The organism is Aeromonas sp. sia0103, from assembly GCF_963895295.1.
Lineage (GTDB): Bacteria > Pseudomonadota > Gammaproteobacteria > Enterobacterales > Aeromonadaceae > Aeromonas > Aeromonas encheleia.
The window spans coordinates 1-57,214 of record NZ_CAWQKG010000004.1 but is presented as its reverse complement, the minus strand read 5'-3'; the positions used below and the strand labels follow the sequence as shown (position 1 = coordinate 57,214).

48 protein-coding genes and 6 tRNA genes (1 of these 54 cut by a window edge) are annotated in these 57,214 nt (G+C 62.6%); 20 read left to right on the top strand and 34 right to left on the bottom strand.

All coding sequences use genetic code 11. The features are described from left to right. Positions 1–264, bottom strand: partial view of a lipopolysaccharide biosynthesis protein gene (locus AACW18_RS01645; RefSeq protein ID WP_218389969.1) — the beginning only. Its footprint begins 1,008 nt before the window's first position; the window shows 264 of its 1,272 coding nt (coding positions 1–264); it begins with the start codon at positions 262–264; its stop codon lies beyond the left edge, outside the window. 213 nt (positions 265–477) lie between these two features. Here AACW18_RS01645 and AACW18_RS01640 point away from each other — a divergent pair, with 213 nt between their 5' ends. Further along, a complete protein-coding gene (locus AACW18_RS01640) occupies positions 478–1,050 on the top strand; it encodes a hypothetical protein (protein WP_218389968.1) in 573 nt (190 codons plus the stop codon). Between the two features lie 276 nt (positions 1,051–1,326). Here AACW18_RS01640 and cphA read toward each other — a convergent pair whose 3' ends face one another. Then, positions 1,327–2,091 (bottom strand): CphA family subclass B2 metallo-beta-lactamase, encoded by a 765-nt coding sequence (gene cphA, locus AACW18_RS01635; RefSeq protein WP_218389967.1) that lies wholly within the window; start codon positions 2,089–2,091, stop codon positions 1,327–1,329. Positions 2,092–2,641: 550 nt separating this feature from the next. Here cphA and AACW18_RS01630 point away from each other — a divergent pair. Continuing rightward, positions 2,642–4,414 carry an ATP-dependent nuclease gene (locus AACW18_RS01630; RefSeq protein ID WP_218389966.1) on the top strand — a complete coding sequence of 591 codons (1,773 nt, stop codon included), beginning with the start codon at positions 2,642–2,644 and terminating at the stop codon, positions 4,412–4,414. Positions 4,415–4,642: 228 nt separating this feature from the next. Here AACW18_RS01630 and AACW18_RS01625 read toward each other — a convergent pair whose 3' ends face one another. Both AACW18_RS01625 and aguA read right to left on the bottom strand, forming a co-directional pair. After that, complete coding sequence (locus tag AACW18_RS01625; protein WP_218389965.1) at positions 4,643–6,346, bottom strand: amidase; 1,704 nt, start codon at positions 6,344–6,346, stop codon at positions 4,643–4,645. Between the two features lie 170 nt (positions 6,347–6,516). Then, on the bottom strand, positions 6,517–7,614 hold the full coding sequence (gene aguA / locus AACW18_RS01620) for an agmatine deiminase (protein ID WP_218330064.1): 1,098 nt from the start codon (positions 7,612–7,614) through the stop codon (positions 6,517–6,519). 146 nt (positions 7,615–7,760) lie between these two features. Here aguA and AACW18_RS01615 point away from each other — a divergent pair, with 146 nt between their 5' ends. Continuing rightward, positions 7,761–8,672 carry a LysR family transcriptional regulator gene (locus AACW18_RS01615; protein ID WP_218389964.1) on the top strand — a complete coding sequence of 304 codons (912 nt, stop codon included), beginning with the start codon at positions 7,761–7,763 and terminating at the stop codon, positions 8,670–8,672. A gap of 28 nt (positions 8,673–8,700) precedes the next feature. On the opposite strand, the gene AACW18_RS01610 is transcribed toward AACW18_RS01615, so the two are convergent. Both AACW18_RS01610 and AACW18_RS01605 read right to left on the bottom strand, forming a co-directional pair. Beyond that, on the bottom strand, positions 8,701–10,086 hold the full coding sequence (locus tag AACW18_RS01610) for a DUF2252 domain-containing protein (protein ID WP_256352000.1): 1,386 nt from the start codon (positions 10,084–10,086) through the stop codon (positions 8,701–8,703). A gap of 128 nt (positions 10,087–10,214) precedes the next feature. After that, the gene (locus tag AACW18_RS01605) at positions 10,215–10,784 is read right to left on the bottom strand and encodes a TetR/AcrR family transcriptional regulator (RefSeq protein ID WP_218389962.1); all 570 of its coding nucleotides are present in this window, start codon (positions 10,782–10,784) and stop codon (positions 10,215–10,217) included. A gap of 179 nt (positions 10,785–10,963) precedes the next feature. On the opposite strand from AACW18_RS01605, the gene AACW18_RS01600 reads away from it, so the two are divergent. From AACW18_RS01600 to AACW18_RS01590, 3 genes are all read left to right on the top strand, one after another. After that, positions 10,964–12,001 (top strand): alkene reductase, encoded by a 1,038-nt coding sequence (locus tag AACW18_RS01600; protein WP_218389961.1) that lies wholly within the window; start codon positions 10,964–10,966, stop codon positions 11,999–12,001. Between the two features lie 393 nt (positions 12,002–12,394). Continuing rightward, positions 12,395–13,324, top strand: a complete 930-nt coding sequence (locus AACW18_RS01595) for a bifunctional helix-turn-helix transcriptional regulator/GNAT family N-acetyltransferase (RefSeq protein ID WP_218389960.1) — start codon at positions 12,395–12,397, stop codon at positions 13,322–13,324. Then, positions 13,317–13,778, top strand: coding sequence for an acyltransferase (locus AACW18_RS01590; protein ID WP_218389959.1), 462 nt, complete (start codon positions 13,317–13,319; stop codon positions 13,776–13,778). Before AACW18_RS01595 ends, AACW18_RS01590 begins: the two co-directional genes overlap by 8 nt. A gap of 97 nt (positions 13,779–13,875) precedes the next feature. On the opposite strand, the gene prfC is transcribed toward AACW18_RS01590, so the two are convergent. The 3 genes from prfC to AACW18_RS01575 all read right to left on the bottom strand — a co-directional run bounded on the left by prfC (position 13,876) and on the right by AACW18_RS01575 (position 19,798). Beyond that, positions 13,876–15,465, bottom strand: coding sequence for a peptide chain release factor 3 (gene prfC / locus AACW18_RS01585; RefSeq protein WP_126623457.1), 1,590 nt, complete (start codon positions 15,463–15,465; stop codon positions 13,876–13,878). 302 nt (positions 15,466–15,767) lie between these two features. Beyond that, positions 15,768–17,525 carry a tetratricopeptide repeat-containing diguanylate cyclase gene (locus tag AACW18_RS01580; protein WP_218389958.1) on the bottom strand — a complete coding sequence of 586 codons (1,758 nt, stop codon included), beginning with the start codon at positions 17,523–17,525 and terminating at the stop codon, positions 15,768–15,770. Between the two features lie 398 nt (positions 17,526–17,923). Further along, complete coding sequence (locus AACW18_RS01575; RefSeq protein ID WP_256351999.1) at positions 17,924–19,798, bottom strand: diguanylate cyclase; 1,875 nt, start codon at positions 19,796–19,798, stop codon at positions 17,924–17,926. 195 nt (positions 19,799–19,993) lie between these two features. Between AACW18_RS01575 and AACW18_RS01570 the strand changes: the two genes are divergently transcribed. Beyond that, positions 19,994–20,992: a sensor domain-containing diguanylate cyclase gene (locus AACW18_RS01570; protein WP_218292445.1), complete on the top strand. Its 999-nt coding sequence runs from the start codon at positions 19,994–19,996 to the stop codon at positions 20,990–20,992. 37 nt (positions 20,993–21,029) lie between these two features. Here the strand turns inward: AACW18_RS01570 and viaA are convergent, their stop codons facing one another. Both viaA and AACW18_RS01560 read right to left on the bottom strand, forming a co-directional pair. Continuing rightward, complete coding sequence (viaA, locus tag AACW18_RS01565) at positions 21,030–22,484, bottom strand: ATPase RavA stimulator ViaA (protein ID WP_218292444.1); 1,455 nt, start codon at positions 22,482–22,484, stop codon at positions 21,030–21,032. A gap of 86 nt (positions 22,485–22,570) precedes the next feature. Then, a complete protein-coding gene (locus AACW18_RS01560) occupies positions 22,571–24,178 on the bottom strand; it encodes an ATPase RavA domain-containing protein (protein WP_218389957.1) in 1,608 nt (535 codons plus the stop codon). Between the two features lie 299 nt (positions 24,179–24,477). On the opposite strand from AACW18_RS01560, the gene AACW18_RS01555 reads away from it, so the two are divergent. Both AACW18_RS01555 and rimI read left to right on the top strand, forming a co-directional pair. Beyond that, on the top strand, positions 24,478–24,885 hold the full coding sequence (locus AACW18_RS01555) for a DNA polymerase III subunit psi (RefSeq protein ID WP_218389956.1): 408 nt from the start codon (positions 24,478–24,480) through the stop codon (positions 24,883–24,885). Positions 24,886–25,020: 135 nt separating this feature from the next. Then, positions 25,021–25,470, top strand: coding sequence for a ribosomal protein S18-alanine N-acetyltransferase (gene rimI, locus AACW18_RS01550; protein WP_218389977.1), 450 nt, complete (start codon positions 25,021–25,023; stop codon positions 25,468–25,470). Between the two features lie 13 nt (positions 25,471–25,483). Here the strand turns inward: rimI and AACW18_RS01545 are convergent, their stop codons facing one another. Beyond that, positions 25,484–26,026, bottom strand: a complete 543-nt coding sequence (locus tag AACW18_RS01545) for a thioredoxin family protein (RefSeq protein WP_218330074.1) — start codon at positions 26,024–26,026, stop codon at positions 25,484–25,486. Positions 26,027–26,209: 183 nt separating this feature from the next. Between AACW18_RS01545 and AACW18_RS01540 the strand changes: the two genes are divergently transcribed. Continuing rightward, entirely contained in the window at positions 26,210–28,000 is a 1,791-nt protein-coding gene (locus AACW18_RS01540; RefSeq protein ID WP_218292440.1) for an AMP-dependent synthetase/ligase, read from the top strand. A gap of 82 nt (positions 28,001–28,082) precedes the next feature. Here AACW18_RS01540 and AACW18_RS01535 read toward each other — a convergent pair whose 3' ends face one another. The 3 genes from AACW18_RS01535 to AACW18_RS01525 all read right to left on the bottom strand — a co-directional run bounded on the left by AACW18_RS01535 (position 28,083) and on the right by AACW18_RS01525 (position 30,152). Beyond that, entirely contained in the window at positions 28,083–28,775 is a 693-nt protein-coding gene (locus tag AACW18_RS01535) for an aspartate/glutamate racemase family protein (RefSeq protein ID WP_218389955.1), read from the bottom strand. An 87-nt stretch (positions 28,776–28,862) separates the two neighbouring features. Continuing rightward, on the bottom strand, positions 28,863–29,453 hold the full coding sequence (locus tag AACW18_RS01530; protein WP_218330075.1) for a LysE family translocator: 591 nt from the start codon (positions 29,451–29,453) through the stop codon (positions 28,863–28,865). Positions 29,454–29,555: 102 nt separating this feature from the next. Then, a complete protein-coding gene (locus tag AACW18_RS01525; protein WP_218330076.1) occupies positions 29,556–30,152 on the bottom strand; it encodes a LysE family translocator in 597 nt (198 codons plus the stop codon). A 118-nt stretch (positions 30,153–30,270) separates the two neighbouring features. Here AACW18_RS01525 and AACW18_RS01520 point away from each other — a divergent pair, with 118 nt between their 5' ends. Further along, complete coding sequence (locus AACW18_RS01520; RefSeq protein WP_218389954.1) at positions 30,271–31,647, top strand: aminotransferase-like domain-containing protein; 1,377 nt, start codon at positions 30,271–30,273, stop codon at positions 31,645–31,647. A 10-nt stretch (positions 31,648–31,657) separates the two neighbouring features. Then, entirely contained in the window at positions 31,658–32,122 is a 465-nt protein-coding gene (locus tag AACW18_RS01515) for a hypothetical protein (RefSeq protein WP_218389953.1), read from the top strand. Between the two features lie 173 nt (positions 32,123–32,295). Here AACW18_RS01515 and AACW18_RS01510 read toward each other — a convergent pair whose 3' ends face one another. The 3 genes from AACW18_RS01510 to AACW18_RS01500 form a co-directional block, all read right to left on the bottom strand. After that, entirely contained in the window at positions 32,296–33,609 is a 1,314-nt protein-coding gene (locus AACW18_RS01510; RefSeq protein ID WP_218389952.1) for a sodium-dependent transporter, read from the bottom strand. A 440-nt stretch (positions 33,610–34,049) separates the two neighbouring features. Beyond that, positions 34,050–35,363, bottom strand: a complete 1,314-nt coding sequence (locus tag AACW18_RS01505; RefSeq protein ID WP_218330079.1) for a sodium-dependent transporter — start codon at positions 35,361–35,363, stop codon at positions 34,050–34,052. Positions 35,364–35,576: 213 nt separating this feature from the next. After that, positions 35,577–36,416: a 2OG-Fe(II) oxygenase family protein gene (locus AACW18_RS01500; RefSeq protein WP_218389951.1), complete on the bottom strand. Its 840-nt coding sequence runs from the start codon at positions 36,414–36,416 to the stop codon at positions 35,577–35,579. 206 nt (positions 36,417–36,622) lie between these two features. Between AACW18_RS01500 and AACW18_RS01495 the strand changes: the two genes are divergently transcribed. Continuing rightward, positions 36,623–37,186 (top strand): DUF2799 domain-containing protein, encoded by a 564-nt coding sequence (locus AACW18_RS01495; RefSeq protein WP_218389950.1) that lies wholly within the window; start codon positions 36,623–36,625, stop codon positions 37,184–37,186. Between the two features lie 40 nt (positions 37,187–37,226). Here the strand turns inward: AACW18_RS01495 and AACW18_RS01490 are convergent, their stop codons facing one another. Beyond that, positions 37,227–38,048, bottom strand: coding sequence for a Cof-type HAD-IIB family hydrolase (locus AACW18_RS01490; protein ID WP_218389949.1), 822 nt, complete (start codon positions 38,046–38,048; stop codon positions 37,227–37,229). A 176-nt stretch (positions 38,049–38,224) separates the two neighbouring features. Then, complete coding sequence (locus AACW18_RS01485) at positions 38,225–39,463, bottom strand: MFS transporter (protein ID WP_218389948.1); 1,239 nt, start codon at positions 39,461–39,463, stop codon at positions 38,225–38,227. A 444-nt stretch (positions 39,464–39,907) separates the two neighbouring features. Between AACW18_RS01485 and AACW18_RS01480 the strand changes: the two genes are divergently transcribed. Then, positions 39,908–40,528 (top strand): helix-turn-helix transcriptional regulator, encoded by a 621-nt coding sequence (locus AACW18_RS01480; protein ID WP_042651287.1) that lies wholly within the window; start codon positions 39,908–39,910, stop codon positions 40,526–40,528. 354 nt (positions 40,529–40,882) lie between these two features. Then, positions 40,883–41,359: an Lrp/AsnC family transcriptional regulator gene (locus AACW18_RS01475; protein ID WP_042651288.1), complete on the top strand. Its 477-nt coding sequence runs from the start codon at positions 40,883–40,885 to the stop codon at positions 41,357–41,359. A gap of 95 nt (positions 41,360–41,454) precedes the next feature. Here the strand turns inward: AACW18_RS01475 and AACW18_RS01470 are convergent, their stop codons facing one another. The 3 genes from AACW18_RS01470 to AACW18_RS01460 form a co-directional block, all read right to left on the bottom strand. Then, positions 41,455–41,772 (bottom strand): hypothetical protein, encoded by a 318-nt coding sequence (locus AACW18_RS01470; RefSeq protein ID WP_042651289.1) that lies wholly within the window; start codon positions 41,770–41,772, stop codon positions 41,455–41,457. 146 nt (positions 41,773–41,918) lie between these two features. Beyond that, positions 41,919–42,149, bottom strand: a complete 231-nt coding sequence (locus AACW18_RS01465; RefSeq protein WP_042651301.1) for a hypothetical protein — start codon at positions 42,147–42,149, stop codon at positions 41,919–41,921. Positions 42,150–42,174: 25 nt separating this feature from the next. Then, complete coding sequence (locus AACW18_RS01460) at positions 42,175–42,600, bottom strand: MarR family winged helix-turn-helix transcriptional regulator (protein ID WP_042651290.1); 426 nt, start codon at positions 42,598–42,600, stop codon at positions 42,175–42,177. A gap of 230 nt (positions 42,601–42,830) precedes the next feature. Here AACW18_RS01460 and AACW18_RS01455 point away from each other — a divergent pair, with 230 nt between their 5' ends. From AACW18_RS01455 to chrA, 3 genes are all read left to right on the top strand, one after another. Then, positions 42,831–43,832 (top strand): NADP-dependent oxidoreductase, encoded by a 1,002-nt coding sequence (locus tag AACW18_RS01455; protein WP_218389947.1) that lies wholly within the window; start codon positions 42,831–42,833, stop codon positions 43,830–43,832. A gap of 199 nt (positions 43,833–44,031) precedes the next feature. Continuing rightward, complete coding sequence (locus AACW18_RS01450; RefSeq protein ID WP_218389946.1) at positions 44,032–44,478, top strand: nucleotide triphosphate diphosphatase NUDT15; 447 nt, start codon at positions 44,032–44,034, stop codon at positions 44,476–44,478. Between the two features lie 187 nt (positions 44,479–44,665). Further along, the gene (gene chrA / locus AACW18_RS01445) at positions 44,666–45,799 is read left to right on the top strand and encodes a chromate efflux transporter (protein ID WP_218389945.1); all 1,134 of its coding nucleotides are present in this window, start codon (positions 44,666–44,668) and stop codon (positions 45,797–45,799) included. Positions 45,800–45,890: 91 nt separating this feature from the next. Here the strand turns inward: chrA and msrB are convergent, their stop codons facing one another. From msrB to malQ, 4 genes are all read right to left on the bottom strand, one after another. Beyond that, the gene (gene msrB / locus AACW18_RS01440; RefSeq protein ID WP_042651294.1) at positions 45,891–46,280 is read right to left on the bottom strand and encodes a peptide-methionine (R)-S-oxide reductase MsrB; all 390 of its coding nucleotides are present in this window, start codon (positions 46,278–46,280) and stop codon (positions 45,891–45,893) included. 56 nt (positions 46,281–46,336) lie between these two features. Next, positions 46,337–48,478: a glycogen debranching protein GlgX gene (gene glgX, locus AACW18_RS01435; RefSeq protein ID WP_218389944.1), complete on the bottom strand. Its 2,142-nt coding sequence runs from the start codon at positions 48,476–48,478 to the stop codon at positions 46,337–46,339. Continuing rightward, on the bottom strand, positions 48,478–50,655 hold the full coding sequence (gene glgB, locus AACW18_RS01430; protein WP_218389943.1) for a 1,4-alpha-glucan branching protein GlgB: 2,178 nt from the start codon (positions 50,653–50,655) through the stop codon (positions 48,478–48,480). Before glgB ends, glgX begins: the two co-directional genes overlap by 1 nt. Before the next feature lie 82 nt (positions 50,656–50,737). After that, the gene (gene malQ, locus AACW18_RS01425; protein WP_218389942.1) at positions 50,738–52,927 is read right to left on the bottom strand and encodes a 4-alpha-glucanotransferase; all 2,190 of its coding nucleotides are present in this window, start codon (positions 52,925–52,927) and stop codon (positions 50,738–50,740) included. 339 nt (positions 52,928–53,266) lie between these two features. Here malQ and gap point away from each other — a divergent pair, with 339 nt between their 5' ends. Together gap and AACW18_RS01415 are read left to right on the top strand one after the other, a co-directional pair. Further along, entirely contained in the window at positions 53,267–54,262 is a 996-nt protein-coding gene (gene gap / locus AACW18_RS01420; protein ID WP_042651298.1) for a type I glyceraldehyde-3-phosphate dehydrogenase, read from the top strand. A 108-nt stretch (positions 54,263–54,370) separates the two neighbouring features. Beyond that, on the top strand, positions 54,371–55,237 hold the full coding sequence (locus tag AACW18_RS01415) for a D-hexose-6-phosphate mutarotase (RefSeq protein WP_042651299.1): 867 nt from the start codon (positions 54,371–54,373) through the stop codon (positions 55,235–55,237). A 103-nt stretch (positions 55,238–55,340) separates the two neighbouring features. On the opposite strand, the gene nadA is transcribed toward AACW18_RS01415, so the two are convergent. The 7 genes from nadA to AACW18_RS01380 all read right to left on the bottom strand — a co-directional run bounded on the left by nadA (position 55,341) and on the right by AACW18_RS01380 (position 57,173). Further along, a complete protein-coding gene (gene nadA, locus AACW18_RS01410; RefSeq protein WP_218389941.1) occupies positions 55,341–56,414 on the bottom strand; it encodes a quinolinate synthase NadA in 1,074 nt (357 codons plus the stop codon). Between the two features lie 205 nt (positions 56,415–56,619). Beyond that, a tRNA-Val gene (locus AACW18_RS01405) sits at positions 56,620–56,695 on the bottom strand. Positions 56,696–56,713: 18 nt separating this feature from the next. Next, positions 56,714–56,789: transfer RNA gene (locus AACW18_RS01400), tRNA-Lys, on the bottom strand. Between the two features lie 23 nt (positions 56,790–56,812). Further along, positions 56,813–56,888, bottom strand: a tRNA-Val gene (locus AACW18_RS01395). 18 nt (positions 56,889–56,906) lie between these two features. Continuing rightward, positions 56,907–56,982, bottom strand: a tRNA-Lys gene (locus AACW18_RS01390). A 21-nt stretch (positions 56,983–57,003) separates the two neighbouring features. Then, a tRNA-Val gene (locus tag AACW18_RS01385) sits at positions 57,004–57,079 on the bottom strand. Positions 57,080–57,097: 18 nt separating this feature from the next. Next, positions 57,098–57,173: transfer RNA gene (locus AACW18_RS01380), tRNA-Lys, on the bottom strand. Positions 57,174–57,214: the final 41 nt, after the last annotated feature.

Below are 57,214 nucleotides of genomic sequence, written 5' to 3'. Positions count from 1 at the left end.
CAGGAAGTAGCGGAAGATATTGATGATGTCTCTATCGTTTTTGGTCTGGGAGTAGCTCACCACCATGGAGGAGCGAAAGCCGGTCATCAGGATGAGGGAGAGGGAGATGAGATCCACCACGCTGTTGAACAGCGCCAGATCCGCTTTGGCCACCCACTGCGCCAGCCACACCTTGAAGGCGAAGCCGATAACGATGCTGGCAAGGGACGCCCACATGCCGGTGATAAAGGCCTGCTTCAGCCGTTCAAGGGATTTATATTGCATATCAATTACTTGTTAATGACTGGCCAGAGAGGAATCCATCTTATGAAAGCGCACCCGGCTTGAACAGCCTTAATCCGGGCAGGCTCGTCACAGGGGTTGCCCGGCAGGATGCGAGAGGCGCTGACACAGATATTTACACATCGATTGATTACTCGGGACAGAGATAACCCTACACTATCTCCGTCATTATCGCGGTAGCAGGGAGCAAACACTATGCATCATCTCAGGGTTGGCATTTGGGGCGCCATCTGCTTGTTCAGCATCCAGCCGGCACTCTGCCAGAAGCTGATACTGGTCGATCTCTCATCGACCCATGGCCTAGGCAAGATAAGCTCCTCGACCTTTCCCAATGCCATCGAGACCGGCTCGAGCGAACTGGCCGCGAGCTGGGGCATGGAGATGTCCAAGCCGCTAGATGACGCTCACTATCTGCGCACGGGCTATAGCCGCACCCGAGACTCTCATCGGGTTGCCAGCCTGGAGATGCTCGATGCCGGCTGGGGCAACTCCTTCTTTCCCGCCAAGGATGTGAAGCTGTATCAGGAGTGGGGGGTCATGGGCTATTGGGCCGACAGCAAGGTGAGCGGGGCAAAAACTGATTATCTGGGCGCCTACGGCGAGCTGGGCTCCGTTTACTCCATGGATCGGGGCTGGATCTCAAGCCATTATCGCTACGCCTACGCCGATCGCCCTTTCGTGGACTATGGCGTCTCTATCGGAACAAATATCCCACTGCTGGGGGGCTCCATCTCCATGGGGTGGGGAGAGCGGCATTGGTATGACTAGCTGATCGCGAGATAATTTAGCGGGCCGACATAAAAATAGATGGTCATCCTGGAGCAGTTATCACACAGGCACGGACCGCCAACATTTTGAGTGTATAAAGCAAGGATCCACCAACCCTCCTCGAACGTTCGATTAGGCTGGACTCGGCCCCAAGAGTGGCAAGAGCAAGCGATGAGTCCGGTGGGCTCGATTAGCGAAGCCTGATCGGACGCGCTAACGTCTCACCGCCCCAATAAAAAAACGCCCGATTCGGGCGTTTTTTTATTGGCTGCCCCGTCAGGAACGGGGCGCCTCGGCCAGCAAGGCCTGATAGTGATCGATAAGCTCGGGCCCGTGCAGCGGCGAGTCGTGACCACCCACTATCGTCTTGAGCGGCAGCTTCATCGCCTTGAGCCGCGCCAGGGTCTGCGGATAGGCCTTCAGATCGGCGAAGGCGAGGTTGCCCAGCTTCTCCTTGAGGATGCAGTTGCCATAGAGCACCTGCTCATCGGGGAAGTAGACGAAGATGCCGTCCGGGGTGTGGGCCGGGCCCAGGTAGAAGGCGCGCACCTTGCCATCTTGCAGGCTGAAGTCGCCGTCGTGCACCTCGTTCGGCAGCACCAGCGGCAGGTCCGGGTAGTCCGGCAGCCCCTTGCGGGTGAAGTCGACTATGGTCTGCCAGTCGCTCTGCATCAGATCCCGGGTCTGGCGGGTCGAGACCACTTTCGCGCCGATGGACTTCCAGTAGGCGTTACCGCCGGCCCTATCGGTGTGGTAGTTGGTGTTGATCACCTCCAGCACCGGCTTGCGACTGACCTTCTTGATAAGCTTGTGCAACTCGCGGGCGGTATCCGGCGTCCAGGTCGCCCCCACCACAGTCACCCCCTCAGCGCCGAAGTAGACCATGGAGTTCTCCCTGAGGTAGTAGTCATCCTCCACCACATAGACGGGGCCGCTCACCTGAGTGAGCGATATCGCCGCCGCATGCACGCTGCCGCCCCAGACACTCGCCGCCAGTACCAGGGCTCCGGCCAGCCCGCACTTCATCCAACCTTTCATCATCTTGCTCCCTCGATACAACCAACCCCTCGCCACCCCTGTGGCAAGCCGGGCCTTTTAAGCAGTGAGCAGAAGATACGGGGGATTTGTGAGGGGAAAATGGGCTTCTGTGAAGAGAAGGTGAAGTCGGGGGGAAATCGGGAAAAACCGCAGTGAACCACGACCAATATTGCGGTTTACGGCGCGGAGAATGGAGAGAGTTAAATGGTCAAAACATACAATCAGCGCCTTGCAGTAGGGACGATTAGCGCAGCGTAATCGTCCGTTTACCGCGAGCATGGTGATGGAAAAACGTTCAAGCAACCTTGGATGCCAGCGACCTCTCGGCGACCTCCCTTTCGCGATCGTCCGAATACGTTGAACTATTAGAACCCACAGCCCAATCCCAGTTCCCCTCACTGAATTCACTCTGATATCCCTTTGCTTGTCCTAAGACGATGGATATGATAGCCATTCGACCACCGTTATAGACTGAAGCGGATTGGCCCCCGAATAAGACTAGAGTTAATGTCATTAAGACGAATAATTTTATTGAAACAATACGGTAGACATAATGGAATTCATAAAGTCAATTAAAATTAGAAAATTTAGGTCAATAAAATCTCTTACTAGAGACCTTACACCTACACACTTAAACATTTTCGTAGGGAAAAATGACCAAGGTAAATCAAATTTACTCAGGGCATTGAATTTATTTTTCAATGGCGAGACTGATGTAGGGAATAAATTTAGGTTTGATGATGACTATTGTTATCACTCGAATAAAGGAAAAGGAACTAAAATTGAGATAAGAATTGATTTGGAAATCCACCCACCAAAATCCAGATTCAAAAATTCAGACCCCGTTCACTGGGTGAAAATATGGAAGCGTGACGGTTCAATATCAGAAGATAAAATAAACCTCACGACTGGAGAGAAATTGCAACCTAAGGATAATGTTTATAAATGGCTAGATAAAATAAGGTATCGGTACGTTCCGGCAATTAAAGGTCAGGAATATTTTTCAATTTTAATGGGTGAACTTCACGATGTATTAAATGAGACTCACGCCGATATACTAGCTAAACAAGGGGATGACTTTATAAAAGGAATCCAAGGTGTTACACAGGCAATTACAACCGAACTAGATAGTCAACTCGGCATTAAAAACTCTATACAAGTACCGTCTGATTTCAGACAACTTTTTTCAAACTTGGATTTTGGCACAAGAATAGACAATAATACTTATCACCTAAAGCAACGCGGTGATGGGGTCAAAGTTCGTCATATTCCAATAATTTTGAAATACATGTCAGAAAAAGAGAAAAGCATTTCCATTCCTGGCTATGTTAAACCAGACACCATCTGGGGATTTGAAGAACCAGAAAATAACCTTGAACTAAAATTTGCTTTTGATTTAGCTAAGACAATAAAAGAATACTCTAAAGATATTCAGATCTTTATAACAACACATTCTCCTGCATTTTATGCTCTAGATGTAGATGATAGTGATGGTGTAAACACATATTTTATAAGCCAAACCAGTGATAACTGCACCTCAGTAAAACATATTGAACATAGCAGAGCAGATGAATTGCATGAACATATGGGGCTTCTACCATTAATTACACCTTACCTATCAAAAATCTATGCGCACCAAGAGGAAATATCTCATTTAAAATCTGAAATGGATAACTTGCAAGACAAAACAAAATTTATTGTCCTAACTGAAGATCAGGATTTCGAACACGTAAAATCTTTTTTTTCAGCTCATAACTGCGACCTTGAAGCTACTGAGTTCATTCCATACTTGGGGGCCGATCAAATAAATTCCGCAATAATGCTAGGTAAATATCTAAAAGATAAAAAAGATGACATGACGATTATAATCCATCGAGATAGAGACTATCACACCGACGAGACCATAGAACGAATAAAGACAAAGATTGAACAGGCTAAATTATTTTTTTATGTTACTGATGGCGTTGATCTAGAAGGACAATATATTTGCCCATTGCATATAAACGAGTTATATCCTGACATTAGCGTCGATGATATAACGAGGCTAATAGAAGAAGCGACCGTAGAGTCTACAGAAAGCTCAATTGATAGATTAATTGATCAGACATTAAAAACCTGCAAACCTGAAAATCAGGGGTATGCCAAAAAGATTAGGGAAATCAATGCCATCTATCAATCCAATATTTCAAGATATAGATATGGAAAAAAAGTATCTGGGGTATTGAAAGCTAAACTACAGAAGATTTTGAAGAGGAATGTTGATATTTTTAGGCCAACACCCCACATTATTAATGAAGACCTACAGCAAGTGTTCTTAGTGAAGTAACACCCTTTTGGGGCTTTACTTCACTATGGAATTACTTACCAGACTGGATCTATTGGGTAATCTTGTGGATATTGCCACCGTCCAGCAGCGGGTAGACGATGCGATCATTGATGTTGAGAAAGCTCATATAGGAAACGGCCAGCACTGAAAATAAACCCCACCTGTATAACGGGTGGGGTTTATTTCATTATCACCAGACTAATTCGAGCTATTTAGCTCCAACGGCACTCACCCCAGCGGCGGGGTCCGCGGCGGCACCATACGCTTGCTGCCGGTGGACTCGAAGGCCGAGGCGACGCGCAGCAGCTTGTTGTCGTCATAGGCGCGACCGGCGAAAGTCAGCCCCACCGGCATGCCGATATCGGCCATGACCCCCATGGGGACGGTGACGGTCGGCACGCCGAGGTGGCGAATGGCGAGGTTGCCGTTGGCGACCCAGATGCCGTTGCTCCAGGCGATGTCGGCGGAGGCCGGATTGACATCCGCATCGGCCGGGCCGACGTCAGCCACAGTCGGGAACAGCACGGCGTCGAGTTTCAGCTCGTCCATCCAGTCCTCCAGATCCAGCTTGCGGGTCTGCTCCAGGCCACGCAGGCCGTCCGGCACGCTGGCAATCTCGTCGAAGCTCTTGAGGCCGCGCTTGGCCATCTTGACGTACTCGTCCATGCCGGCGGCGAGATCCCCCTCGCGGTTCGGCAGGGTGCCCGGATCGTGGGGGAAGATCTTGGGTCCATCCACGTCGGCCAATTGCTTAAGCTTGGGATCGCCGTTGGCGCGCAGGAAGTCGTCGAAGGCCCAGCCGGACAGCTCCCACAGCTCGTCATTGAGGAACTCAGGGCTAACGATGCCGCGATTGAACACGGTCGGCGCGCCGGGTCTGTCCCCTTCACAGTTGGAGACCAGCGGGAAGTCCACTTCGATGACCTCGGCGCCAGCGGCTTCCAGCGCCTTGCGCGCTTCTTCCCAGAGGGCAATCACCGAGGGGCGGGTGTGGATGCGCTGGCCGGTCGGGCCGCCGATACCGGGGTTTTCGCTGGTGCCAGCCAGCTCATCCTTGTTGATGAACATGCGTGGCACGCCGAGGCGCTTGCCCTTGAGGGCGGAGGCACCGGCGGCGAGATCCAGGTAGGAGGCCGGACGCACTTCGGAGGCCTTGGGGATCTTGACCCAGGGCTGCATCCGCCAGAGATCCCCACGGGTGTCGGCATCGTCGGCGACCACCACATCGAGCACTTCCAGCAGATCGGCCATGGTGCGGGCGTAGGGCACCACCACGTCCATGGTCGGGGTCAGCGGCCAGTTGCCACGTACCGAGATCACGCCGCGGGACGGGGTGTAGGCACACAGACCGTTGTTGGAAGCCGGGCCACGACCGCTCGACCAGGTCTCCTCGGCCAGACCGAAGGCGGAGAAGCTGGCCGCGGTGGCGGTGCCGGCACCGTTGGAGGAGCCGGAGGCAAACGGCGCAGTCAGGTAGTCCGCGTTGTAGGGGCTCTGTGCACGACCATAGACGCCGCGCTGCATGCCGCCATTGGCCATGGGCGGCATGTTGGTCTTGCCGAGGCAGATGGCGCCAGCGGCCCGCAGCCGTTCGACGGTGAAGGCATCGCGCTGGGCGATCAGATCCTTGAACGCCGGGCTGCCGGAGGCGGCGGTCAGCCCCTTGACCAGATAGCTGTCCTTGGCGGTGTAGGGGATGCCGTCCAGCGGCCCCAGGGTTTCGCCACGGGAACGGCGGGCATCGGAATCTTGCGCCTCTTTCAGCGCATCGGGATTGTGCACCACGACCGCATTGAGTTTGGTCTGCGTCTCGGGGCCGTTGTAGGCATGGATACGGGCCAGATAGGCCTTGACCAGTTCGACCGCCGTGGTGCGGCCGGCTTCGAGCGCGTGGCGCAGCTCGGCAATGGAAACCTCGGTCACTTCGATCATGCTGGATCTCCTGTAAAAGGGTGACGCTGTGCGATATCTGCCGCAAAGCGGACATATCGCAGGTGATTGCTTGTGATGGTGGTCGCCGCATTCAGCGCCTTCGACCACCACGCCATCAAGAGATAAAACCCCACCAGCGTGGGGTTTTGACGATCTGTTGTCCCTGCGGATTACTTGCCAGAGGGGATCTGTTGGGTAATGCAGTGGATATTGCCACCGCCCAGCAGGATCTCGCGGGCGGGCACGCCGACAACCTGATGCTGCGGGAAGATCTCTTCCAGAATCTGCTGGGCCTGCCCATCGGTGGCGGCATCCAGCAGCGGGTAGACGATACGATCATTGGTGATCAGGAAGTTCACATAGGAACCGGCCAGACGACCCTCGGCCTCGCGCGGCACGCCGCTGCCGCTCTCGACACCGGCGGACTCTTCCTGGGTGCAGAACAGCGGGCCCGGCTGGGGCAGCTTCCAGATCTTCAGCTCACGCCCCTTGGCGTCCCGAGTCTCGCTCAGCACCTTGAAGGCGGCCTGGGAGCGGGCATATTGCGGGTCGTTCTCGTCGTCGGTCCAGTGCAGGGCCACTTCGCCCGGGCGCACGAAGCAGCACATGTTGTCGATATGGCCGTCGGTCTCGTCCATGTAGACACCCTCGTCCAGCCAGATGAAGCTCTGCACGCCGAGATAGTCGCGCAGCAAGGCTTCGATCTGCTCCTTACTGAGGTGCGGGTTGCGGTTCGCGTTGAGCAGGCACTCGGCGGTGGTCATGCAGGTGCCTTCGCCGTCGACGTGGATGGAGCCCCCTTCCAGGATGAGCGGCGCGTCGTAACGCGCCATGCCGTGCTGGCTCAGCATCTTGGCGGCCACTTCTTCGTCCTGGTTCCACGGGTGGTAGAGACCGCCATTGAGGCCGCCCCAGGCGTTGAAGCCCCAATCCACCCCGCGGCACTCGCCTGCTCGGTTGGTGACCACGGTCGGACCGCTGTCACGGGCCCAGCAGTCATCGCTGGCCATTTCGACCAGGGTGACATGGGCGGGCATGATGGCGCGGGCCTGCTCCATAAACTCGGCGGGCACCCCCATAAAGACCGGCGTCGCACCACCTATGGCGTCGGCCACCTTGGCGAAGGTCTGTTGGGCGAAACGACCGGCTACCCGCCAGTTGTCCGGGCGAAACGGCCAGATCATCCAGACGGCCTGCTGGTGCGCCCACTCGGCGGGCATGGTGAAGCCGTCGGCGGCCGGAGTGGTGTTCATGGTCTTGATGCTCATCGCAAGGCTCCTTGCATGGATTGAGGCCCCCCAATTTACCCGGGAACCTTGGAAAAATAAGAGTGGGACGCAGTGTAAGAAGTTGCGCTCCCATCCATCAAATGAATAGGATGGATTGTCCCATAAGCACGGCGAATAATCCCCCCATGAAACTGCACCAGCTCGACCTCAATCTGCTGCTCGCCTTTGACAGCCTGATGACGGAGGGCAGCGTCACCCGCGCCGCCGAATCGCTGTTTATCAGCCAGCCTGCCATGAGCCACGCCCTCGGCCGGCTGCGCACCTTCTTCGGGGATCCGCTGCTGGTGCGCACCCCCCAGGGGATGCTGCCGACCCCCCGCGCCCAGCGGCTGCACCTGGGGGTGCAGCAGGCGTTGCGGCTGCTGGAACAACATCTAAGCGAAGAGGAGGAATTCGAGCCGCTGCACTCCAGGCGCCGCTTCGTGCTCTGCACCACCGACTACGTGGAGTGCGTGCTGATCCCGCCGCTGATCCAGCGCCTCAAGGATCTGGCTCCCGGGGTCACCATAGAGATCCGCATCCTGCGCGACAGCCTGCCGGAGGCTGAGCTCGCCAGCGGCGAGATCGATCTGGTGCTGGGGTTCGATGAGTACATGCAGGTGCCGGGTTATCTGGGCAAGGAGACCTGGCTGACCGAGCCGCTGGCCGGGCTGGTGCGCGCCAGCATGGCGCTTCCGGAGGAGCGGATCACGCTGCAACAGCTGATAGAGATGCCCCATGTGTTCCACTCGCCACTCGGCACCTCGGAGGCGAGCCTGGACAGATTCTTGCAGACCCTGGGCCATAGTCGCACCATCTCGGTCAACAGCCAGAGCTATATGTCCGCCGCCGCCATCGTCAGCCAGAGCGACCACCTGCTGGTGCTGCCCAGCATGGTGGCCGAGCTGCTGGCCCGCCACTGGCCGCTGAAGAGCCTGCCCCTGCCGGAGGCGGTGCCCGATTACCACCTCAACTGCGTCTGGCATCCGGTCCATGCCCAGCAACCCGCCTTGGTCTGGTTGAAGGATCTGATGAAGGAGCTGGTAAATCCGGTCTAGCTATACCAACAGCATCTGGCTTGTGGCCTCAACGCATCTCGCTGGCCACCGGCAGATCCCCACGGGCGATGGCCGCCAGCAGGGTGGCGTGATCGTCACGGGTGCGCTGCCCATAGGCCACGGCGAAGTCGGCGATGGCCTCATCCATCACCTCCGACTTGCCCAGGTAGCCGGCGATCTGCGCCGCATCCCCCGACTTGGCATGGGCCAGCGCCAGCGCCCAGCCGCACAGCTGGCAATACTCGACGAAGTGGCGCGGCTTGACCGCCCCCGGGCTGATGTCTATCCCCCCCTTCATGTCCCGCAGCTGGCGCACGTAGAAGTGGCGGCCCTTCAGCTCGCACCAACCGAGGAAGATATCCGGCGAGCCCTGGATCATGCGCTGACCCCGCACCACCCGCCGCCCCTGGCTGCCGCTGTCATCCGCCGAGGTGAAATAGGGCGCCAGCACCGAGGGCTGCGCCTCCTTGACCTGCAGGAACAGCGGATCATCGTCGTCGGCCCCGGTCAGCAGTATCACCCAGCAGCGGGTGCCCACGCTGCCAACCCCCACCACCTTGCGCGCCACGTCCACGACCCGGTAACGCTGCAGCAGGATGCGCCTGTCCTCCGGCAGGGAGTCCAGGTAGGCCTCCAGCAGCTCACCGAGCGCCTCGTAGACGGGCTCCCCGTCCTCGGTATGGGTCTCACGGATGACGAAGGGGTGGATCTCGCGGATCCTGTGCTGATCGTCCACCAGATCGGTCATCTTGCCGAGCACCTGCAGATGGTTGCGGCCACGGGCCTTGAGGAAGGTGGCCTCGATGCGCTGATGGGCATCGGTGGAGAAGGCGTCGAGCACGGTGGATTGATCAATGTGATCATACCAAACCCGCATGAAGCCCATTTTCCCGTATTCCCGCAGCCTGATGCGGTAGCTGGCCGCGATCATCCTGGCCGCCTCCCGCTGGCGGGCGGCATCGGCCCCGATATATTCGGCCGCCACCAGGGCGCTGGCGGCCAGCCGCTTGAGATCCCACTCCCAGGGGCCGAGGTGGGTTTCGTCGAAGTCGTTGATGGCCAGCACCAGATTGCGCTCGGCGCTCGCATAGAGGCCGATGTTGGCGACATGCATGTCGCCGCAGGCCTGCACCATCAGGCCGGAGCGGGGCGTGTCAACGAGATCCGCCGCCATGATGGCGGCCGCGCCGCGCAGGAAGGCGAAGGGGGAGGTCTGCATCCTGGCATGGCGCACCGGTACCAGCTTCTGCAATCGGGTGGCGGCCTGCGCCTTGAGCACGGCGATGGGATCCCGCCCGGGCAGGACCTCCGGCAGCAGGGCATGCGATTCGCGGGGAACCTGCTCACGCAGCTGCTTGCCGGCGGCGAAACGCTCCGCGATGGAGAGCCGTGGCGAGGTGAAATGCGCCAGCATAGCCCGGGACCTTGCCTTCCTTACCATATCCTTCTCCCCCGCCATCAGACCTCACATGAAGATGGAAGAGGGAACCGACTGGGGCAAGCACCGGGAGAAAAAATGGCGCTATGGGCACGACAGAGGGGCTAGCGAGGGGTCAGGGCGGCCATCAGGTGGCTGACCACGGCGTCCAGCAGGGGGCGGTCGGGGCGGCACTGGGCGAAGGTGATCAGGCCCTGGATGTTGATCTGCAGGAAGGCGGTCAGGGTCGGAATGTCACTGTCCGCGGCCAGCTCCCCCTGCTCCCTCGCCCGTTGCAGGATCAGCGTCAGATCGGACTCCAGCTCGGCATAGATGGCCTTGAAGCGCAGGTGCAGCTCCTCGTCCTGCTCCGCCAGCTCCATCAGGGCGCGGGTCACCAGGCAGGAGCCCTGCAGCGCATCGTTCACCAGCTGCTGGAAGTAGTGCCGCAGCCCGGCCAGCGGGCTGGGTCGATCGAAGCTGGCATGGCGCAGCGTGCGCTTCTCCTGCACATAGTGATCGACCGCCGCCAGCAGCAGGCCGCGCTTGTTGCCGAAGGCCGCATAGAGGCTGCCCGGGTGCAGCCCGGTCGCGGCCACCAGCTCCTGCATGGTGGTCTTGGCATAGCCCCTGGCGCGAAATGCCTCCATGGCTTGTCGCAGGACCTGGTCACGATCAAATTCGGCGATGCGCATAGGGTCTCCGTTGGCAGGCCTCATCGCGCCTTGGCGATGAGGGTAGAAAAGGGCGGCAAGTTTACCCCAGCGGGCAGGCAAGACCAATCCTGGTTAAATATTCGCTCAAAAAATACTTGCGTGCAAAACAAAAAGAGTCTTGAATGCACGTTCAAGAATCATTCCCGAGGACGATGACCATGGATACCCTGTTTCAACCTTACCGTCTCAACGGCACCCTGACCCTGGCCAACCGTTTCATGATGGCCCCGCTGACCCGCTGCATGGCCGGTCCCGGTCTGGTGCCCACCGAGCAGATGGCCGCCTACTATGCGCGCCGGGCCGACATCGGCCTCATCATCTCCGAGGCCACCATCATACGCCCGGACGGACAGGGTTATCCCAACACCCCGGGGCTCTACAGCCCGGAGCAGGTCGAGGGCTGGAAACAGGTCACCGGCGCCGTCCATGCCAAGGGCGGCAAGATCTTCGCCCAGCTGTGGCACGTGGGTCGCCTCTCCCACCCCTTCTTCCACCATGCCGAGGTGCTGGCGCCGTCTGCCGTCGCCCATGAGGGGACTGTGCCGCGCATGCGCGAGCTGGTCTATCAGGTGCCGCGCGCCCTGACGGTGGCCGAGATCGAGCAGCTGGTCGAGGACTATGCCACGGCCGCGGCCAACGCCATCGAAGCCGGCTTCGACGGGGTCGAGATCCACGGTGCCAACGGCTATCTCATCGATCAGTTCCTGCACCACTCGAGCAACCTGCGCGACGACCAGTACGGTGGCACGCCGGAAAACATGAGTCGCTTCGCGCTGGCGGTGGTGGATGCGATCAGCGCCCGCATCGGCGCCGAACGTGTGGGGCTGCGCCTCTCCCCCGGTGCCTATGTGCATCTGGCAGGGGACAAGCGCGACCGCGCCGTGTTCGACCATCTGCTGGCCGAGCTCAACCACCGCACCCTGGCCTATGTGCACCTCGGCATCTTCGATGACAGCCTCACCTTCGACTACCTGGATGGTCGCGCCTCCGACTACCTGCGCGCCCACTACGATGGCCACCTGGTCGGGGTCGGCAACTACAGTGCCGAGACCGCTGCCGAAGCCATCAAGGCCGATCGCTTCGATCTCATCGCCATCGGCCGCCCGCTCATCGCCAACCCGGACTACCTCAGCAAGGTGAAACAGGCCGAGCCGCTGGTGCCCTATGCCGACGCCATGCTGGCTGAGCTGGTATAAGCCGGGAATATAAAGAAAATCGAACCGCTGGTGACACCACGGCCGACGCCATGCTGGCTGAGCTGGTGTAAGCCGGGAATAAAAAGAAAATCGAACCGCTGGTGACACCACGGCCGACGCCATGCTGGCTGAGCTGGTGTAAGCCGGGAATATAAAGAAAATCGAACCGCGGGTGACACCACGGCCGACGCCACGTTGGCCGAACCGGTGTCACCGGCTCTTCTTCTGACCAAGGATGGGATCCGCGCCCCGGCGCGGGTTTCCAATGTTTGGGCCCCCTCCCGGGCCCTTTTTTTATGCCCGGCCGCCAGCGTCCCTGCCCAAGAAAGCGGTTGCCAGTGACAACTTGTTGGTTATATTGGTTGCTGGTTACAACCAAAAGGACAATGACACATGGATCCCCGTCCCCTGCGCGCCCTGTCACGGGAGCTGGTACGCGAACTCGGCATGCTCTCCCAGCAGTGCGGCGCACTGGCCCTGACCCCCCTCGAAGCCCACCTGCTGATCGAGCTGGAGAGTGGCCCCGCCACCAACCAGCAGCTCGCCGAGCGACTGCGCATCGACAAGTCCAACGCCAGCCGGCCGCTGGCTCGCCTCGCCGAACGGGGCCTCATCGACTGGCACCCCCACCCCTCGGATGGGCGCAGCAAGGAGGCGCGGCTCACCCGGGCCGGCGAGATCCAGCTGCAGGCGCTGCATCAGGAGATGGACGGCGCCACCGAGCAGGCCCTGGCCCAGCTCAGCCAGGCCGAGTGCGAACAGCTGTGGGACGGCCTGCGCCTCTATCGCAGTGCCCTCTCCCGCGCCCGCCGCCAGCAGGGTTATCGCATCCGTCCCATCACCCCGGATGACAATGCCGCCATCGCCACCGTGGTGCGGACCGTCTCTGCCGAATACGGCCTCACCGCCGACAAGGGCTATGGGGTGGCGGATCCGAATCTCGATTTCCTCCATGAAACCTATCAGGGTGAGCGCAGCCGTTATTGGGTCATCGAGGGGCCGGACGGCACCATCCTCGGCGGCGGCGGCATAGCCCCGCTGGCGGGGGAGACCGAGACCTGCGAGCTGCAGAAGATGTACTTCCTGCCCGCCCTGCGCGGACTGGGACTGGGGCGACGGCTGGTGCTGCAGGCCCAGGCTGAGGCGAGAACCCTCGGCTACCGGCGCTGCTACCTGGAGACCACGGCGGTGCTGCGGGAGGCGACCGCGCTCTATGAGTCGCTGGGCTTCGAACACCTGCCCGGCCCGCTCGGCTGCACCGGCCACGACGCCTGCGAGATCTGCATGGTGATGACGCTGGAACAGGGCGCCCGCCATGAATGAACCCATACTGCGATCCGCCGGGATCCGCGATGTCAGCTTCGGTGAGCGCGTGACGCTGATCGAGCCGGTCAATCTCTACGGCTGCACCCTGGCCGACGATGTGTTCGTCGGCCCCTTCGTGGAGATCCAGGCCAATGTGTCGATTGGCCGCGGCTCACGCATCCAGTCACACAGCTTCATCTGCGAACAGGTCACCATAGGCGAGCGCTGCTTCATCGGCCACGGGGTCATGTTTGCCAATGATCTGTTTCGGGGAGGGGCGCCCGATCCGGATCCCGCCAGCTGGGGGCGGACTGTCATCGAAAACGGCGTCGCCATAGGATCGAATGCCACCATCCTGCCCGTGCGGATCTGCCAGGGTGCCGTCATCGGCGCCGGGGCTGTCGTGACCCGGGATATCCTGATCCCCGGCACCTATGCCGGTAATCCCGCCCGGTTGTTGCGCGCCTTCTGAGCGCCCGGCGCCCCTGACCGACGCCCGAGAACCCCATAAAGCAAAGACCCCGCCGAGGCGGGGTCTTGTTTATCCGTGATCACGGCATCGCGGCGTATCAGTGCTCGCGAGTCTGGCGGAACTGGACGTCAGGGTGACGCTCCTGGGCCAGGCGCAGGTTGACCATGGTCGGGGCTATGTAGGTGAGGTTGTCACCGCCATCCAGCGCCAGGTTCAGCTCGTTCTTGCGCTTGAACTCCTCGAACTTCTTGACGTCGGTCCCTTCCACCCAGCGGGCGGTGGAGACGTTGACCGCCTCGTACAGGGCCTCGACGTTGTACTCGCTCTTCAGACGCGAAACCACCACATCGAACTGCAGCACACCGACCGCACCGACGATGAGATCGTTGCTGATGAGCGGACGGAACACCTGCACCGCACCCTCTTCGGAGAGCTGGACCAGCCCCTTGAGCAGCTGCTTCTGCTTGAGCGGGTCGCGCAGGCGGATGCGGCGGAACAGCTCGGGAGCGAAGTTCGGGATACCGGTGAACTTCAGATCCTCACCCTGGGTGAAGGTGTCGCCGATCTGGATGGTGCCGTGGTTGTGCAGCCCTATGATGTCGCCGGCGCAGGCCTCGACGGCCTGCTCGCGATCACCCGCCATGAAGGTGACGGCGTCGGAGATGTTCACGTCCTTGCCGATGCGCACGTGGCGCATCTTCATGCCCTTGCTGTAAGTGCCGGAGACGATGCGCATGAAGGCGATGCGGTCGCGGTGTTTCGGATCCATGTTCGCCTGGATCTTGAACACGAAGCCGGAGAACTTCTCCTCGGTGGCGGCAACGATACGGCTCTCGGCCTTGCGCGGCATGGGGGACGGCGCCCAGTCGGTCAGACCGTCCAGCATGTGGTCGACACCGAAGTTACCGAGCGCGGTACCGAAGAAGACCGGGGTCATCTCGCCAGCGATGAAGGCCTCGTGATCGAACTCGGGGGAGGCGCCCTGCACCAGCTCCAGTTCGCCGCGCAGCTGGGCCGCCAGGTCTTCACCGATGGCGGCATCCAGCTCGGGGTTGTGCAGCCCCTTCACCACCCGCTTCTCCTGGATGGTGTGGCCCTGACCGGTCTGGTACAGGTAGGTCTCGTCCTTGTAGAGGTGATAGACCCCCTTGAAGGACTTGCCGCAGCTGATGGGCCAGGTGATGGGGGCGCACATGATCTTCAGCTCGCGCTCCACCTCGTCCATGACTTCCATGGGATCGCGCACTTCGCGGTCCATCTTGTTCATGAAGGTGAGGATGGGGGTATCGCGCAGCCGGGTCACTTCCATCAGCTTGCGGGTACGGTCTTCGACACCCTTGGCGGCATCGATGACCATCAGGCAACAATCCACGGCTGTGAGAGTACGGTAGGTATCTTCGGAGAAGTCCTCGTGACCCGGGGTATCGAGCAGGTTGACCAGACACTCGCTGTAGGGGAACTGCATCACCGAGGTGGTGATGGAGATACCGCGCTGCTTCTCCATCTCCATCCAGTCGGACTTGGCATGCTGGCCTGAGCCACGGCCCTTGACGGTACCGGCGCGCTGAATGGCCTGTCCGAACAGCAGGACTTTCTCGGTGATGGTGGTTTTACCCGCATCCGGGTGCGAGATGATCGCAAAGGTGCGTCTCTTGGAGACTTCACTCAGAAATTCAGCTGACATGATTCGACGTTCTTCTATTGAGCGGTGGCCTTGGCCACCGTGGGAATAAATCCGGGCTGCCGCATTCAACTCACGGCACACATACACGCAACAGCACCACGCTGGCTGGCATCTGGCCAAGCCGGTGGAAAGAAGGAGGAGCGTTGCGTTACATGGGTTTTCTCGCCTGAGCCAAAGCAAAATTGCGCGACATTATACCCGCGCGAGTGAAAAATACCCAGCCCGGCTTAGCCCCCACCTTGATGCCGACGAACTGTGCCGGAGCAGGCCGCTTCTACCCGGGCGATCGCAGCGCCCCGGCCGACTCAGGAGGCCATGACGACCCGGTTTCGTCCCTGCCGCTTGGCCTGATACATGGCGAGATCGGCTCGATGCACCAGGGCCGACAGGCTGCTATCTTCCAGATGATATTGGGCAACGCCGATACTGACCCGGATATCCAAGACGTTGGTGACATCTTCGATTTGCAATGCAGCCACCTGGGTACGGATCCGCTCCGCGACCCTGGCTGCTGCGGCCATGTCGGTGTTGGGCAGCAACACCAGAAACTCCTCCCCGCCGTTGCGACCGACCACATCCTCTGCCCGCAGGGTACGACTGATGCACTGGGCGACCTCAATCAACACGACGTCACCCATGTTGTGGCCAAGGGTATCGTTGACCCGTTTGAAGTGATCGATATCCAGCATCAGCAGTGAGAAAGGCGCACGGCTGTGCTGTGCATGTTGCAGCATCATCTGCGCCTGCATCAGGATCTGGCGGCGATTGAGCAGACTGGTCAGCTCATCCGTAATCGACAGGGTGCGCAGGGCGATTATCCGTTTGACCAGGTAGAACAGCAGCCCTCCCAGCAGCAGCGCCAATATCAGCCTCTGCCACTGGCGCCGTTCACGGGAGAGCTCCGACGTCTGTTGCTCCAGCTTGCGCTCGCTCTCAAGTTGCTCGTTTTTCATCGCCTGATGCGTGAGCTCCCGCTCCAGTTGCACCTGCATGATGCGACGATCACGCAACGCATCCTCCACCCGATGATCTATCTCTATAAACTGCTCAAGCGCCTGCAAACTGGCCTGATAGAGGCCCATCTCCTTCAACACCAGTGACTTGACTCGATAGGCGTAGCCCAGTTGCTTCTGGCTATCTCCCTCTTGCAGGACAGTGATAGCCGCATCGAGGTGATTGAGGGCAAGCTGATGATCGCCCCTCTTGTTCAAGACGATCCCCATCAGCATATCCCGTAATGCCAGCAGCATGGGTTCGAGCCGCTCACCCGCTGCGATGCTGTCATTGACCTGTTGCAGCTTGTCCCATGCCTCTTCGATGCGATCCCGCTGGAGCAGGGCGAAGGCCCGATACAGCCGCACCTCGGCAACTTCCATCGGTCGCTGCTTGTCCTCATAGTACTGCTCGGCCTGGCTAAGCAAGGCGATCGCCTTGCCGTTTTCATTTGTCTCTGTGTAGAGGATGCCCTGGTAGACACGAATAGTGGTGAGCCACTCCGCCTCGTCACGGGCTTGATAGATATCGGAGAGTTTCTTTAACAGCTGCTCGGCCTGCTCATAGATCCCCAACTGGCGATAGAGGTTGGCCATGCTGACCTGCAGGTGCAGGTCCCGATCCTCCAGCCCGATGGACTTGTAGAGATCGAGGGAGGCCTGCAGATGGCGCATCGCCTCCAGCATGTTGCCCTGAGCCGAAAGCAGGCCGCCCAAATAGCCATGGGCCTTGGCCTGCCGCCTGACATCCCCCAGTGCAGTGGCAAGCTCCAAGGCCTGCTCATAGCCCCGCAGCGCCTCATCATTCTTGCCCTGCCGTTGCTGATACCAACTCAGGCAGATCATCAGGCCCGTCTTGGTCTGCATATCACCCGCATGCTGCGCCAGCTCAAGCTGCTGCCTGGCGAACTCGATCGCCTGATCGTACCGTTCGAGATCCCTGATGGTATAGGCCCAGCACTGCAACTGGGTAATGCGTCCACGCAGAGCAACGGGATAATTTGATTTCTGCAGTGCCAGCAGGTCGACCCTGCGTTTGAACTCGTCGAAGGGGAGCAGATCATCTTCCAATTGGCGGATCTCATCCTGCCCCCTCTCCAGCAAGTTGTAGGCTGTAGCTTGGCCCCATCCGGGTGATGCGATGAGCAGCAACAGACATAACAAACGTATCGAGCGCGTCAAAAATTGCGCTCCTTGATTCTGTCGTTGGATGGGGGCCTCCTGGATGCGATCTTAAATAGAGGGTGCACAGCTTACCGCCAAAAATGTGACCCTGGTCACACCGAATGCTAATCTCGCAAACCTGACAGAAACTGGACCGATGAGTAGTTTCCACAGAAGAGTAGACCGGATCCTGACGAAGGATCCATCTGCTCAGGCCCGCTCTGGTGATGATCGCCACCCTGCGGAAACTAGTGATGGAGGGGGATCGCTCGAGCCGGATAGCCTCCCACCACGGCAATGACCGCTCAGGTGGCCATCACCACCCGGTTGCGCCCGCTCTGCTTGGCCTTGTACATGGCCTCGTCGGCGCGGCGGATCAGCTCCCCCAGGTTGTCGTCCTGCGACCGGTACTGGGCGCAGCCGATGCTGACCCGGATCGGATGATCCTCGGGCACCCCCTCGATGCGCAGCCGGGCGACCTCCAGCCGGATCCGCTCCGCCACCTCGGCCGCCTCGTCGAGCCGGGTCTCCGGCAGCAGCACCAGGAACTCCTCGCCGCCGTTGCGCCCCACCCTGTCCAGGCTGCGTAGCTGATCCTCGATGCACTGGGCCACGGCGGTCAGCACCAGATCGCCGACGTGGTGGCCCAGACGATCGTTGACCCGCTTGAAGTGGTCGATGTCCAGCAGCAGCACGCACAGCGGCTTGCCGCTCGCGCGCGCCTGGCTGAACCATTTGCGCCCCTTGGCCTGGATCTGGCGCCGGTTGTGGATGCCGGTGAGCTCATCCGTCATGGCGAGCCGGCGCATCTTGCGGGTGCGGCCGAGCTGATAGAGCACCAGCATGGCCATCACCAGTACCAGCAGCCCGGCCACCAGCGCTTGCCATTGCCGTCGCTCCTGCAGTTGCTTGAGCTTCTCCTCCTGCAGCAGTTGCTTGGTCTTGAGGGTCTGGTTCTCCAGCTCCTTGCGAGCCAGATCGAATTCGAAGCGCATCTGCAAGGAGCGCTGCTCCTGCAGCACCCGCTCGAGATCCTGATTGGCACTCACGAACTGCTTGAGGCTGGCCAGCGCCTCCTTGATGCGCCCTTGCCGCTCCAGCACCCTGGCCCGCACCTCGTGGACCCAGGCGAGGAAGCGCAGGTTCTGCTCCCTGCCGAAGATCGGCTCGGCCTGCGCCAGGTGCGCCAGCGCCTTGGCCGATTGCCCCATGGCATCCTGCACCATGGCCATCACTATGTGCCAGTGACCCCGGGTCACGGTGTCGGCCCCCTCCCGCTGGTTCAGCAGCGAGGAGGCCTGCTCCAGCTTGCTCATGGCCTCCGCCATCTTGCCCTGGTTGAGCAAGATGGTCGCCATCTCGATCTGGCTCCAGGCCAGCATCCCGTCCCGATGCTGGGCCTGGTAAAACTGCTCGGCCCGGGACAGCAGGGGCAGGGCCCTGTCATATTCCCCCATCTCGCTGTAGAGCAGCCCCTGCTGGGAGTGGATGTCGATCAGGTGCTCCTGCTCGTTGCGGCTGCGGTAGTCGTGCTCCAGTTCCTGAAAGTAGCCCTCCGCCCGCTCATAGAGCCCCATCCGGCGATAGGCGTTGGCGATCTTGGCCAGCACCTCGCGCCCCTTGTTGTCCAGCCCGAGATCCTCGTAGCGCCGATGGGCATCTATCAGCTCCATCAGCCCCTCGGCCATCTCCCCCTGATAGGAGTACATCTCGCCACGCAGGCTGAGGATATCGGCGCGCTGCCGGTCATCCCCCAGCCGGCGCGCCAGGGTCAGACCGTCGTCGTAATCCTGGCTGGCCTGGGCCATATTGCCGAGCAGCTGTTGATGGAGGGCCCGGCAGGCGAGCAGGCCGCTCTCGGTGATCCTGTCCTTGCGGACGCGGGCGCTGGCCAGCTCCTGGCTGGCGAAGGCCACGATGCGCCGGTATTCGCTGTCCCGCTCGGCGGGCATGGCCCAGCACTGCAGGCGGGCGATCCGCCCCTGCACGTCCGGTGGGTAGCTGTCACTCTGAGCCACCAGGCTGGCGACCCGCTCCCGAAACTCCCTGGCGGGATGAAAATCGTCCTCCAGTTGCTGCAGCTCCCGGGACAGCGCGGGTTCCGCGAGCAGGGCCTGGGCCGCCTGGGCCGGGGTGGCGCACAGCCCGAGCAGCAGGATCAGGTTCATCAGGATCTTCATGCCGGTTCCGTTTCCCCATTCGATAGCGCTGACGCAATGCAGATGCCCATCATATCCCGCCCTGTGGTGGCCGCACAGTCACCACAGGGCGCTGACAACCCGCATCGACTCGCTCTCACTCCCGCTATCTCATTCTTTACAGGAGGAAAATCTGCATCGACTATAGACAAAGCTGGAACGGGTAAGGGCCTATGGATGACATATGAAGAGCTGCGGGAGGCCTATGACAGGCTGCTGCAGGAGAATGAGCGCCTGAAGCGGGTGGCCGAGGATGCCCGTGAGAAGCTGGATGCCGCCATGGACGGCACCGGCCTGTGCATCTGGCAGAACCACATCCCCACCGGCAAGCTCGTCATCTTCAACCGGCGCTGGGGCGCCATGCTGGGCTACCAGCCCAAGGAGCTGTCGGCCCACTTCGATGTGTGGCGTGCCCACCTGCACCCGGAAGACAGGGAGCGGGTGTTGCAGGCCTTCTTCGATCACCTGGAGGGCAAGAGCCCCTTCTATCAGGTGATGCACCGCATGCTCGCCAAGGATGGCAAGGTCACCTGGGTGCTGGACCGGGGCCGGGTGGTGGAGCGGGATGAGCGGGGCAACCCGGTCCGGGTGATGGGGACCCACATCGACATCACCCACGAGAAGGAGTACGAGCAGCAGCTGGCCCAGCTCGCCCACCGGGATCCCCTCACCGGCCTGCTCAATCGCACCGCCCTGCACCGCCAGTTCCCCGGGGAGCACAGGGCCATCTGCTTCATCGATCTGGATGACTTCAAGCAGGTGAACGACAACCTGGGCCACCGCGCCGGCGACGAGCTGCTGGTGGCCATCAGCCAGCGCCTGCGCGCCTGCTGCGGCGACGACATCCGGCTGGGCCGGCTCGGGGGGGACGAGTTCGTGCTGTTGCTGCCCTGGCAGTGCGAGGATCCCCGCACCGGCCAGCTGGCACACCGCTGCATCGAGGCCATCGCCACCCCGTTCGAGCTGCCCAATGGCGAGGCGGTCGTGGGGCTGAGCATGGGGATAGCGGCCATCCGGCCACAGGACGATTTCAGCGGCGCCCTGGCCCGGGCCGATCAGGCCATGTACAGGGTCAAGCGCGGCGGCAAGCGGGGATTTTATATCGCCCAGCCGAGCGGTCAGCCGCTGCTGGATCAGGAGCAGGTGAACGAGCGGGGGCTCAACCACAGCATCTGATAGGCGCGGCGGAGCGGCGTCTCGTCGCCCCCAGTTCCTAGCTGCGCTGCCAGCGCCGCAGCAGGCGGCCACGCAGGCCGCAGTCGAGCAGCCAGCTGTTGTCGAACACCCGCAGGATCGCCGCCTTGGCGTGCCTGGACATGGCGACGGCGTGGAAGCGGGTCCCCTGCTTGCGCCGCTGGTTCATGCGATCGAGCAGGGCATGGGGCAGGCTCTGGGCGATGAAGTCCGAGATCACCAGCACGTCGGCCTTGGCAAAGTCCGGTTGTTCGAGCCGGATCAGCGCCTTCTCGAGACAGGGCACCAGATCGGTACCGCCGTGAAAACTCATGGAGAGGAAGCGTTCCGCCTTGTCGAGCCCGGTCTCGGCGGTGATCTCCAGGGTCGCCACCTCGGTGGAGAACAGCATCAGATAGCAGCCTCGCTGCTCGTCCATCGCCACCTTGAGCAGGGCCAGGAACAGCGCCTTGGCGCACTCCTCCGGGTAGCCGCCCATGGAGCCCGAGGTATCGACACAGACGATGAAGGGGCCGCGCGGCTGTGGCTCCTGCCCGCCCTGCTCCGGGCTGCGCAGCATGAGGCGCTGGCGTGGCAGGGTGCCCCGCGACTGGTAGCTGAGCAGGCGCCGCTCCAGATAGCGGCGATAGAACTCCAGCTCCAGCTCCGGCAGGGCCAGCATCACCGCCTCGCTCGGCAGCAGCCGCATCAGATCATTGGCCGGATGCACCCCCACCAGATCGTCCGGCACATCGTCGGTCTGCACCTCCTCCAGCTCGTGCACCGGCACCGGCGGCAAGACCCGGGCGTCGGTGCGCCTATCCCGTTCGCTGCGCCCCAGCAGGGCCGCGATCTCGGCCAGCAGGGGCTCCTGCTGCAACATGCGGGCATATTGCTTCACCAGCACCAGGCTGCGCTTGTGCCAGCTGCCCTGAGCCAGATCCCAGAGACCGCCGGCGGAGATCTGGTGCGGATCCAGGGCGTCGGCCAGGGTGCGGTTTGCCAGCAGCTGATCCTCTATCTCCTGGCGCTGCTTCTCCCGCTCCGCCTCGGCGATCTGCTGCTGCAGTTGCAACAGGCTGCCCACCAGACTGCCCCGCCACTTCTCGATGAACAGCTGGCGCAGGCTCTCGGTCGGCTGCACCATGATCTGGCGCACCAGGCTGCGGGCATCGCCGGCGAAGGGGCTGTGCTGCTCCAGCGCCTCCAGCAGGCTGGGCAGGCGCCCCACCAGCTCGGACAGGGGCAGCAAGCGATGGGCCTGATAGAGTAGATACTCCCGCTCCAGCGCCACCGGCACCGGCTTGTGGCGCATCTCCTCGCCGAGCTGTTCGCTCCAGCTCTGGATGCGTTTCTTGAGCAGCTTGCCCTGCAGCGGGGAGCGCTTGAGGAATTCGGAGATCTTGGGGGTCGAGGCCAGCAGCAGCGCCATCTCTCCCGCCAGCTCCCCCTCCCCCATGAGGAGCCCGAGATCCATCATGCCGATCTCAAGCATGATGAGCCCTCACGTTATCCCGCGCCATCAGCTGCACAGGCAAGGCCCCGGCTTGCTCATTGCAGTCGCATCACCCATGGTCAGCCTCACGCATCCAGCCTGGGCAGGCGATCCCGCCACTGCAGCAGATCGCCGCGCAGCAGGTCCAGATCCCGGTTCAGCACGAAGAAGCTGTCCTCTACCTGCTGCAGCCAGTGATCGCCGATGAACAGGTGCTGCTGATGGCGCTCGAACAGGCTGCGCTGCCCCTTGAGGGCCTGCTGCACCTTGCCCACCTCGGCGGCCAGGGCGTCCAGCTCGGCCTGCCAGGGGGTGATCACCAGCTCAGGGATCGCGGTCCGCTCCACCAGTACCAGAGGCACCGGCTGGCGCTGGATATCCAGCACGTGCAACCGCAGTTGCTCATCCAGCACCAGCTCGTAGTGGCCCTCCTTGGGATTGCCAAGCTGCCAGCCCACCAACGCCTCGCCGGTGGGGTGCCAGTGAGAGAGCAGGGTGCGATCGAAGGTGAGGGTCTCGGTCAGGCGCTCGGGGTCGCCGCCATCGAGCGGGGCCGGTGTGAGCAGGTGAAAGTGCACCTGCTTGCCGAAGGGCTTGGCGTTGAGCAGCGGCAGCTGCATGCCACGGGCGCGGCGGCCGAACCACTGCTTGCGCTTGACCGCCTTGCAGCCGAGCCGCTGGGCCACGGCCCCCTTCAGCTGCTTGAACTGCTCGCGCAGGGAGAGCAGCTGACGGGTCATGGCCAGCTGCTGGTAGCCGTAGAGGCGGGAGAACTCGCCGATCATCTCCAGCAGGGCGGTGCGGGAGGCCTCGTCGTGCCAGAGGCAATCCTTGAACAGCAGCAGATCCAGCGGGGCGACCTCGTCGCGACCGTTGAAGAAGGCGCTCGCCTTGATCAGCCGCACCGCCTTCTTCCAGCGTCGATCCGACACGTAGCAGCTGTGGCCGAGCTGGCTGTCGAGCTGCTGGCGCAGTTGATAGATGAGCTCGAAGCAGGCGGCGGGCAGCCGCACCTGCTCGATCTGCTCCTGCCAGGCCTCATACTCCTCCCCCTGGATCTGGATCGAGGACGGCAGGTTCTGCCTGGACTGGCCATCGCTCGCCAGCATGGCCTGGAAGTTGGATTTCTCCTGCACCCTGTCCATCCAGATCCGCACCAGCATGCGATCGTAGAGCGCCTCCAGGCCGCTGTCCGGCGCGGGCAGCTCGTTGGAGGCAGTCACCAGCAGCCGCATGGGGATGGGGTGCTGGCTGTCGCCGTTGCGGAACTGGCGTTCGTTGATGGCGGTGAGCAGGGTGTTGAGGATGGCCGGGCCCGCCTTCCAGATCTCGTCGAGGAACACCACCTCGGCCTCCGGCAGGTAGCCGCGGGTCAGCCGCAGGTACTTGCCATCCTCCTTGAGCGCCTGGATGGAGAGCGGGCCGAACACCTCCTCCGGCGTGCTGAAGCGGGTCATCAGGTATTCGAAGTGACGGGCATCGTGGAAGGCCAGCTTGAGACGGCGGGCGATCAGGCTCTTGGCGATGCCGGGCGGGCCCAGCAGGAAGACGCTCTCACCGCTGAGGGCGGCCAGCAGACCGAGCCGCAAGGCGTCCTGCCGCTCGTAGAGTCCCTCGCCGAGGGCCGCCAGCAATCTGGGCAGACGCTCATGAATGGGGACGGTACGAACAGTATTCTGGGCTAAAGGCGGCATAGGCACGATTCCGAAGCTGGGTGGTCATGAGTGGCTGCGCAGTCCGGCCTCTGGCCCTGCACCACTGCAATGGTCTGTTGATTCTGGTCATCCCCGCCGCAGGGCGCCGGGAAACAGGGTTAACATAGCGAATCAGAGGGATCGCATCTACCCGTAAACATGGGCTGGTGTGCGCCGCATCCCCATGACGGCTTGAGCCCGTAGGATCAAACGCAAACTCCGGGGTGCAGCAAAACCCGCGAAAGTGTACTCTGCCCGTCACGATTTACCCCAACGCAGATCAAGAGTGAGCCTTCGCCATGCAAGATCCCCTGCTGGACCCTTTGCGTCAGCGCATCCTGGCCCGGATGGGCATACCGAGCTGGCAACTGAGAGTGCCGACCCTGCTGGGTGACGCGCCCGCGCCCGTTCAGGAAGATAGCGCAGCCCGCACGCCGGCGGTAGCGGTGATGCCCGAAGGCAAGCTGTGGCTGCTGGCCCCCGAGCTGCCCGCCCCGACCTTGCTGGCGGACATCTGCCAGTGGCTCGGCATCCGCACCGACGAGGTCGCGGTGCTGGATCGGCTGCCCGAGGGGCTGACTCCGCCCCGGCTCTGGCTGACGGCCGCCGATGCGCGCTGGCCCGACGCCCTGATCTGCCCGCTGACCCCGGATGCGGCCCAGAAGCGGGCGCTGTGGCAGCAGCTGCGCCAGCACACGCCCGGCTGAGCCAACCGATCAGCGGCCTGCCGGCCCCTATGCTGCCTTACTCATCCAGGCTTGCGAACTGGCGCCAAGACCATGGCATGGCCGCGGCGCCGCTCGCAAGCACGAATCCGATCCGGAGTTCCCATGTCTGACCCCATGCCCAGCTTTCGCCCCCTGCTCGACACCGATTTCGAGCTGATCTACCCCATCGAGCAGTCCGCCCACCAGGAGCCCTGGAGCCAGGCCAACCTGCTCTCCTGCTTCGGGCCGCGCTATCTCAATGGCCTGATGCTGGTAGAGGGGCGCCCCGCCGGTTTCTATATCGCGGATCTGGTGGCGGGCGACAGCTCGCTGATGAACATCTGCGTTCACCCCGATTTTCAGGGCAAGGGGCTGGGCCGCGCGCTGCTCAGAGAGTACCTCGCCCGCAGCAAGGCCAAGAGCGCCGAGGCCTGGTTCCTGGAGGTACGCGCCGGCAACAAGCGCGCCATATCCCTCTACGAGAGTGAAGGCTTCGCCGAATATTGCCGCCGCGCCGACTACTACGGCACCGGCCAGGACAGGGAAGACGCCGTGCTGATGTCACGGCTGTTCGACTTCGGCTGAGCCCTTCCCTCGGCTAGGGCAGCGGCGCATTGTCGATGGCCGGGTCTTCCAGGCTGAGGGTCACCCGCAGCACGGCGTCGAAACCAGCCCCCGAGAGCGGCATGAAGAAGCCGCGGCCGTAGGTGACTCCGGGCATCCAGATCTGCTGCAGATCCACCACTATCTTGATGGGCCTGAGCGGCTCTCCCGGTCGCTGGATATAGACGCCTGGCGGCGTCGCCACCGGCGGGAAGCGGCGCAGTATGTGCTCGCTGCCATCCCCTGCATCCGGGTTGAGCCGCACCTTGACCAGGCCGGCCAGGGTGGATTGCATCTCGGGGGCGCGCCACAGCAGGGCATCGAGCGTCTTGCAGCGTCGACACTTGGCGTGCTCTATCACATAGAGCAGGGGGTAACCCTCGCTCAGCGCCCGTTGCTGCGCCTGCTCATAGCCCTCGGCCCCGCTGAGCCAGGGATTGTCCTCCCCGGCCGGAGGCCCCAGGACGAACCAGAGCGCACCGGCGCCCGCCAGTACCAGCAAGACCCCCGTGATCAGGCTCTTGATCCCGACACTCATGGCACACCTCCCTGAACGAATCCAGTCTGTCAGCCCCCATCATGCCTGAGCCAAACCGACTTGACGACTTTGTGATCCCAAGCAAACAGCGCACACTTGTAAGCCGGAATGGTAGAGTTTAAACTCCAGTCCGATTTTTAGTGCCCTCACGGGCGTACAACTGTTACTTGAGGATGATTGACCATGTCGCAGCTTCATCTGGTTCGACTGATGCGTGAGCGCATTGCCCGTCTTGGCAACAAGGCCGCCTTGCGCGTCCAGCAGGATGGCCAATGGCGTGCCATCGGCTGGCGCACCCTGGGACAGGCGATGGACTACTGTGCCCAGGCCCTGATCCGGGCCGGCCACCAGCCCACCGAGATGGTCGGCATCTATGCTCGCAACATGCCGGAGTGGACCCAGGCCGACCTCGGCATCCTCGCCGCCCGCGGGGTCAGCGTGCCCATCTACCCCACCAGCACCCTGGACCAGCTGCGCTACATAGTGCGCGACGCCGGCATCAAGCTGCTGTTCGTGGGCGAGCAGCAACAGTTCGATCAGGCCCTCGTCTTGTTGAATGAGGGCGAGATCAGCCAGCTCGTCGCCCTCGATGGCGGCGTCGATCTGCGCGGCTGCGCGCAGGCCAGTCACTTCCAGACCTTCCTGGTCTCCGGCAACCATCAGCCAAGCGAACTGGTGCTGCGCGAGCGCGAGTGCCGCTACCGGATGGATGATCTGCTGACCCTGATCTACACCTCGGGCACCACCGGCGAGCCCAAGGGCGTCATGCTCGACTTCGCCAACATCGCCGCCTGCTTCGAGATGCATGACAGCCGCCTGGATCTGAACGAGCAGGATGTGTCGCTCTGCATGTTGCCGCTGAGCCACGTGTTCGAGCGCGCCTGGAGCTACTACGTGCTCTACTGCGGCGCCGAGAATGTCTACATCCGCGATCCCCAGAAGGTGATGGAGGTCATCGACGAGGTGAAGCCGACCGTGATGTGCGCCGTGCCGCGCCTCTACGAGAAGGCCTACGCCATGATCCAGGCCAAGGTCGCCCAGGCACCGCGCCTGCGCCGCGCCCTGTTCGGCTGGGCCACCGGGGTCGGCAAGCAGATGGTGGCGACCCGCCAGGCCGGCAAGTCCGCCTCCCCCCTGCTCTACGCCCAGCTCGCCCTGGCCGAACGGCTGGTGTTTCGCAAGCTGCGCGCCCGCTTCGGCGGCCGCACCCGCTTCCTGCCGGTGGCCGGCGCCCGCCTCGCCGACGATGTAAACCTGTTCTTCCAGGCCATGGGGCTCAACCTCAAGTACGGCTACGGCATGACCGAGACCACGGCCACCGTCTGCTGCTATGAGGATCAACAGTTCAGACTGGGCTCCATCGGCACGCCCCTCGGCGGCATCGAGGTGAAGCTGGGGGAAAACAATGAACTGCTGGTGCGCTCCCCCACTGTGATGCGCGGCTACTACAACAAGCCGGAGGCCACCGCCGAGGTGATGACCGAGGATGGCTTCCTGCGCACCGGCGATGCGGGCGAGCTGGACGCCGAGGGCAACATCTACTTCACCGAGCGCCTCAAGGAGCTGATGAAGACCTCCAACGGCAAGTACGTGGCACCGCAGCTGGTGGAAGGCACCCTCGGCAAGGATCGCTTCATCGAGCAGATCGCCATCGTCGCCGACGCCCGCCACTTCGTGTCGGCGCTGATCGTGCCCTGCTTCGAGTCGCTGGAGGAGTACGCCCGCTCCATCAACCTGCAGTACCAGTGCAAGACCGAGCTGCTGCGCCACTCCCGGGTGGTGGAGTTCTTCGAGTCACGCATCCATGAGCTGCAGCAGGAGCTGGCCAAGTTCGAGCAGGTGAAGAAGTTCACCCTGCTGCCGAGCGCCTTCTCCATGGAGCTGGGGGAGATCACCCCGACCATGAAGCTGCGCCGCAAGATCATCGAGGCCAAGTACCAGAACGAGATCGAGGCCATGTATAGCCATGTCTGAGCACAGCCACGCCTGATCCGGCCTGGCTACACACCAATAAAAAGAGAGGCGCCGCGGCGCCTCTCTTTTTTGGGTGACCCCTTCAGCCAAGTGCCCACGCCACGGCGGCGTCGGCGTGAATGGCGGTGGTGTCGTAGAGCGGCACCGCAGCCTGCGCCTCCCCCATCAGCAGGGCTATCTCGGTGCAGCCCAGGATCACCGCCTGGGCCCCCGCCTCGGCCAGCGCCGCTATGATGGCCAGGTATTCGGCCCGCGATGACGCCAGCGTCTGCCCCAGACAGAGCTCGTCATAGATGATGCGGTGCACCCGCTCCCGCTCGGCCGCCGGCGGCACCAGCACCTCCAGCCCGAACTGATCTTCCAGCAGCCCCTTGTAGAAATCCTGCTCCATGGTGAAGCGGGTGCCGAGCAGCCCGACCCGCTGCACGCCATCGGCCAGCAAGCGCCGGGCGGTGGCGTCGGCGATGTGCAGCAGCGGAATGTCGATGGCGGCGGCTATCTCGGGCGCCACCTTGTGCATGGTGTTGGTGCCGATCAGCAGGAAATCGGCGCCCCCCGCCTGCAGCGCACGGGCTTCGGCCGCCAGCAGCCGCGCGGTGGCGGGCCAGTCACCGGCGTGCTGCAGCCGCTCTATCTCGGCGAAGTCGACGCTGTTGAGCAGCACCCTGGCCGAGTGCAGGCCGCCGAGCCTCGCCCGCACGCCCCGATTGAGCGCCTGGTAATAGCTGACGCTGGACTCCCAGCTCATGCCACCCAGCAGACCGATACATTTCATAACCGCTCCTTTTCACATCGGGTGACCGCCACCCACAGACAAAAAAGGCCCCGAAGGGCCAACAAGACAGAAGGTCAGGCCGAGGGCCTAAATCCAGATCATCAGCACGCAGGCCGCCGTGGCGAGCCCCATGGTTCGGTTGAAACGACGCCAGCCCCTGGCGGTGCGGATGAGTCGGCGCACCTGGGCACCGAACAGCACCCAGAAGGCACCGGTGTAGAGGCCGGTGACGAAGAAGATGCCGAGCACCCAGCCGGCGGATGGCCAGTAGGACTCCCCCGCCAGGGTGAAGCCGCTGATGGCGGAGAGCGCCATCATCCAGGCCTTGGGGTTGAGCAGTTGCAGCATGGCCCCCTGATGGGCCGGAATAAGAGGCCGGCTGCCCTCGGCCGGGCCGCTGGCGGTCGCCACCTTCCAGGCCAGCCAGAACAGGTAGGCCGAGCCGATGAGCTTGAGGCCCTCGTGCAGCAGCGGCAGCTTCTCGAACATCACTCCGAGTCCCAGCGCCGTGGCCAGGATCATCAGGTTGATGCCGCCGACCACCCCCACCAGCAGCGGTACCGAGCGGCGAAACCCCTGGGCGGCCCCGGCGCTGGTGAGCAGCATGTTGTTGGGGCCCGGCGTGCCACAGGTGATCAGGGCAAATCCCGCCAGGGGCAGCAACCAGTTCAGATCCATCTCAACCTCATCGATATAGAGCAAGCGTCCTAATATGCAGAGTCGGCGTCCTGACGACAAGCTCACCAATGCATTTTCTTTGCATGAATAATCAGACAGCCATTAATACCAGAGCATCACCACGCAGAGGGCGGTCAGCACCCCCAGGCTACCGTTGAGTCGGCGCCAGCCGCGATCCGAGCTGATCCAGTTGCCGAGCTGATGACCGAACAGGACCCAGACAAAGCAGATGGGGAAGCCAACCAGGGGGAAGATCAGCATGATCCCCCACAGGCTCGGCCAGTAGGCAGTGCCCGCCAGGCTGAACAGACTGATGGCGGAGATGCCCATCATCCAGGCCTTGGGATTGAGGAACTGGAAGCCCAGCCCCTCCAGCAGGGTCAGCGGACGTGCCCGTCTGGCCGGATCGCCGGGGGCACCGGCCACCGCGATGCGCCAGGCCAGCCACAGCAGATAGAGGCTGCCGAAGATCTGCAGCCCCAGCCGCAGCAAGGGCCAGCGCTCGAACAGGGGATAGAGCCCCAGCGCCAGCACCAGCTGCAGCACGGGTTGACCCACGGCCACCCCGATCAGGTGTGGCAGGGTGCGGCGCACCCCGAAGTTGGCGCCGGAGGCGGTCAACATCAGATTGTTCGGGCCCGGGGTGCCGCAGGTGAGCAGGGCGAAGCCCACCAGGGTGACATACCATTCGAGGGTCATAGGGTCATCTCCATATGGCTGCACATTGTATCGGTACAATATGCAGTTCCAGATTGTTTAGGGGCTGACATTCACGCTATATTGAGACAATTCTGCGATCAATGGATTTATTGTCACCATGACAATCTGGACTCCGGACCTCGCCCCCTTCGAGGGGCCCCTCTACCTGAAACTGGTCAAGGCCATCGAGCAGGCCATCGCCGATGGCACCCTGCCCCCCCAGACCCGACTGCCGACCCACAGGGCGCTGGCGGACCGGCTGGGGGTGACGGTCGGTACCATCACCCGCGCCTACGCCGAGGCCGAGCGGCGCGGCCTGCTGGCCGCCAGGGTGGGCCACGGCACCTGGGTCAAGGAGGCGGGCACCGATCCGGCCAACGAATGGGTGATCCGCAACGAGGACAATCACCGCATCGAGCTGTGGCAGAACCTGCCGGTCCAGCTGGATCGAGCCGCCATCATCAGGCCCATGCTGACCGAGCTCGCGGACGGCGATCTCAACGGCCTGCTCGGCTATGACAAGGAGGCGGGACGGCTCCCGCAGCGGCAGCTGTTTGTCGACTGGCTCGCCGAGCAGGGGATCAACGGCAACGAGGAGCGGCTGCTGTTCAGCCACGGTGCCCAGCACGGCATCATGCTGGCGTTGCTGGCCACCGGTTGCGTGGGGGAGACCATTTTGTGCGAGGGGCTCAGCTACCCCGGCATGCTGGGCAATGCGCGCCAGCTGAAGAACCAGGTGGTGGGCCTGCCCATGGACGAGGAGGGGCTGATCCCCACGGCCCTGGATGCCGCCTGCCGCCAGCGGCGGGCCAAGCTGCTCTATTTGACCCCCACCCTGCAGAACCCCACCACCGCCATCATGAGCCTGGCGCGGCGCGAGGCCATAGTCGCCATCGCCCGCCGGCACGATCTGCTGATCATCGAGGACGACGTCAACGGCCTGCTGCCCGAGGTCCCGCTCCCGCCCCTGGTCAACCTGGCGCCGGAGCGGGTCATCTACCTCGGCAGCCTGGCCAAGATCGCCTGTGGCGGGCTGCGGGTCGGCTTCGTGCTGACCCCGCCGGCCCTGCGCAACGGCTTCGCCCAGGCGATGCGGCTGTCGAGCTGGATGGTGAGCCCGCTGCTGATCGAGCTGGCCTGCAAGCTGGTGAGTCAGCGCCAGATCATGCCGCTCATCGAGCAGCAGAGACGCATCCTGGCGCGCCGTGGCGAGCTGCTGCGTCACCTGCTGCCTGGCGCCCGCTGGCAGGCGGGCTCCATGCACGCCTGGCTGCCGCTGCCCGAGCCCTGGCGCAGCCAGGAGTTCGCCGAGGCGGCCAACGCCCTTGACGTCGGGGTGGCCAGCGGGGAACACTTTGCTGCCGGCCAGTTTGCCGCCCCTCAGGGGGTACGCCTCAGCCTCAGCCAGCCCGCCACCGACGCCCGGGTCGCCGAGGGGCTGGAGCGGCTCGCCGGCCTGCTGCGCGCCGCGCCGCCGACCAATCCCTTGCTATAAAGGAGTCTTCATGTTCCCACCCCGCGCCACCCTGTTGTTGCTGACCCTGCTGCTGGGGGGCTGCGCCTCGCCCGCCCATCAGCAACTGGGCCAGACCCTGAGCGGGCTGGAGGGTGAGCTGGAGCGGCTGGAGGAGGAGCTGGCCGCCATGAACGGGCTCCATTACCAGCAAGCCATCGATGCCCCCGCCGCCCTGCGCCGCTACCTGAGCGCCCCCGCCCCGACCGCGGAAGGCCTGGTGCCAGAGCAGAGCCAACTGCTGGACGGCCCCCTGCTGCGCTATCGTTATCGCCTGCCGACCGGCATGGCCCGGCTGCCCCTGGATAACCCCTGCCTGCGCTACGAGTTCGAGCTGCGCCACCTCGGCCGCCTCGGTCAACTCGATCTGGCCTGGCAGGCGGATGACCACCAGGGTCGCCGCCGCCTCTATCAGTCTGACTGCCGCTTCTCGGCCATGGGGCTCGGTCTGCAATAGCCGCACCGCGAGCAGATGTGACAAGGGGTTGGCCAGTGGCCAACCCCTTGTGTTTATTGTCCCTGTTTGCCAGCCGACCTTAGAACAGACCCCGCACCAGGATCCCGGCGATCGGCAATGACATCACCAGTCACCCGCGCCTTCTGGCTATCCGCAACCCGATCGACTCGGGGTCAGAACAGGCCCCGCACCAGGATCCCGCCGATCAATAGCGGTGCCACCAGCCGCCAGCACCAGAGCAGGCAGAAGCGCAGCAGGGGCGACAGACCGATGGGCAAGATGCTGTCCCCCAGTCGCCAGCCCAGCAGCAGGGTCAGCACCAGGCCGAACAGCGGCATCATCAGGTTGGAGGTGAGGTAGTCGAGCAGGTCGAAAATCGTCTTGCCAAACAGGGTCAGCTCGCTCCAGGGACCGAACGACAGGCTGACCGGAATGCCGGAGGCCATGATCAGCAGGGTCAGCACCCGGCAGGCGCCACGGCGGGACCAGCCCCACTCTTCGGTGGTGAAGCGCACCAGGTGCTCCAGCATGGAGATGGAGGAGGAGAGCGCCGCCACCAGCAGCAACAGGAAGAACACCACCCCCAGCCCCTGGCCGAACGGCAGGTGGCTGAACACCGCGGGCATGGTCATAAAGGTGAGCCCTGGCCCGGCAGTCGGGTCAATGCCCGTGGAAGCCAGCGCCGGGAAGATCATCAGCCCCGCCAGCACCGAGATGAGGCTCGCCAGCGTCACCACCCAGACCCCGGAGCGCAGCACACCTTCGCTATTGGGCAGGTAGGCGCCATAGGTGGTGTGCACCCCCAGGCCAATGGAGAGGGAGAAGAAGGCCAACCCCAGCGCATCCAGCACGCTCTGACCGGTCAGCATGGAGAAGTCCGGCAGCAGCAGCTGGCGCACTCCGGCCATGGAGCCGGGCATGGAGAGCCCCACCGCCACCAGCAGCAACATCATGATGAACAGGGCCGGCATCATCCAGCGCAGCGCCCGCTCCACCCCCTTCTGGATGCCCCCCTGCACAAACCACCAGGTGAGCCCGGCGAACACCAGATGGGTCAGCACCGGCCACCAGGGATCACTGACATAGCCGTTGAACAGGGCGGTGAGGGCGCTGCCCTCGCTCAGGTTCAGCTTGCCCATCACCGCCAGCGCCGCATAGCCCACGGTCCAGCCGCCGACCACGCTGTAGAAGCTGTAGATGAAGAAGCCGCACAGTATCCCCATGTAGCCCATCCAGCGCCAGTTCGGCCCCACCAGCCGGTTGAAGGCGCCGAGCACCCCGCGCTGGCTACGGCTGCCGAGCAGGGTCTCCCCCACCAGCACCGCCACCCCCAGGGTGAAGCTGAACAGCAGGAACACCAGCAGGAAGGCGCCACCGCCGTTGGTGGCGGTCACATAGGGAAACTTCCAGATGGCGCCGAGGCCGATGGCCGTGCCGGCCGCCGCCAGCACATGACCGAGACGGGAAGACCACTGAACCTGGCTCATACAACCTCCGGGGAAGACAACATCGAATCGATACTCCATGGGTGAGTGCAACCTGGGTCGCAACAAAAAAGGCCGCCTGGCGGCGACCTTTGCAATGAACATTCAGACAGACTGCGCGTGCAAGGTCACCTCTCTTGCGAGCTAAAAAATCGGCCAGATCGGGCGATGAGGGGTGACATAGGGCGGGTGACTCGAGCGCAAAAATGGAGCCACAGCCTAAACCACGGCAAGAGAAGTTGACAGCCAATCCTCCCTGTCTCTCCATAAAACAGAATATTGATCAAAAATATCTGCATTTTATAAATTTAAATTTCAATATCAGCCGTTTTATGGATTTTTCGATGTAGTCAATACCGTCAGCTGGGATGGCCTGCCCCCTGGCGGCGACCCTGGCCACCAGAGGGCAAACGGGCCTATAGACCCGCCTGCCCCAAGCCGGGTTACAGCAGCCCCCGCACCAGGATGCCGCCGATCAGCAGCGGCGCCAGCCAGCGCCAGCAGCCCATCACCAGGCCACGCCAGTGCGGCGCCAACCCCTGGGGCAAGGCCTTGCGACCCAGCCGCCAGCCCAGCAACAGGGTGAGGGCCAGCCCGAACAGCGGCATCAGCAGGTTAGAGGTGACAAAATCCAGCAGCTCGAAGATGTTCTTGCCAAACAGGGTCACCTCGGCCCAGGGGCCGAACGACAGGCTGACCGGGATGCCGCCTGCCATCACCAGCGCGGTGATCAGGCTGCAGGCCGCCCGCCGCGACCAGCCCAGGCTCTCGCAGACGAAGCACTGCAGGTGCTCCAGCAGCGAGATGGCCGAGGAGAGCGCCGCCACCACCAGCAGGGCGAAGAACACCACCGCCAGCCCCTGGCCGAACGGCAACTGCTGGAACACCGCCGGCATGGTCATGAAGGTGAGGCCGGGGCCGGCGGCGGGATCGATGCCGGTCGCCGCCAGCACCGGGAAGATCATCAGTCCCGCCAGCACGGCGATCAGGCTGGCCAGCAGCACCACCCAGAGGCTGGAGCGGCCCACGCCGTCGCTGCTCGGCAGATAGGCGCCATAGGTGGTGTGGATGCCGAGCCCGATGGAGAGGGAGAAGAAGGCCAGCCCCATGGCATCGAGCACCCCGGACATGCCGAGCTTGCTGAAGTCCGGCATCAGGAAGTGGCGCACCCCGGCCATGGCATTGGGCAGGGTGAGGCCGAACACCACCAGCAACAGCATCATGATGAACAGGGCCGGCATCATCCAGCGCAGGGTGCGCTCCACCCCCTGCTGTACCCCGCCCCGCACGAACCACCAGGTGAGGGCGGCAAACAGCAGATGGGTCAGCACAGGCCAGAGCGGATCGCCGACGTAGTCGTTGAAACGGGCGGTCAGCGCCGCGCCATCTCCGTGCTGCAGGCTACCCGCCAGCGCCATGCCGGTGTAACCAAGTGTCCAGCCGCCCACCACGCTGTAGAAGCTGAAGATGAGCAGGCTGCACAGCAGGCCCATGGCGCCGACCCAGCGCCAGCGTTTGCCCAGCAGCACCTCGAAGGCCCCCACCACCCCGCGCCGGCTCAGGCTGCCGAGCAGGGTCTCCCCCATCAGCACCGCCACCCCCAGGGTGAAGCTGAACAGCAGGAACACCAGCAGGAAGGCGCCGCCACCGTTGGCGGCGGTCACGTAGGGGAACTTCCAGATGGCGCCGAGACCGACCGCCGAGCCTGCGGCGGCCAGGATATAACCGAGCCGGGATGACCATTGGGACTGCTTCATAAGAACTCCAATCGATGGGCCCGCCACAGGGGCCCGGAATGGCGCTCAGAGTACGGTCGAGACCGCGCAATCACAACGACGCTTATCTGGCTTAAAAACGATTTATTGGCATCAATAACCAATAAAATTCGGTTATACGCGCAATCCTGCCAACCAATAAAAACCGGAGCGTTTTTGCTCCGGTTTTTATGCTGGTCGCTACTGCGTGGGCGACTAGATGACACCCAGCTCCCGCAGCCGCTCCATCAGGTAGCTGTGGGCTGTGTGACGCTCGGAGAGCACCACGTCCGGGCGCGGATGGAGGAACAGCGGCAATGAGATGCGGGACTTGCTGGCACTGCCGCCGGTCGGGTTGATGACGCGGTGGGTGGTGGAGGGATAGTAGCCGTGGGAGGCCTCCTGCAGCATGTCACCTATGTTGATGATCAGGGTGCCAAAGTCGCAGGGCACATCCATCCATTCGCCGTCGGAGCCCTTCACCTGCAGGCCCGGCTCGTTGGCGGCGGGCAGTATGGTCAGCAGGTTGATGTCCTCGTGGGCGGCGGCACGGATGGCGCCCGCCGCCTCGGTGCCGTCGAACGGCGGATAGTGCAGCACCCGCAGCAGGGTCTTCTGGCTCTCTTCGATCATGGAGGAGAGCGGGCAGCTGTAGTGGGCGGCGATATCGCTCGGGGTGTATTGCTCCACCCAGGAGAGCAGCTCGGCGGCCAGATCGTTGGCGAGGCGGTAGTACTCCATCGCCTGGGCCCTGAGCTCTTCCGGCATCTGGCCCCAGGGGTAGAGGTGGAAGTACTCCTTGAGATCCTTCTGGGTGTTGCCCTTGGCCACCTCGGACACCGACGGCGGGAAGTAGCCATCCTGGGTCTCGCGGTTGAACAGGAAATCCTGCTTCTGCTCGCTCATGAAGAAGCGATACCAGTTGTCATAGATGGACTGCACCAGCTCTTTCGGGATGGGGTGGTGGGTCAAGACCCCGAAGCCGGTGGTGCGCAGGGATTCGGTGAAGCGTTGGGCCGCATCGGGCGAGCGATAATCGACGGTCAGGACTTTCATTGTTTTTGTTACGTGCCAGTTAAAAGTAGGCGCAGTTTACCCTGCCTCCCCCGGCAAGAAAAGGTTGCCGGCGCCACGGCTGCAACAGATTGAAAATACTGATAAAAACATCATGATGGCGAGACTGGCACGGCGCACTGCCAGCCCTTGTCCTGCCCCCGCTTCCTCTCTAGAATGCCGGTATCATCCCGTCCGGAGCCCATCCCATGTCCCCCAAGATCCTGTTGCTGACCCTGCCTTTCCTGCTCGCCGGCTGCAGTTCGCTGTCGGAGGAGGAGTGCCGCGCCATGAGCTGGTACAACCTGGGCTATCAGGATGGTGAGCAGGGCAAGACCCGGGCGGCCACCCGCGACTACGCGAAAAGCTGCGGCGAATATGGTCTCAAGGTGGACGAGGCAGAGTGGAAGCGAGGCTACGCCAAGGGGCTGGAGCTCTACTGCATCCCCGAGCTGGCCTACAGCAAGGGGCGGGAGGGGAACGAATACCTGGGGGTCTGCCCCAATGACACGACTTTCCTCACCCGGTTCGAGCGCGGCCGCAAGGAGTTCCTGCTGGAGCAGCGGCTCGGCGAGCTCCAGCGCGATCTGGATCAGACCGAACGGACCATCAACCAGCTGGATCAGCAGATCCGCAATGAGAGTGACAGCAAGCAGCGGGACTACTACCGAGCCCAGCGCGATCGCGCCATCCGCCATTACGAGGGAGTGCGCCGCGACTACAACCGAATCCGCTTCCCGGATCGGGTGATCCAGTTCTCCTTCGGGAGCTGAGCCTCGGGGGAGGCGTCCCCTCCCCCCAACCCACGCAGTCTTAGGACGGCAGCACCCAGCGCTGCAGCGCCAGCGCTATGCCATCCTCGTTGTGATCCGCGGTCACCCGGTCCGAATGGGCCTGGATCTGGGGGGCGGCATTGCCCATGGCCACCGCCAGTCCGACCTGCTCGAACATGCTGATGTCGTTGTTGTTGTCGCCAAAGGCCACCACGTTCTCCATCGCTATCCCCTCGCTCGCGGCCCACTGGGCCAGCCGGTTGCCCTTGCTGCAACCGGGCTGCACCAGCTCGACCGCGTAGGGGGCCGCCCAATCCTGGGTAAAGGGCAGTCCCTGCACCACCTCGCTCACGAAGCGGTGCAGGCGGCTCGGATCCTGACTGAACAGCTCCAGCTTCCAGATGGGCCTTTGCAGCCAGGCGGCCAGATCCAGAGCCGGCAGCAGGGAGATCTTGAGGTGTGCCGGCAGGTCATCCGACCGGCGCTGTATCCGGGCAACATACTCGTCGCAGCCGATGTAACCTATGCCGTCGTCGAGGTGGAACTGCGCCTCCATCTGCTGCGCCTCGACCTCGGCCAGCAGCGCCGTGAGCGGAGCCACCGCCAGCGGATCGCCGGCCAGGATCCTGTCTTGCGCCGGATCGTAGAGGTAGGCACCGTTGCTGCAGATGATGGGGGTATCGAGCGCCAGCTCATGGTGAACGGGGCGCGCCGTCATGAAGTGGCGACCCGTCACCAGCAGCACCTTGATGCCGTGGGCTCGCGCCTGGGCCAGGGCGGCCCGGGTCGCGGACGAGATCTTGTGATCCCGGGTCAGCAGGGTGCCATCCATATCCAGTGCGATGGCCTGGTAATGACTCATATCTCCTCCAACGTGCGCTGGCACAAAGCAGCGCCATTTCGTTCTATGTCCTGATACCGGCTCGGCTCAGCGCGAGGCAGGGCGGAGCAAAGAGTCATACCGTCCCAGAGTCGGGGGCGCGATGCAAGTCCCGCCTGCCGCCCCGCCGCCAATCTGTGATCCAGCCGCCGCCCGGCTCAACCCGGCTCGGCGCAGGCGGCCACCCGTTCACGCCGATCCGCCGCTCGGCGCAGCCCATAGAAGCCGAGGGCACAGAGCAGCCCGAAGAGCGTTGCCAGATAGAAGGGCCACTCGGTGCCTGCCAACAGCACCAGGCTGCCCACCAGCACCGCCAGGATCTCGCTGCCCACCGCCAGCCCGCGGTAGAGTCCCATCGCCTGCCCCTGCTGCTGGGGGTGGCTGCGGTTGGAGACGGCAACCGAGGTGGCCAGCTCCCCCAGGCTCATGCCGATGCCGGCCGGGATGAAGGTGAGCGCCAGCCCCCACCACTGGCCCGGCAGCACGAACATCAGCATGCCCGCCGCCATCACCAGGTGGCCGACTATCCCCAGGCTGCTGCCACGCCAGTGGCGGGCGAGCAGCGCCCCCAGCCAGGAACCCAGCATCATGGGCACACTCACCAGCACCGCCCCCTGGGCCAGTTGCACCGGATCCCAGGCCAGCCGCTCCACCAACCAGACGTTGAAGTAGCTGAAATAGAGCTGCACAGCCCCGTAGCTGAGCAGGGTCAGCACGAAGTAGGGCAGCAGGCGGGGTTGCACCAGCAGCTGGCGGGTCGAGAGGGGCACCAGCTCCTGCGCTGGCGGCACCGGTGGCCGATTGGGGATCAGCCAGAGCACCAGCAGCAGGTTGCCCGCCGTCATGGCCACCGCCAACCAGGCCGCCAGGCTGTAATCCCCCGACATTACGGCGGCATAGCCCCCTATCATGGGGCCCAGCACCCAGCCCAGGTTCATGCCTATGTTGATCCTGGCGAAGTTGCGCGCCTTGGTCCTGGTGGTGCTCATGTCGGCCGCCATCGCCTGCACTATGGCGATGTCGCCGTTGAAGAAGCCCTCCAGCACCCGGCTCAGCAGCAGCAACGGCAGGGAACGCCAGGCGATCCCCAGTGCCATCAGAGCATACCCTGCCAGCACGCCGACCAGGCAGACGAGCAGTATGGGCTTGCGGCCATAGCGATCGGACAGTCGCCCGAGCCAGGGGGCCCCCAGCAGCTGGAACAGCGGATAGAGCCCCATGATGACCCCGAGCCACACCTTGCGACTCCAGTCCGACGCCTCCGCCGTCAGCATGCCCTGGGCCGGATCCAGCATCAGTGGCGCCAGTACCGGCGACGGCAGACTGAAGCCCGCCACCGCCAGGGTCACCGTCATCACCAGCACCCAGAGGGTGGCCTGCGCCTTGATTCCTTCCATGTTGATTCCATTAAATAAAGTTATTTGTTTATTTATACTGCGAAGGCGCCGCCATTAAGTAAAGCGAATTATTGATTTAAATGGTGCGGCTGCCCATAATGACCCCATAAACACCGGCATCGACAAGATCCTCTTCCGATACCCTGGATCCTTAGCGCGCCTGTCGATAACGAGAGCCACCGAATGAACACCAGTACCGACAAGATCCTGTTACTGCTCGAGATGCCATAGATCCCCCAGAGCACGCCTGTCGATAACGAGAGCCACCGAATGAACGCCAGCACCGACAAGATCCTGTTCCTGCTCGAGATGCCATAGATCCCCCAGATCGCGCCTGTCGATAACGAGAGCCACCGAATGAACGCCAGCACCGATAAGATCCTGTACCTGCTCGAGATGCCATAGCTCCCCCAGAGCACGCCTGTCGATAACGAGAGCCACCGAATGAACGCCAGCACCGATAAAATCCTGTTCCTGCTCAAGACCCATGGCCCCCAGAGCGCGGCCGCGCTCGGCGAGCAGTTGCAGATGACCTCCATGGGCGCCCGCCAGCATCTGATCGCGCTGGAGGCCGAAGGCTGGATTGGATTCAATGACGAGGCCCGTGGTCGTGGTCGCCCGGTGCGACTCTGGCACCTGACCGAGCAGGCCTGGCAGCGCTTCCCCGACAGTCACAGCGAGCTGACCCTGCAGCTCATCGACAACATCCAGCAGCTGTTTGGCGAGGTTGGCATGGAGCGCCTGATCCAGCAGCGGGAGCAGCAACAGCTGGGCCGCTATCAGGCACAGCTGATCCAGCCGGCGCTGGCCGATCGGCTGGCGGGCTTGAAGGAGCTGCGCACCCGGGAAGGCTATATGGCGGACATGCGCCAGGAGGAGGATGGCAGCTGGTTATGGTGGGAGAGTCATTGCCCCATCTGCGCCGCGGCGCAGGCCTGCCGGGGATTCTGCCGCAGCGAGCTGGCGCTGTTTCGCCAGTTGCTGGCGCCGGCCAGGGTGGAGCGGGAACAGTATCTGCTGGACGGCGATCGGCGCTGTCTCTATCGCATCACCCCGGGATCCTGACGGGCCGAACGCCGACAACAACATCGCATCACTCTGTCGTACTGATGGGCTGAACGCCAGAAACAACAAAGCAGGCGCCGGGATGCCTGCTTTGTTGCCTTCGGGGAGGGGGTGCTCTCATTCCAGCCCGTCGCTTCCCGATAAGGTCAGACGGCTGATGGGGCGGGTGACCCGGTAAGGTCCTTCACCACAGAGACCTGGTTGGGTATCTGTCTTGCCACCGGAAGATGCAACCATCATATCCCTCACGTCCCGGTGAGTGGTTGCGAAGTAGCAGGTATTTTCAGTTGTTTTTGCAATAGTTCACCCTTAATCTAGGAAAAGTGAATTATTAATTGCAACGAGGAACGGAGAATGCTGAAACTTGATCGTATAGACAGGCACATTCTGGAGTTGATGCAGGAGAATGGCCGCATCAGCAACCTGGAGCTGGCCGAGCTGGTCGGCCTCTCCCCCTCCCCCTGCTCGCGCCGGGTCAAGGCGCTGGAGGATGCCGGTCTCATCGATACCCATGTCACCCTGCTCAACGCCCGCCAGCTGGGGCTCACGCTCACCGCCTACATCCACATCTCCATGGACAGACACACCCCGGAGCGGTTCGAGAACTTCGATACCGCCATCAGGGAGCTGCCCGAGGTACTGGAGTGCGACCTCATCACCGGCAATGACGCCGACTACCAGCTCAAGGTGGTGGTGCGGGACATGGAGCACTACCAGCACTTCCTGCTGGACAAGCTGACCCACATCCCGGGTGTGACCGGCGTGCGCTCCAGCTTCGTGCTGCGCCGCATCAAGCACAAGACGGCGCTGCCGCTCAATCATCTGGGTTAACCGCCAGCCGCTGCGCTCAGGAAAGGCGTCAGCATGCAAAGAGGAGGCCTGGGCCTCCTCTTTTCTATTCATCGACTGTCATGCTCTGACTGGGATCAGACGGCAACCTGGCTGATATCCTGCACTTGCAGCAGCCAGCCGGCCTGCTCCTGCTGGGGCTCGCCGCTCAATCGCAGCCGCTCACCGGCGGGGACCCATTGCCCCTCAGGCAGGGAGACCAGCAGGCTCTCGCTGCCGTTGTCGAACAACCAGCGATCCTCTCCCAACGACTCTATCAGATAACCTTCCATCTCCACTCTGGACTCGGCTTGCCAGGATGGCGCAACGGAATCACGGCTCTCGATGAAATCCCCCTGAACACCAAAACTGGCCAGCCCCCACAGAATGGAGAGCCCGACGATGGATGACTGCATCTTGCTTCTCCTCTCTTTGAAACTGTGGAGCCAGTATGGGAAGAGAACAATGAGCGCACCATGAACAAGGTGGCAAAGTGCAGACGGGATCGCGAAAAAAACCGGCCAAGGGGCCGGTTCTGTCATTTTATGGTGTCTGGGTCACACTATTTGGCGGCTTTCTCTGCCATTCGCTCGGCTCTTGGCTTATTCATCCACATGGCCACGCCGCGATGATCCGCACAGATCCCCTCATCTGTGATGGCCCGGACCCGGACGCCGTCCTTGCAGATGGCCTGCCAGGCGTCGGCATCATCGATCTCCAGGGAGGAAGGCGGGTGAGCACCGTTGGTGCAGGCGCTCAGCAACAACACGAGCAGAGGAAGCAAGGGTTTCATCATAGGGCTCCTGGGCATGGGGGATTCAGCGTCCCAGCTGCGCCGCGAGACGATCGCAGAGCTGCTTGAGCTGGGCCAGCTCAGCATCGTCCAGATCCAGTTGGTTGCGCAAGTTGTCTGCCAGGCAGCAGGCGCTGACCTCCTGTTGCAGCTGACGCCCCGCCTCGGTCAGGCAGATGCATTTTTGCCTCTCATCCTCGAGGGAGACGGCCCGGGTCAGCCAGCCCTTGCTCTCCAGGCGCTTGACGATGGGAGTCAGGGTGCCCGCATCCAGCCCGGTCTCCTGGCCTATCTCCTTGAGGCTGACATCATCCCGCCGCCAGAGCGACAGCATCACCAGATACTGGGTGTAGGTGAGATCCAGTCTGTCCAGCAGCGGCCGGTAGGCACGCATCACCGCATTTGAGGCGCTGTAGAGGGCAAAACAGACCTGCTTTTTCAATTCACTCATGAGGCACCTCGTTGGCAAGTGGGCCCAGTATACCCCAGGACCCTGGGGGGCCGAATAATTTGCACGCAAAACAGTTGTCAACACGCGCATTCGGGACTAGTCTGGTTTTAATTTGCACACAAAGCAAGTCGGCGAGCCCGATCTGCAAACGCCCTGTCGTACCCGGGCCATCGCCCAGGCGGGCAGTGTGACCCACTGCCGCCGAGCGCCCCCCCACTGGAGGAAATACCATGAGTCAGCTCAGTCATCAGATCCAACTGCTGCGTCGCCCTAGCGGCCTGCCCACCCCCGCCGACTTCGCCCTGAGGGAGGTCCCGCTGCCCGAGTTGCAGGAGGCAGAGGTGCTGGTCGCCAACCAGTGGCTGTCGGTGGATCCTTACATGCGCGGCCGCATGAGCGAGGCCAAGAGCTATGTGCCCCCCTTCCCGCTCAACGGCCCCCTCGACGGCGGCGCCATCGGCACCGTGCTGGCCTCGCGCCACCCCGACTTCGCCGCAGGGGACAGGGTCAGCAGCATGCAGGGCTGGCGAGATAGCTTCGTCGCCAACGCCGCGCAGCTCACCCGCCTGCCCAAGACCGGCTTGCCGGCCCAGCTCTTCCTCGGCGCCCTCGGCATGCCGGGCATGACCGCCTGGGCTGGGCTGCACAAGATAGCCAATTTGCAGGCGGGTGAGACCCTGCTGGTCTCGGCCGCCTCAGGCGCGGTCGGCACCATGGCGGTGCAGCTCGCCAAGCGAGCCGGGGCTCGCGTGATAGGCTCCACCGGCTCGGCCGACAAGGTCGCCTACCTCGAGACCCTGGGCGCCGATGCCGTGATCAACTATCGGGCGACGCCGGATCTCGATGCCGAGCTGGCCCGCCTCGCCCCGGAAGGCATTCAGGTCTATTTCGAGAACGTGGGTGGCGCCATGCTGGAGGCGGCCCTCAACCACATGGCACTGCACGGTCGCATAGTGCTGTGCGGCCTCATCGATCAGTACAACAGCGAGGGGGGTGCGAGCGGGCCGCGCAATCTCTCCCAAATAATCCGCAAGCGCATCCTGATGCAGGGGCTGCTGGTCTCCGATCACTGGCAGCACTATGGTGACTTCCTGGCCGAGGCCATCCCCGCCTTCGAGGCGGGCGCCCTGCAGGCCGAGGAGACCGTCAGCGAGGGGCTGGCCAGCATGCCCCAGGCCTTCATCGGGCTGTTCGAGGGACGCAACACCGGCAAGATGCTGGTCAGGCTCTAAGCCCGCCACCGGCCGCGGGAGCCGCACGGTCGCGGCCAGCATCCCTTGCCCCTGCCGAAGGTGCCACTGTGGCAAGCAGTTGAACAGACTGGATTAACTCCCCCGCCCCGACTCGCGGACGACTTGCACAACGGGCCCATCCGACCTAAGGTGGGCCCGTTTTTATGGTGAAATCTCGTCCCAGCAAGGAGCCTCTCGCATGTCTTCCACCCCCTATCCTCGCGTCGGTGTCGGCGTTATCTTGACCAATGCCAAGGGCCAGGTGCTGCTCGGCAAGCGCAAGGGCAGCCATGCCCCCTACTGGTCCATCGCCGGCGGTCATCTGGAGCTGGGGGAGAGCTTCGAGTCGGCCGCGATCCGGGAGGTGGCCGAAGAAACGGGCTTCGTCATCACCAGCCCCAGCGTCATCGCCGTCACCAACAACCTGGAGACTTGGCGGGAGAGCGGGCTGCACTACGTCTCGGTCACCCTGCTGGCCGAGGTGGAGGGCGAGCCGCAGCTGCTGGAGCCGGAAAAATGCGAGGGCTGGCGCTGGTGCGATCCCCGCGAGCTGCCCGAGCCCCACTTCGATGCCAGTCGCCAATCGATAGCCTGCTGGCTGGCCGGGCACTGCTATCTGCCACAACCAGGCCAGCCGGCAGAGTGACCATCGCCTGCGGGCTGGCCGGGCGCTGCTATCTGCCGCAACCAGGCCAGCCGACAGAGTGACCATAGCCTGCTGACTGGCCGGACACGGCTACCTGCCTGCAGCACACCCCGATTTGTCATAAAAAAAGTCACCGCTTTGTCATATCATCCCCCGGTGTCGATGATGACGAACAGGGAGTGACGAGGTGGGGCAGGTATTCATTCAATTTCTGTGGTTGGGTTGCATCAGTTTCGGCGGGCCGGCCGCCCACATCGGCTATTTCCAGCGCACCTTAGTCACGCGGCTTGGCTGGCTCAGCCAGGCCGAGTTTGCCCAGCTGCTGGCGCTGTGCCAGCTGTTGCCGGGCCCGGCCTCCAGCCAGCTCGGCTTCGCCATCGGTCGCCAGCGGGCGGGACTGGGCGGCGCCATGGCGGCCTTCGTCGGCTTTACCCTGCCCTCCTTCCTGCTGTTGCTGGCGGCGGCCATCGGCCTCGGCCAACTGAGCAACAACCTCTGGCTGGATGCCACCCTGCACGGCCTCAAGCTGCTGGCGCTGGTGGTGGTGGCCGATGCGGTGCTCACCATGAGCCGCCAGTTCTGCAAGAGCCCATTGCAGCAGGGCATCATGGTAGCCACCGCCGCCGCGCTCTGGTGGCAGCCCGGCCTGCTGACCCAATCAGCCATGCTGATCGGGGCCGCCCTGCTATGCGCCCGGCAGGCAGCACCGGCAGGCTCCCACCCCGTATCCGCTCATCCGCCCCACTGGCCGCCCCTGATCCTGTTCGGCCTGCTGTTTGTCGGCCTGCCCTGGCTGGCTCAGAGCCCGGCCAGCCAGCTGTTGGCCGACTTCTATCGGGCGGGCAGCCTGGTGTTCGGCGGCGGCCACGTGGTGTTGCCGCTGTTGCAGGAGAGCGTTGGCCACAGCCTCAGCCAGCCGCAGTTCCTGACCGGCTACAGCCTGGCCCAGCTGGTGCCGGGCCCCATGTTCAGCCTGGCCAGCTACCTCGGCGCCTTGCTGCTGCCGGCCACGCCGCTCCTGGGCGCCCTGCTGGCGACCCTGGCGCTGTTCCTGCCGGGCTTTCTGCTGCTGTGGGCCATGGGGCCCTGCTGGCAAAGCTGGCTGGCCCGACCCCGGCTGGCAGGGGCGGTGACGGGGATCAACGCCGCCGTGGTGGGGCTGCTGCTGGCCGCCCTCTATCAGCCGCTGTGGCAGAGCGCCGTGCAGGCCCCGACCGATCTGGCGCTGGCCGCCATCGCCTTCTATCTGCTGCGCGTCATCAGGCTGCCCATACTGGCGCTCGCCGGACTGCTGGTCGGCGCCGCCCTGCTGCAGATCTGACCCGCCGGCCTGTGCGGCCATCACGCCAGCCCCATAAAATAACGGCGCCTCTTCGCAAAGAGGCGCCGTTATTGTTTCGCATCCTGATGGCTTACTCGGGGTCGGGCTCGAAATCCAGGCTCAGGCTGTTGATGCAGTAGCGCTGGCCGGTCTCGGTCGGTCCGTCGGGGAAGACGTGGCCGAGGTGGGAGCCGCACTGGCTGCAGGTGATCTCCACCCGTTTCATGCCGTGGCTGCCATCCTCGGTGTAGGTCACTGTGCCCTCGATGGCCTTGTCGAACGAGGGCCAGCCACAGCCCGAGTCAAACTTCGCATCCGAGTGAAACAGCACGCTCTTGCAGCAGACGCAGAGGTAGTCACCGCTCTTGCGGTTATGGAGCAGGGCGCCGCTGTAGGGGCGCTCTGTGCCCTTCTCCCAGCAGACATGAAACTGCTCGGCGCTCAGTCGATTGCGCCATTGCTCGGGATTGTTGCCGCTCATACTGACTCCTTGCCATTTATCACGGCGCCCAGCATACCCACTCGGACGCCCCGACTCTACCCCGCCAGCGGGAACTGTGATCCCGTTGGCAACAAGACGGCAACATCCGGCACGGCCACCACCCCTTCCTTGGCCAGGGTCGCCGCCGACAGGGCGACCCGCTCCAGCAACTTGAGGGAGTGGGCGCGTCCCACCGTCACCTGCCGCTTGATGTCGTCGGGCAGGAAGGGCAGGCCATCGTTGGTGGCGGTATCTATGGTCTGGATCCACTCCAGCCCCTCCCCGGGCGGTGGCAGCCGGAACTGGATGTCGTAGTCGCTGGCGTTGAACAGCACATACCAGCGCTCCCCCTCGCAGTCGATCATGCCGATGTCCATGGCGAATGCCTGGCCCATGGGGGAGTGCCAATCCTGATCCGTCAGCTGATGACCATCGGGATGGTACCAGTTGACCCTATGACAGCTGGTGGCAGTGCCATTCCAGCTGTCGTCGCTCAGCTGCAGGTTGGAGAAGACCCCGGACTCGGCCCGCAGCGCCATCATCTGCTGGGTGAAGGCGAGCAGCCGCTCATCCTCCGGCCGCCACTGCCAGTTGACCCAGCTTATCTGGTTGTCCTGGCAGTAGGCGTTGTTGTTGCCAAGCTGGCTGCGACCCATCTCGTCCCCCGCCAGGAAGTGCGGGGTGCCCTGGGAGAGCAACAGGGTGGCGATGAGGTTGCGCTTCTGCTGCTGGCGCAGGTTGTTGATCCTGGGATCCAGCGTCGGCCCCTCGACGCCATGGTTGGAGGAGAGGTTGTTGCCGTGGCCGTCTCTGTTGTCCTCGCCATTGGCCTGATTGTGGCGCTGGTTGTAGGAGACCAGATCCTCCAGGGTGAAGCCGTCGTGATAGCAGAGGTAGTTGACGCTGGTATGGGGGGCGCGCCAGTTCTTCGGGAACAGATCCCGCGACCCCACCAGCCGGGTGGCCAGATCCCCCATCTTGCCCGCGTCCCCGCGCCAGAAGGCGCGCACTGTGTCGCGATAACGGTCGTTGATCTCCAGCCACTGGCTCGGGAACTGCCCCAGCCGGTAGCCGAAGGGGCCTATGTCCCAGGGCTCGGCAATCAGCTTGACCCGTGCCAGCACGGGATCCGCCATCATGGCCTTGAAGAAGGCGCTCATGGGATCGAACTCCCCCGCCTCCCTCGCCAGGGTGACCGCCAGATCGAAGCGGAAACCATCGACCTGCATCTCGGTGACCCAGTAGCGCAGGGCATCCAGCACCAGCCGCAGGCTGTTGGGGTGATCCAGATTGACGCTGTTGCCACAGCCGGTCACGTTGGCGTGACGGTGGTAGTCGGGGCCATGGGCGCCCGCCTCGAAGGCGTAATAGCCCGCGTTGTCGAAGCCCTTGAGCGACAGCACCGGGCCATCGAAGCCGGATTCGGCGGTGTGGTTGTAGACCACGTCCAGTATCACCTCGAGCCCGGCCCGGTGCAGCTCGCGCACCATGGTCTTGAACTCGGTCACCGCCTCCCCCGTTCCATAGCGCGGCTCGGGGGCGAAGAAGGCAATGGGGTTGTAGCCCCAGTAGTTGGTGAGCCCCAGCTGCTCGAGCCTCGGCTCGGACATGAAGGCGGCCACCGGCATCAGCTGCACCGAGGTGATGCCGAGAGAGCTGAGGTGCTCGATCATCAGCGGATGACTGATGCCGAGGTAGCTGCCGCGCAGCGCCGCCGGCACGCCCGGGTGCTGGCGGGTGAAGCCCTTGACGTGGGTCTCGTAGATGACGACGCGCTCCGGCGGGATGCCGGGCTTGCCGACCCCCTGCCAGTCGAAGTCGTCAGCCACCACCACCGACTTGGCCACCATGGCCGCGCTGTCCCCCTGATAGAGCTTGTCATCCCAGTGGGTCGCCCGGCTGAGCGCCTTGGCGTAGGGGTCGATCAGCAGCTTCTCGGGATCGAACAGCATGCCCTCCTGGGGCCCGCCATGGACCCGGTAGCCGTAGCGCTGGCCAGCCTTGACGCCGCGCACATAGCCGAATCGGTATTGACCGCGCCGGCCGGGCAGGGCCAGCCGGGCGAGCTCCTGCTCCTGCTCGTCGAACAGGCAGAGTTCCACCTTGTCCGATTGGGGCGCCCAGACGCAGAAGTGACAACCTGTCTCGTCGAGCAGGGCCCCCAACGGGTGGTCCTGCCCTTTTTCCATTGCAAACATCAGGACTCCTGTTTGATGAACAAGGTCGCGAGCGGCGGCAGATCCAGCACTATGCTCTGCGCCATCCCCTGCCAGGGGGTCGGCTCGGCGACGAAGGTCAAACCCACATCATAGTTACTGCCCCAGTAATGCTCGCTGTCGGTATTGAGCACCACCCGATAGTGGCCCGCCGCCGGCACCCCGAGCCGATAGGCGAGGCGTGGCACCGGCGTGAAGTTGCAGGCCACCATGATGGGATTAGCGCCCTGCTTGTCGGCCCGCAGCCAGGCGAAGACGCTGTTGTCCGCATCGTTGTGATCCAGCCAGCGGAAGCCGCGCTGCTCATAATCGCCCTGATACAAGGCAACTTCATGACGATAGAGCCGGTTGAGATCGCGGATCAGCCGCTGCTGACCGCCGTGCTTGGGATACTGCAGCAGGTGCCAGGGCAGCTGGGCGTCGTGATTCCACTCGTTGCTCTGGGCGATCTCGGTGCCCATGAAGTTGAGCTTCTTGCCGGGATGGCCATACATGAAGCCCATGTAGGCGCGCAGGTTGGCGGCCTGCTGCCACTCGTCCCCCGGCATCTTGTAGAGCAGGGAGTGCTTGCCGTGCACCACCTCGTCGTGGGACAGCGGCAGGATGAAGTTCTCGTCATAGTGATACACCATGGAGAAGGTCATGTCGTTGTGGTGATAGCGGCGGTACACCGGCTCCTTCTGCATGTAGCTCAGGGTGTCGTGCATCCAGCCCATATTCCACTTGAAGCCAAACCCCAGCCCGCCGAGGAAGGTGGGACGGGAGACGCCGGCGAAGGCGGTGGACTCTTCGGCGATGGTCATGGTGTGGGGATACTTGCCGTACACCTCTTCGTTGGTCCACTTCAGCAGGCTGATCGCCTCGTAGTTGTGGTTGCCACCGTCGACGTTCGGCACCCACTCGCCGGCATTACGGGAGTAGTCCAGGTAGAGCATGGAGGCGACCGCATCCACCCGCAGGCCGTCGATGTGGAACTTGTCGAGCCAGAACAGGGCACTCGCCACCAAGAACTGGCGCACGTTGTTGCGGCCAAAATCGTAGATATAGGAGTTCCAGTCCGGGTGCCAGCCACGGCGCGGATCCTCGTACTCGTAGAGCGGCGTGCCATCGAAACGGGCAAGGCCGTGGGCATCCGCCGGGAAGTGGGCCGGCACCCAGTCCAGGATCACACCGATGCCGGCCTGGTGGCACTGGTCGACGAAATACTTGAAGTCATCGGCGCTGCCGTAGCGACTGGTGGGCGAGAACATGCCCACCGGCTGGTAGCCCCAGGAGCCGCTGAAGGGGTGCTCGGAGACCGGCATCAACTCGATATGGGTATACCCCATCTCGGTGACGTAGTGGACCAGCTCCACCGCCAGCTCGCGCCAGCTCAGGCTGTCGCCGTTGGGATGGCGCTTCCAGGAGCCCACGTGCAGCTCATAGATGGAGAGCGGCTGCTCCCGCTTGTCGGTGCGCTGGCTCTCGCGCCAGGCGGCATCCTGCCAGCCGTACTGCTCGTGGTCATAGATGACGGAGGCGAAGGACGGATACTGCTCGCAGTAGAAGCCAACCGGATCGCTCTTGTGGGGCAGCCGATGGCCGGCCGGATCCTTGAGCTCAAACTTGTAGCGATCCCCCGCCTTGAGGCCGGGTACGAACAGCACCCAGTGACCACACTGGCTGCGCTGCATCGGGTGGCGGCGACCGTCCCAGAAGTTGAAGTCGCCGATCAGGCTCACCGCAGTGGCGCTCGGCGCATAGACGGCGAAGCGCACCCCTTCCACCCGCTGACCGAGGTGCTCCACGGTGCGCAGCTGGGCGCCCAGGGTGTGATAGAGGTTTTCCGGCTGGAACGTCAGCTCCGCCAGTCCCTCCCAGGCGGCAGCCTGAAACTGATAGGGGTCGACACACTCGGTGCTGGCATCGGGGTAGCTGGCGATCAGCTGATAAGGGAAGGGGTTCTTGCGACGGGTGAAAACAGTTTCAAAAAGGCCCGCTTCATCGGCGGCAGTCAGGGTGGCAACGAGCTTGCCGGACTTGAGATCCTGGACGCGAACCTCGAGGGCATCGGGCAACCAGGCGGTCAGTTTCAGGCCTGGTCCATCCGGGTTAGCCAGCAGGCCTAGATGGGAGAAGGGATCGGCACAGCGGGCGGCAACCAAACGTTCAACGGGCATCGACATTTCCTTTCATGGCTGAACACCCACTCCGGCCGAAGCCGGAGTGGGTGAGAGTGAGTCACAGGTTGGCGACAGTGGCTCAACGACTGGCCTCATCACGGGCCTGGCTCATCTTGCCTGCCAGCACCTTGAGTGCCTCATCGGCAAAGATATCTTCCAGATCCTTAGAGAGCTTGCGACGCCAGTTCGGGTACTCATAACTGGTGCCCGGCACGTTGACCGGCTTGTCCATCTCCAGCCAGTCTTCCAGCTGGGTGCTGAACAGGGCGCAGCTGCCACGAGACATGTGCAGCTGCAGGCCATGGTTGAGCTCGGTGTTCATGCCGACCCAGTTCACATCATGGCTGATGTTGCCAGAGATGACGCCATGGGCATGCAGGCTGTCGAGGATCCGCTGCTTGGCCTGATGACGATCAGCATACAGTGTCTTCAGAACGTCTTCATCCGGATACAATCCCAGCTCGCGACCCAACGCCAGATCGTCGCAATGCCAGAACCCCTTCAGGGTCGGCATGTCGTGGGTGGTCAGCGCCGACATCGCCTGCTCGGTGTAGTGCGCCGGCGAGATGAAGCCACCGTCGGCCTTGGAGCGTTCGAAGAAGAACACCTTGTAGGAGTGCACGCCGTTCTCTTTGAGGGTGACGTCTATGCCTTCCGGCACTGTGCCGAGATCTTCCCCGATCAGCAGACACTGATTGCGGTGGGATTCGAGCGCCAGGATCCCCAACAGATCGTCGACCGGATAATAAATGTAGGCCCCCTTGGCGGCGGACTCTCCGGGCGGTACCCACCACAGACGCAGCAAGGCCATCACGTGGTCGATGCGCAGCGCCCCGCAGGAACGCATGTTGGCACGGAACAGGTCCACCATCGGCTGATAAGCCGCCTCAAACAGCTGGCTCGGGTTCATCGGGGGCAGGCCCCAGTTCTGACCGAGCGGGCCCAGGATGTCGGGTGGCGCGCCGACCGAGGCCTTGGGGCAGTAGAGATCCCGGTTGGCCCAGATCTCGGTGGATCCTTCGGAGACACCCACCGCCAGATCCCGGTAGATCCCCATCACCATGCCGGCCGCCTTGGCGCGGGCATCCGCCTGCGCCAGCTGTTCGTCCGCCAGGAACTGCAGGTAGAGATAGAAGTTCACATCCTGGCTGTGATCGGCCATCCAGGCCGCCACCTCGGGGTTGTGATAATCGCGGAAGGCATCGGGCCACACCGGCCAGCCCCAGGCGTTTTCGCCCTTGGCATAGAAGTGCGCCTGCAGTGCATCAAACGCCGCCTGCTGTTGCAGGCTGTCGCCGCCGGCGGCCACGAAACGCTCAAACTCGGCCTGGCGTACGGCACCCAGGCTGGCCTGGTCGAACACCTGGCGCAGGATGCCGAGCTTGGTCTCGATGACACCGGTGTAGTCCACGCTCTCCTTGGCCCGCAGGGCGGCAAGGTGCTGCTGGAACGCCGGATTGGCGACTTCCGCCTTGAGGCTGTCGTTGGCCAGAAACTCGGGCACCGCCTCCACGTCGATGTAGGCCAGATTCAGCCAGCGACGGGAGGAGGGACTGTAGGGGCTGGCGCTCTCCGGATTGGCCGGATAGAGCGCATGGATGGGGTTCAGGCCGACGAAGTGGGCCCCCCAGGCGGCAGCCTTCTCAACCAGCTGGCCGAGATCGCTGAAGTCCCCCATGCCCCAGTTGTGGCGGCTGCGCAGGCAATAGAGCTGCACGCTCGGGCCCCACACCTTGCGGCCATTGGCGATGGGAGCCTGCTTGTAACAGGATTTGGGGGCGACTATGAGGCGCATGCTGGCCAGCGGCTCGTCATTGCCCTCTTCCAGCAGGGTCAGCTGGTGATAGCCCAGCTCGGGCTGCACCGCCAACGCCACGCGATAGGCCTGGCACTCCATCTCTTCAAATTCGGCGACGCCGACCAGTTCACCCTCGATCGGCGTGATCTGGCCCGTCAGGAGCGCGCCCTGCTCCAGGCTGAGTTGCCAGTGGAGGGCGTCGTTGACGAACTCGATGGGCAGACGGACTTCGAGGCTGATGGGTTCGCCGCTGCGCACCACCATCACGGGATCCAGTGGACGCAACCAGTGCTGGCGATACTCTTGCTCAAGCTGTTCGCTCAGGGCGGCCTCGTCATCGACGCGGTAACCCATGGCGCCGAGCATGGCGGCCTTGCTCTCTTCGGATACCAGAGCCGGCTGGCCCCAGGCATCAACATACTCGCTGGCGATACCTTTGGCGGCAGCCAGCTGTTCAATCAGGGTGGTCATAGTTTGAGAATTCCCGCTGTGGATTCTATCTATATGATTAATTTTTATGGGTGGTACTTGAACAGTGGCTCTTTGGCCATGCTAAACCGCGCACATTTTTACATATCTCCCTGGCTGGATGTGTGACCAGACAGGCACTATTGTTGATCTCTGTGACGCGAACCAGCCGATGACACTTTCGACAAAAGTTGGTAGTCAGTTACATAAACCGAAAATAAATTTCACAGTTTTTCATGATATAGCGCAATTTCGCGCAGATTGTTGGTTGACTCACGGGTGAGTTCTAGTAAATTTACAAACGGAATTTTCTTTGACTACTGAACAGTTAGGTAACCAATTATGACTATCAAAGTAGGTATTAACGGTTTTGGCCGCATCGGCCGTTTCGTCTTCCGTCTGGCCGCTGAGCGCAACGACATCGAAGTGGTTGGTATCAACGACCTGATCGACGTTGACTACATGGCTTACATGCTGAAGTACGACTCCACTCACGGCCGCTTCAATGGCACCGTTGAAGTCAAAGACGGCAACCTGGTTGTCAACGGCAAAACCGTACGTGTTACCGCTGAACGTGACCCGGCAAACCTGAAGTGGGATGCCATCGGTGTTGACGTTGTTGCCGAAGCCACCGGTCTGTTCCTGGACGACGCGACTGCACGTAAGCACATCGCTGCCGGTGCCAAGAAAGTCGTACTGACTGGCCCGTCCAAAGACGCTACCCCGATGTTCGTCATGGGTGTTAACGACTCTACCTACGCTGGCCAGGACATCGTTTCCAACGCTTCCTGCACCACCAACTGCCTGGCCCCGATCGCCAAGGTTCTGAACGATACCTTCGGTATCGAATCCGGCCTGATGACCACCGTCCACGCTACCACTGCTACCCAGAAGACCGTTGATGGTCCGTCTGCCAAAGACTGGCGCGGTGGCCGCGGTGCGGCTCAGAACATCATCCCGTCCTCTACCGGTGCTGCCAAGGCTGTTGGCGTCGTTATCCCGGAACTGAACGGCAAACTGACCGGCATGGCTTTCCGCGTACCGACTCCGGACGTGTCTGTTGTTGACCTGACCGTCAACCTGAAGAAAGCCGCTACCTACGCCGAAATCTGCGCAGCCATGAAAGCAGCCTCCGAAGGCTCCATGAAGGGCGTGCTGGGCTACACCGAAGATCAAGTGGTTTCCACTGACTTCCTGGGTGAGCGTCAGACTTCCGTGTTCGATGCCAAAGCTGGTATCGCACTGAACGACAAGTTCGTTAAAGTTGTATCCTGGTACGACAACGAAATGGGCTACTCCAGCAAGGTTCTGGACCTGATCGCTCACATCTCCAAGTAATTTGGGATACGCAATCAAGTAGCTTGAAAAAAGGCGGCCATTGGCCGCCTTTTTGTATTCTGGATCCGCCGACCTCTTCCTTGAATGTGCGCGAGCACAGGAGTCTTCATGCAACCGACACGCACTCTGACCGCCCACTGCAGCCTCAGCCACGAGACGGGCCAACCCTTGCTCTCTATCGACAATGGTTACGCCAAGGCCGAGATCAGCCTGTTTGGCGCCCATGTGCTGAGCTATCAGCGCCACGGCGAGCCCGCCTCCCTTTGGCTCAGCGACAAGGCCGTGCTGGATGGCAGCAAGCCCATCCGCGGCGGCATTCCGCTCTGCTGGCCCTGGTTCGGCCCCGCCCCCGCGCGCGTTGGCAGCGGCAAGCCTGCCCATGGCTTCGCTCGCACCAGCCTGTGGACGCTGGATGGCGTCTCCGACCACGAGGAGGGCACCCTGGTGCACCTCTCCCTGACCGACAGCGATGCCAGCCGCACCCTCTGGCCCCACCCCTTCGAGCTGGATCTGGATGTGCTGGTCGGCAAGGAGCTCTCCTTGGTGCTGACCACCCGCAACACCGGGCAGGAACCCCTCGTCTACAGCGGAGCCCTGCATACCTATCTGCAGATAAGCGCGCCAGAGGCCGTCAGCGTGACCGGTCTGGGCGAACCCTACCTGGACAAGGTGGTCGGCGGCCAGCACGCGCAGCAACAGGGTTCCCTGACGCTCTCAGGCGCCCTGGATCGCATCTATCTGGACGCAGAGACCACAGTTGTCGTCCAGGATGGGGATCATCGCATCGGGGTGACCAGCGGCAATCACGACAGCGTGGTGGTGTGGACCCCCTGGCTGGAAGGAGCCACCGCCATGGCCGACATGAGCGATGACGGCTATCGCACCATGCTCTGTGTCGAGACCGCCATCACCGATGAGGCCGGTGTCACGGTCGCCGCTGGCGAGGAACACAGCCTCTCCACCGTGATCATCTGATACCAGGGAACGGCGGCGCGTCATGTGCCCCTGCTGCGAGCGACAGCAATAACAAGAGAGGGCACCCAATGGGTGCCCTCTCTACGTTCCATGCCTCGATGGGTCAGGCATTGCCCTGGGTCTTGAGCCTGAGTTCGGCGGCAAAGTTCAGCATCCGATCGAGCGGGATCAACGCCTTCAGCCGCAGCGCTTCATCGACCAGGATCTCGTGGCGTTCGGCACCGTCGGTCAGGGCCTCCTTGATCGCCACCAGGCCGTTCATCGCCATCCAGGGGCAGTGGGCGCAGCTGCGGCAGGTGGCGCCATCGCCCCCGGTCGGTGCCTCGACCATCTCCTTGTCCGGACAGGCCTGCTGCATCTTGTAGAAGATGCCGCGATCGGTCGCCACGATCAGCTTCTGCTGGGGCAGCTCCCTCGCCGCCTTGATCAGCTGGCTGGTGGAACCCACCGCATCGGCCAGCTCGATGACCGAGGCCGGCGACTCCGGATGCACCAGCACGGCCGCATCCGGGTTCTGGGCCTTGAGCTCGCGCAGGGCCTTGGCCTTGAACTCGTCGTGCACTATGCAGTGACCCTGCCAGCGCAACATCTCGGCCCCGGTCTGCTTCTCGATGTAGGCCCCGAGGTGTCTGTCCGGGCCCCAGATGATCTTGTGACCCTGGCTGTCGAGATGCTCGACGATCTCCAGCGCTATGCTGGAGGTCACCACCCAGTCGGCGCGCGCCTTGACCGCCGCCGAGGTGTTGGCGTAGACCACCACTATGTGATCGGGGTGAGCATCGCAGAAGGCGGAGAACTGGTCGATGGGGCAACCCAGATCGAGGGAACACTCCGCCTCCAGGGTCGGCATCAGCACCCGCTTGTTAGGGCTCAGGATCTTGGAGGTTTCCCCCATGAAACGCACCCCCGCCACGATCAGGGTCTGGGCCGCGTGATCCCGGCCGAAGCGCGCCATCTCGAGGGAGTCACCGACGAAGCCACCCGTGGCCTCGGCCAGCGCCTGGATCTCGGGGTCCGTATAATAGTGGGCTATCAGTACCGCCTGACGCGATTCGAGCAGGGCCTTGATCTCGGTGATCAGGGCCGCTTTCTGTTCGCTGGTCAGCGGAGCCGGCTTGGCCGGGAAGGGGTAGTCCATCTCGATAGCCGGAGGGACACTGCTCAGTGCATTGCTCATTGCGACTGTTCCATCAACGCTTGGAAAGGCAAAAATTATAACCAGAAGCCGAGCGCAAGCCCACCAACAAATCTGGCGAGATACAAGTGCCTAAATAGGTTCGTGAATTTCTCGGCCGCGCCGGTGGCCGGCAGGCGCTGGATGCAAAAAAGCCCGCTATGCAGCGGGCTCTTGGCGTTCTATCACAAGCGGTCGGCTCGAAATATGGTGGTCGTTACTGGGCTCGAACCAGTGACCCCCTCCTTGTAAGGGAGGTGCTCTCCCAGCTGAGCTAAACGACCTGGGATAAGGCTAAATGATGGTGGGTCGTGCTGGATTCGAACCAGCGACCAATTGATTAAAAGTCAACTGCTCTACCGACTGAGCTAACGACCCATCTATATCATTTTTTACAAACTTGGTGGTCGTTACTGGGCTCGAACCAGTGACCCCCTCCTTGTAAGGGAGGTGCTCTCCCAGCTGAGCTAAACGACCTGGGATAAGGCTAAATGATGGTGGGTCGTGCTGGATTCGAACCAGCGACCAATTGATTAAAAGTCAACTGCTCTACCGACTGAGCTAACGACCCATCTAAATCATTTTTACAAACTGGTGGTCGTTACTGGGCTCGAACCAGTGACCCCCTCCTTGTAAGGGAGGTGCTCTCCCAGCTGAGCTAAACGACCTGGGATATGGCTAAATGATGGTGGGTCGTGCTGGATTCGAACCAGCGACCAATTGATTAAAAGTCAACTGCTCTACCGACTGAGCTAACGACCCATCTATATCATTTTTTACAAACTTGGTGGTCGTTACTGGGC

Bases quoted from the DNA above. Each gene is read 5' to 3' on its own strand.
- AACW18_RS01540 (WP_218292440.1), top strand. From the start codon at position 26,210: ATGTCGCAGCTTCATCTGGTTCGACTGATGCGTGAGCGCATTGCCCGT.
- AACW18_RS01590 (WP_218389959.1), top strand. From the start codon at position 13,317: ATGAATGAACCCATACTGCGATCCGCCGGGATCCGCGATGTCAGCTTC.
- AACW18_RS01575 (WP_256351999.1), bottom strand. From the start codon at position 19,798: ATGAAGATCCTGATGAACCTGATCCTGCTGCTCGGGCTGTGCGCCACC.
- AACW18_RS01630 (WP_218389966.1), top strand. From the start codon at position 2,642: ATGGAATTCATAAAGTCAATTAAAATTAGAAAATTTAGGTCAATAAAA.
- AACW18_RS01510 (WP_218389952.1), bottom strand. From the start codon at position 33,609: ATGAGCCAGGTTCAGTGGTCTTCCCGTCTCGGTCATGTGCTGGCGGCG.
- AACW18_RS01455 (WP_218389947.1), top strand. From the start codon at position 42,831: ATGAGTCAGCTCAGTCATCAGATCCAACTGCTGCGTCGCCCTAGCGGC.
- AACW18_RS01415 (WP_042651299.1), top strand. From the start codon at position 54,371: ATGCAACCGACACGCACTCTGACCGCCCACTGCAGCCTCAGCCACGAG.
- AACW18_RS01535 (WP_218389955.1), bottom strand. From the start codon at position 28,775: ATGAAATGTATCGGTCTGCTGGGTGGCATGAGCTGGGAGTCCAGCGTC.
- AACW18_RS01625 (WP_218389965.1), bottom strand. From the start codon at position 6,346: ATGATCGAAGTGACCGAGGTTTCCATTGCCGAGCTGCGCCACGCGCTC.
- cphA (WP_218389967.1), bottom strand. From the start codon at position 2,091: ATGATGAAAGGTTGGATGAAGTGCGGGCTGGCCGGAGCCCTGGTACTG.
- AACW18_RS01505 (WP_218330079.1), bottom strand. From the start codon at position 35,363: ATGAAGCAGTCCCAATGGTCATCCCGGCTCGGTTATATCCTGGCCGCC.
- AACW18_RS01495 (WP_218389950.1), top strand. From the start codon at position 36,623: ATGTCCCCCAAGATCCTGTTGCTGACCCTGCCTTTCCTGCTCGCCGGC.
- aguA (WP_218330064.1), bottom strand. From the start codon at position 7,614: ATGAGCATCAAGACCATGAACACCACTCCGGCCGCCGACGGCTTCACC.
- glgX (WP_218389944.1), bottom strand. From the start codon at position 48,478: ATGTTTGCAATGGAAAAAGGGCAGGACCACCCGTTGGGGGCCCTGCTC.
- glgB (WP_218389943.1), bottom strand. From the start codon at position 50,655: ATGCCCGTTGAACGTTTGGTTGCCGCCCGCTGTGCCGATCCCTTCTCC.
- AACW18_RS01470 (WP_042651289.1), bottom strand. From the start codon at position 41,772: ATGCAGTCATCCATCGTCGGGCTCTCCATTCTGTGGGGGCTGGCCAGT.
- nadA (WP_218389941.1), bottom strand. From the start codon at position 56,414: ATGAGCAATGCACTGAGCAGTGTCCCTCCGGCTATCGAGATGGACTAC.
- AACW18_RS01485 (WP_218389948.1), bottom strand. From the start codon at position 39,463: ATGGAAGGAATCAAGGCGCAGGCCACCCTCTGGGTGCTGGTGATGACG.
- AACW18_RS01545 (WP_218330074.1), bottom strand. From the start codon at position 26,026: ATGAGTGTCGGGATCAAGAGCCTGATCACGGGGGTCTTGCTGGTACTG.
- msrB (WP_042651294.1), bottom strand. From the start codon at position 46,280: ATGAGCGGCAACAATCCCGAGCAATGGCGCAATCGACTGAGCGCCGAG.
- viaA (WP_218292444.1), bottom strand. From the start codon at position 22,484: ATGCTTGAGATCGGCATGATGGATCTCGGGCTCCTCATGGGGGAGGGG.
- AACW18_RS01460 (WP_042651290.1), bottom strand. From the start codon at position 42,600: ATGAGTGAATTGAAAAAGCAGGTCTGTTTTGCCCTCTACAGCGCCTCA.
- AACW18_RS01475 (WP_042651288.1), top strand. From the start codon at position 40,883: ATGCTGAAACTTGATCGTATAGACAGGCACATTCTGGAGTTGATGCAG.
- AACW18_RS01570 (WP_218292445.1), top strand. From the start codon at position 19,994: ATGACATATGAAGAGCTGCGGGAGGCCTATGACAGGCTGCTGCAGGAG.
- AACW18_RS01520 (WP_218389954.1), top strand. From the start codon at position 30,271: ATGACAATCTGGACTCCGGACCTCGCCCCCTTCGAGGGGCCCCTCTAC.
- AACW18_RS01615 (WP_218389964.1), top strand. From the start codon at position 7,761: ATGAAACTGCACCAGCTCGACCTCAATCTGCTGCTCGCCTTTGACAGC.
- AACW18_RS01465 (WP_042651301.1), bottom strand. From the start codon at position 42,149: ATGAAACCCTTGCTTCCTCTGCTCGTGTTGTTGCTGAGCGCCTGCACC.
- AACW18_RS01560 (WP_218389957.1), bottom strand. From the start codon at position 24,178: ATGCCGCCTTTAGCCCAGAATACTGTTCGTACCGTCCCCATTCATGAG.
- gap (WP_042651298.1), top strand. From the start codon at position 53,267: ATGACTATCAAAGTAGGTATTAACGGTTTTGGCCGCATCGGCCGTTTC.
- AACW18_RS01640 (WP_218389968.1), top strand. From the start codon at position 478: ATGCATCATCTCAGGGTTGGCATTTGGGGCGCCATCTGCTTGTTCAGC.
- AACW18_RS01480 (WP_042651287.1), top strand. From the start codon at position 39,908: ATGAACGCCAGCACCGATAAAATCCTGTTCCTGCTCAAGACCCATGGC.
- AACW18_RS01600 (WP_218389961.1), top strand. From the start codon at position 10,964: ATGGATACCCTGTTTCAACCTTACCGTCTCAACGGCACCCTGACCCTG.
- AACW18_RS01605 (WP_218389962.1), bottom strand. From the start codon at position 10,784: ATGCGCATCGCCGAATTTGATCGTGACCAGGTCCTGCGACAAGCCATG.
- AACW18_RS01450 (WP_218389946.1), top strand. From the start codon at position 44,032: ATGTCTTCCACCCCCTATCCTCGCGTCGGTGTCGGCGTTATCTTGACC.
- AACW18_RS01500 (WP_218389951.1), bottom strand. From the start codon at position 36,416: ATGAAAGTCCTGACCGTCGATTATCGCTCGCCCGATGCGGCCCAACGC.
- AACW18_RS01530 (WP_218330075.1), bottom strand. From the start codon at position 29,453: ATGGATCTGAACTGGTTGCTGCCCCTGGCGGGATTTGCCCTGATCACC.
- AACW18_RS01555 (WP_218389956.1), top strand. From the start codon at position 24,478: ATGCAAGATCCCCTGCTGGACCCTTTGCGTCAGCGCATCCTGGCCCGG.
- rimI (WP_218389977.1), top strand. From the start codon at position 25,021: ATGCCCAGCTTTCGCCCCCTGCTCGACACCGATTTCGAGCTGATCTAC.
- AACW18_RS01595 (WP_218389960.1), top strand. From the start codon at position 12,395: ATGGATCCCCGTCCCCTGCGCGCCCTGTCACGGGAGCTGGTACGCGAA.
- malQ (WP_218389942.1), bottom strand. From the start codon at position 52,927: ATGACCACCCTGATTGAACAGCTGGCTGCCGCCAAAGGTATCGCCAGC.
- AACW18_RS01515 (WP_218389953.1), top strand. From the start codon at position 31,658: ATGTTCCCACCCCGCGCCACCCTGTTGTTGCTGACCCTGCTGCTGGGG.
- AACW18_RS01610 (WP_256352000.1), bottom strand. From the start codon at position 10,086: ATGCTGGCGCATTTCACCTCGCCACGGCTCTCCATCGCGGAGCGTTTC.
- AACW18_RS01490 (WP_218389949.1), bottom strand. From the start codon at position 38,048: ATGAGTCATTACCAGGCCATCGCACTGGATATGGATGGCACCCTGCTG.
- AACW18_RS01525 (WP_218330076.1), bottom strand. From the start codon at position 30,152: ATGACCCTCGAATGGTATGTCACCCTGGTGGGCTTCGCCCTGCTCACC.